The sequence below is a fragment of the Corynebacterium sp. MSK006 genome (genome assembly GCF_030232385.1).
GTDB lineage: Bacteria > Actinomycetota > Actinomycetes > Mycobacteriales > Mycobacteriaceae > Corynebacterium > Corynebacterium frankenforstense_A.
In genome coordinates, this window is sequence record NZ_JASPJZ010000006.1 from 1 (window position 1) to 56,513 (window position 56,513).

General features: G+C 72.2%; 46 protein-coding genes, 1 tRNA gene and 3 pseudogenes (1 of these 50 running past the window's edge). 21 read left to right on the forward strand and 29 right to left on the reverse strand.

Translation table 11 applies throughout. The features are described 5' to 3' along the window. Positions 1–902 (forward strand): ferredoxin reductase domain-containing protein (locus tag QQA02_RS05020; protein ID WP_502870976.1); only part of this gene is annotated, 902 nt, incomplete at its 5' end. 22 nt (positions 903–924) lie between these two features. On the opposite strand, the gene QQA02_RS05025 is transcribed toward QQA02_RS05020, so the two are convergent. Next, positions 925–1,719, reverse strand: a complete 795-nt coding sequence (locus QQA02_RS05025; protein ID WP_284773709.1) for a carbon-nitrogen hydrolase family protein — start codon at positions 1,717–1,719, stop codon at positions 925–927. Positions 1,720–1,808: 89 nt separating this feature from the next. On the opposite strand from QQA02_RS05025, the gene QQA02_RS05030 reads away from it, so the two are divergent. Both QQA02_RS05030 and QQA02_RS05035 read left to right on the forward strand, forming a co-directional pair. Next, positions 1,809–2,069, forward strand: a complete 261-nt coding sequence (locus QQA02_RS05030; protein WP_284773708.1) for a hypothetical protein — start codon at positions 1,809–1,811, stop codon at positions 2,067–2,069. Next, the gene (locus QQA02_RS05035; protein ID WP_284863487.1) at positions 2,054–3,208 is read left to right on the forward strand and encodes an alpha/beta hydrolase; all 1,155 of its coding nucleotides are present in this window, start codon (positions 2,054–2,056) and stop codon (positions 3,206–3,208) included. The genes QQA02_RS05030 and QQA02_RS05035 overlap by 16 nt, the downstream gene beginning before the upstream one ends. On the opposite strand, the gene QQA02_RS05040 is transcribed toward QQA02_RS05035, so the two are convergent. The 4 genes from QQA02_RS05040 to dnaK all read right to left on the reverse strand — a co-directional run bounded on the left by QQA02_RS05040 (position 3,153) and on the right by dnaK (position 7,373). Beyond that, a complete protein-coding gene (locus QQA02_RS05040; protein ID WP_284863488.1) occupies positions 3,153–3,581 on the reverse strand; it encodes a heat shock protein transcriptional repressor HspR in 429 nt (142 codons plus the stop codon). The genes QQA02_RS05035 and QQA02_RS05040 overlap by 56 nt on opposite strands. After that, positions 3,578–4,756: a molecular chaperone DnaJ gene (gene dnaJ / locus QQA02_RS05045; RefSeq protein ID WP_284863490.1), complete on the reverse strand. Its 1,179-nt coding sequence runs from the start codon at positions 4,754–4,756 to the stop codon at positions 3,578–3,580. The genes QQA02_RS05040 and dnaJ overlap by 4 nt, the downstream gene beginning before the upstream one ends. 134 nt (positions 4,757–4,890) lie before the next feature. Next, positions 4,891–5,508, reverse strand: coding sequence for a nucleotide exchange factor GrpE (gene grpE / locus QQA02_RS05050; protein ID WP_284863530.1), 618 nt, complete (start codon positions 5,506–5,508; stop codon positions 4,891–4,893). Between the two features lie 8 nt (positions 5,509–5,516). Beyond that, complete coding sequence (gene dnaK, locus QQA02_RS05055; protein ID WP_284863491.1) at positions 5,517–7,373, reverse strand: molecular chaperone DnaK; 1,857 nt, start codon at positions 7,371–7,373, stop codon at positions 5,517–5,519. A gap of 344 nt (positions 7,374–7,717) precedes the next feature. On the opposite strand from dnaK, the gene QQA02_RS05060 reads away from it, so the two are divergent. Together QQA02_RS05060 and QQA02_RS05065 are read left to right on the forward strand one after the other, a co-directional pair. Beyond that, complete coding sequence (locus QQA02_RS05060; RefSeq protein WP_284863492.1) at positions 7,718–11,146, forward strand: proline dehydrogenase family protein; 3,429 nt, start codon at positions 7,718–7,720, stop codon at positions 11,144–11,146. 219 nt (positions 11,147–11,365) lie between these two features. Further along, positions 11,366–12,661: an AI-2E family transporter gene (locus QQA02_RS05065; protein WP_284863532.1), complete on the forward strand. Its 1,296-nt coding sequence runs from the start codon at positions 11,366–11,368 to the stop codon at positions 12,659–12,661. 682 nt (positions 12,662–13,343) lie between these two features. Here QQA02_RS05065 and QQA02_RS05070 read toward each other — a convergent pair. Continuing rightward, a complete protein-coding gene (locus tag QQA02_RS05070; RefSeq protein ID WP_284863493.1) occupies positions 13,344–13,700 on the reverse strand; it encodes a nucleoside phosphorylase-I family protein in 357 nt (118 codons plus the stop codon). 143 nt (positions 13,701–13,843) lie between these two features. Between QQA02_RS05070 and QQA02_RS05075 the strand changes: the two genes are divergently transcribed. Beyond that, positions 13,844–14,377, forward strand: a complete 534-nt coding sequence (locus tag QQA02_RS05075) for a type 1 glutamine amidotransferase domain-containing protein (RefSeq protein ID WP_284773701.1) — start codon at positions 13,844–13,846, stop codon at positions 14,375–14,377. A gap of 60 nt (positions 14,378–14,437) precedes the next feature. Here the strand turns inward: QQA02_RS05075 and QQA02_RS05080 are convergent, their stop codons facing one another. From QQA02_RS05080 to QQA02_RS05095, 4 genes are all read right to left on the reverse strand, one after another. Further along, a complete protein-coding gene (locus tag QQA02_RS05080) occupies positions 14,438–15,772 on the reverse strand; it encodes a GntP family transporter (RefSeq protein WP_284773700.1) in 1,335 nt (444 codons plus the stop codon). Continuing rightward, positions 15,769–16,692, reverse strand: coding sequence for an NAD(P)-dependent oxidoreductase (locus QQA02_RS05085; protein ID WP_284773699.1), 924 nt, complete (start codon positions 16,690–16,692; stop codon positions 15,769–15,771). Before QQA02_RS05085 ends, QQA02_RS05080 begins: the two co-directional genes overlap by 4 nt. A 37-nt stretch (positions 16,693–16,729) precedes the next feature. Then, on the reverse strand, positions 16,730–18,160 hold the full coding sequence (locus QQA02_RS05090; protein ID WP_284773698.1) for a four-carbon acid sugar kinase family protein: 1,431 nt from the start codon (positions 18,158–18,160) through the stop codon (positions 16,730–16,732). Positions 18,161–18,264: 104 nt separating this feature from the next. After that, positions 18,265–18,957, reverse strand: a complete 693-nt coding sequence (locus QQA02_RS05095; protein ID WP_284863494.1) for a FadR/GntR family transcriptional regulator — start codon at positions 18,955–18,957, stop codon at positions 18,265–18,267. A gap of 226 nt (positions 18,958–19,183) precedes the next feature. Here QQA02_RS05095 and QQA02_RS05100 point away from each other — a divergent pair, with 226 nt between their 5' ends. Next, the gene (locus tag QQA02_RS05100; RefSeq protein WP_284863496.1) at positions 19,184–19,645 is read left to right on the forward strand and encodes an Hsp20/alpha crystallin family protein; all 462 of its coding nucleotides are present in this window, start codon (positions 19,184–19,186) and stop codon (positions 19,643–19,645) included. On the opposite strand, the gene QQA02_RS05105 is transcribed toward QQA02_RS05100, so the two are convergent. From QQA02_RS05105 to QQA02_RS05140, 8 genes and pseudogenes are all read right to left on the reverse strand, one after another. Next, entirely contained in the window at positions 19,642–19,968 is a 327-nt protein-coding gene (locus tag QQA02_RS05105; protein ID WP_284863497.1) for an ArsR/SmtB family transcription factor, read from the reverse strand. The two genes, QQA02_RS05100 and QQA02_RS05105, sit on opposite strands and share 4 nt — an antisense overlap. 85 nt (positions 19,969–20,053) lie before the next feature. After that, positions 20,054–20,989: a sulfite exporter TauE/SafE family protein gene (locus QQA02_RS05110; protein ID WP_284773694.1), complete on the reverse strand. Its 936-nt coding sequence runs from the start codon at positions 20,987–20,989 to the stop codon at positions 20,054–20,056. 21 nt (positions 20,990–21,010) lie between these two features. Further along, complete coding sequence (locus QQA02_RS05115) at positions 21,011–21,721, reverse strand: sirohydrochlorin chelatase (protein WP_284863498.1); 711 nt, start codon at positions 21,719–21,721, stop codon at positions 21,011–21,013. A gap of 4 nt (positions 21,722–21,725) precedes the next feature. Continuing rightward, the gene (locus QQA02_RS05120; protein ID WP_284863499.1) at positions 21,726–23,021 is read right to left on the reverse strand and encodes a sulfate adenylyltransferase subunit 1; all 1,296 of its coding nucleotides are present in this window, start codon (positions 23,019–23,021) and stop codon (positions 21,726–21,728) included. Continuing rightward, positions 23,021–23,952, reverse strand: a pseudogene (cysD, locus tag QQA02_RS05125) (sulfate adenylyltransferase subunit CysD). Before cysD ends, QQA02_RS05120 begins: the two are co-directional and overlap by 1 nt. Then, positions 23,934–24,722, reverse strand: a complete 789-nt coding sequence (locus tag QQA02_RS05130) for a phosphoadenylyl-sulfate reductase (protein ID WP_284863500.1) — start codon at positions 24,720–24,722, stop codon at positions 23,934–23,936. The pseudogene cysD and the gene QQA02_RS05130 overlap by 19 nt, the downstream one beginning before the upstream one ends. A 51-nt stretch (positions 24,723–24,773) precedes the next feature. Next, positions 24,774–25,046 (reverse strand): hypothetical protein, encoded by a 273-nt coding sequence (locus QQA02_RS05135; protein ID WP_284773689.1) that lies wholly within the window; start codon positions 25,044–25,046, stop codon positions 24,774–24,776. Further along, on the reverse strand, positions 25,043–26,731 hold the full coding sequence (locus QQA02_RS05140) for a nitrite/sulfite reductase (protein WP_284863502.1): 1,689 nt from the start codon (positions 26,729–26,731) through the stop codon (positions 25,043–25,045). Before QQA02_RS05140 ends, QQA02_RS05135 begins: the two co-directional genes overlap by 4 nt. Before the next feature lie 245 nt (positions 26,732–26,976). On the opposite strand from QQA02_RS05140, the gene QQA02_RS05145 reads away from it, so the two are divergent. Continuing rightward, positions 26,977–27,438 (forward strand): NAD(P)-binding protein, encoded by a 462-nt coding sequence (locus tag QQA02_RS05145; RefSeq protein WP_284773687.1) that lies wholly within the window; start codon positions 26,977–26,979, stop codon positions 27,436–27,438. A 7-nt stretch (positions 27,439–27,445) separates the two neighbouring features. Here QQA02_RS05145 and QQA02_RS05150 read toward each other — a convergent pair whose 3' ends face one another. Beyond that, positions 27,446–30,403, reverse strand: coding sequence for an FAD-binding and (Fe-S)-binding domain-containing protein (locus QQA02_RS05150; RefSeq protein ID WP_284773686.1), 2,958 nt, complete (start codon positions 30,401–30,403; stop codon positions 27,446–27,448). 210 nt (positions 30,404–30,613) lie between these two features. On the opposite strand from QQA02_RS05150, the gene QQA02_RS05155 reads away from it, so the two are divergent. From QQA02_RS05155 to QQA02_RS05165, 3 genes are all read left to right on the forward strand, one after another. Next, on the forward strand, positions 30,614–31,225 hold the full coding sequence (locus tag QQA02_RS05155; RefSeq protein WP_284773685.1) for a DUF1707 SHOCT-like domain-containing protein: 612 nt from the start codon (positions 30,614–30,616) through the stop codon (positions 31,223–31,225). Positions 31,226–31,319: 94 nt separating this feature from the next. Continuing rightward, positions 31,320–32,621 (forward strand): pyridoxal phosphate-dependent aminotransferase, encoded by a 1,302-nt coding sequence (locus tag QQA02_RS05160; protein WP_284773684.1) that lies wholly within the window; start codon positions 31,320–31,322, stop codon positions 32,619–32,621. A gap of 126 nt (positions 32,622–32,747) precedes the next feature. Continuing rightward, positions 32,748–33,833 (forward strand): glycerophosphodiester phosphodiesterase family protein, encoded by a 1,086-nt coding sequence (locus QQA02_RS05165; RefSeq protein WP_284863504.1) that lies wholly within the window; start codon positions 32,748–32,750, stop codon positions 33,831–33,833. 16 nt (positions 33,834–33,849) lie between these two features. On the opposite strand, the gene QQA02_RS05170 is transcribed toward QQA02_RS05165, so the two are convergent. The 3 genes from QQA02_RS05170 to dcd form a co-directional block, all read right to left on the reverse strand. Continuing rightward, on the reverse strand, positions 33,850–34,317 hold the full coding sequence (locus tag QQA02_RS05170) for a DnaJ family domain-containing protein (protein WP_284863505.1): 468 nt from the start codon (positions 34,315–34,317) through the stop codon (positions 33,850–33,852). A gap of 26 nt (positions 34,318–34,343) precedes the next feature. Next, positions 34,344–35,681: a UDP-glucose dehydrogenase family protein gene (locus QQA02_RS05175; RefSeq protein ID WP_284863534.1), complete on the reverse strand. Its 1,338-nt coding sequence runs from the start codon at positions 35,679–35,681 to the stop codon at positions 34,344–34,346. Between the two features lie 76 nt (positions 35,682–35,757). Then, the gene (dcd, locus tag QQA02_RS05180; RefSeq protein ID WP_284773681.1) at positions 35,758–36,321 is read right to left on the reverse strand and encodes a dCTP deaminase; all 564 of its coding nucleotides are present in this window, start codon (positions 36,319–36,321) and stop codon (positions 35,758–35,760) included. A gap of 63 nt (positions 36,322–36,384) precedes the next feature. Between dcd and QQA02_RS05185 the strand changes: the two genes are divergently transcribed. Further along, positions 36,385–36,458: transfer RNA gene (locus QQA02_RS05185), tRNA-Gly, on the forward strand. 71 nt (positions 36,459–36,529) lie between these two features. Here QQA02_RS05185 and QQA02_RS05190 read toward each other — a convergent pair. The 4 genes from QQA02_RS05190 to QQA02_RS05205 form a co-directional block, all read right to left on the reverse strand. Continuing rightward, a complete protein-coding gene (locus QQA02_RS05190) occupies positions 36,530–37,336 on the reverse strand; it encodes a DUF6544 family protein (RefSeq protein WP_284773680.1) in 807 nt (268 codons plus the stop codon). A 176-nt stretch (positions 37,337–37,512) separates the two neighbouring features. After that, positions 37,513–39,033 carry a hypothetical protein gene (locus QQA02_RS05195; protein ID WP_284773679.1) on the reverse strand — a complete coding sequence of 507 codons (1,521 nt, stop codon included), beginning with the start codon at positions 39,031–39,033 and terminating at the stop codon, positions 37,513–37,515. Between the two features lie 211 nt (positions 39,034–39,244). After that, positions 39,245–40,897 (reverse strand): VanW family protein, encoded by a 1,653-nt coding sequence (locus tag QQA02_RS05200; RefSeq protein ID WP_284773729.1) that lies wholly within the window; start codon positions 40,895–40,897, stop codon positions 39,245–39,247. Between the two features lie 125 nt (positions 40,898–41,022). Then, positions 41,023–42,153 (reverse strand): glycoside hydrolase family 3 N-terminal domain-containing protein, encoded by a 1,131-nt coding sequence (locus QQA02_RS05205; protein WP_284773678.1) that lies wholly within the window; start codon positions 42,151–42,153, stop codon positions 41,023–41,025. A gap of 134 nt (positions 42,154–42,287) precedes the next feature. Here QQA02_RS05205 and QQA02_RS05210 point away from each other — a divergent pair, with 134 nt between their 5' ends. The 3 genes and pseudogenes from QQA02_RS05210 to QQA02_RS11710 all read left to right on the forward strand — a co-directional run. Further along, the gene (locus QQA02_RS05210) at positions 42,288–42,800 is read left to right on the forward strand and encodes a universal stress protein (RefSeq protein ID WP_284863508.1); all 513 of its coding nucleotides are present in this window, start codon (positions 42,288–42,290) and stop codon (positions 42,798–42,800) included. A 46-nt stretch (positions 42,801–42,846) separates the two neighbouring features. Next, the gene (locus QQA02_RS05215) at positions 42,847–43,044 is read left to right on the forward strand and encodes a DUF2613 domain-containing protein (protein ID WP_075664637.1); all 198 of its coding nucleotides are present in this window, start codon (positions 42,847–42,849) and stop codon (positions 43,042–43,044) included. Positions 43,045–43,048: 4 nt separating this feature from the next. Then, positions 43,049–44,908: pseudogene (locus QQA02_RS11710) on the forward strand (alpha-(1->3)-arabinofuranosyltransferase domain-containing protein); the annotation flags it as partial. Between the two features lie 1,212 nt (positions 44,909–46,120). On the opposite strand, the gene QQA02_RS05225 reads toward QQA02_RS11710, so the two are convergent. After that, positions 46,121–47,338, reverse strand: coding sequence for an acyltransferase family protein (locus QQA02_RS05225; RefSeq protein ID WP_284773677.1), 1,218 nt, complete (start codon positions 47,336–47,338; stop codon positions 46,121–46,123). Positions 47,339–47,367: 29 nt separating this feature from the next. Here QQA02_RS05225 and QQA02_RS05230 point away from each other — a divergent pair, with 29 nt between their 5' ends. Both QQA02_RS05230 and QQA02_RS05235 read left to right on the forward strand, forming a co-directional pair. Beyond that, a complete protein-coding gene (locus QQA02_RS05230; protein ID WP_284773676.1) occupies positions 47,368–48,603 on the forward strand; it encodes a porin PorA family protein in 1,236 nt (411 codons plus the stop codon). Beyond that, positions 48,600–50,150: an MmpA family trehalose lipid delivery protein gene (locus tag QQA02_RS05235; RefSeq protein ID WP_284773675.1), complete on the forward strand. Its 1,551-nt coding sequence runs from the start codon at positions 48,600–48,602 to the stop codon at positions 50,148–50,150. Before QQA02_RS05230 ends, QQA02_RS05235 begins: the two co-directional genes overlap by 4 nt. On the opposite strand, the gene QQA02_RS05240 is transcribed toward QQA02_RS05235, so the two are convergent. Next, positions 50,134–52,224, reverse strand: coding sequence for a bifunctional metallophosphatase/5'-nucleotidase (locus tag QQA02_RS05240; protein WP_284773674.1), 2,091 nt, complete (start codon positions 52,222–52,224; stop codon positions 50,134–50,136). The genes QQA02_RS05235 and QQA02_RS05240 overlap by 17 nt on opposite strands. 157 nt (positions 52,225–52,381) lie before the next feature. After that, complete coding sequence (locus tag QQA02_RS05245; RefSeq protein WP_284773673.1) at positions 52,382–53,500, reverse strand: glycosyltransferase family 4 protein; 1,119 nt, start codon at positions 53,498–53,500, stop codon at positions 52,382–52,384. Between the two features lie 48 nt (positions 53,501–53,548). On the opposite strand from QQA02_RS05245, the gene QQA02_RS05250 reads away from it, so the two are divergent. From QQA02_RS05250 to QQA02_RS05265, 4 genes and pseudogenes are all read left to right on the forward strand, one after another. After that, on the forward strand, positions 53,549–54,337 hold the full coding sequence (locus tag QQA02_RS05250; protein WP_284773672.1) for a class I SAM-dependent methyltransferase: 789 nt from the start codon (positions 53,549–53,551) through the stop codon (positions 54,335–54,337). A gap of 147 nt (positions 54,338–54,484) precedes the next feature. After that, positions 54,485–54,763 carry a hypothetical protein gene (locus QQA02_RS05255; RefSeq protein ID WP_284773671.1) on the forward strand — a complete coding sequence of 93 codons (279 nt, stop codon included), beginning with the start codon at positions 54,485–54,487 and terminating at the stop codon, positions 54,761–54,763. A 114-nt stretch (positions 54,764–54,877) separates the two neighbouring features. Beyond that, positions 54,878–55,771 carry a YwiC-like family protein gene (locus QQA02_RS05260; RefSeq protein ID WP_284773670.1) on the forward strand — a complete coding sequence of 298 codons (894 nt, stop codon included), beginning with the start codon at positions 54,878–54,880 and terminating at the stop codon, positions 55,769–55,771. A 121-nt stretch (positions 55,772–55,892) separates the two neighbouring features. Continuing rightward, positions 55,893–56,513, forward strand: a pseudogene (locus tag QQA02_RS05265) (IS481 family transposase); it runs 364 nt beyond the window's last position.

Genomic DNA, 56,513 nt, shown 5'->3' on the forward strand with positions numbered 1-56,513 from the left:
ACGCCGCCCAGGCCACCGCCCTGCGCGCGGGCCTGCGCGCCGCACTCAAGGCCGCCGGCGCCCACTACACGCTGGCCGCCGCCCGCGCCGAGGACCTCGCCGAGGTCTGCTGCGCCCACATGGCCGACGCCGACCTCGCCGACGCCCGCGCCGGCGTGCCCGCCGCCTCGGCCGGGCAGGTCATCTCGGTCGAGCGGCCCGCCCGCCGCATCGCCGTGATCTCCGTGGACACCGGCCTGCCCGTGGCCTACACGCCCGGCCAGCGCCTGCCCACCACGGCCACCTACACCCCCGGGGTGTGGGTGCCGCTCGCCCCGGCGCTGCCCGCGGACGCGATGGGCCAGCTGCGCTTCCACCTCGACCTCTCCGCCGACTGCCCGGTCCACGACCTGGGCCGGGCCCGAGTGGGCGACCAGTGGGTCTTCGGACGCCCCGAGGGCGGGCTGCGCCTCAACCCCGCCGACCCGCGCCCGGTGACGATGATCGCCCACGGCACCGGCTGGGCCCCGCTGCGCGCCCTGGTCACTGCGCTGCTCAGCGCGCGGACCCGCCCCGAAGTCCACGTGGTCCTGCACGCCGAGTACCCCGGCGAGCTCTACGACCTGCCCGCGCTCGCCGCGCTCGCCGCGGCGACCTCGTGGCTGACGGTCACCGCCACGGCCGCACACCACACCGACGCGTGGTGGGTGCACTCGGCGGTCGCGCTGCCTGCCAACGGTTCCGGGGTCGGGGCCGTCACCACCGTCGCCGAGCCCGTCGAGGCCGCGGGCGACCTCACCGGCCACCGCGTCATCGTCGCGGGGCTGCCGGAGGCCGCCGCGGCCAGCGCGGCCGCCGCCCGCGCCGCCGGCGCCGCCGACGTGCAGGTCGAGGACTTCTCGCCCGCCTTCAGCTGGGACTAGTCCTTCGGCTGGGCGCCCGCGCTCAGCGCGGCAGCACCGGCAGCACGCGGCGCTGCTCCGCCACCGCCTCGGTGTCGATGTCGGCGTAGATGATCCCGGGCCGGTCGCCGGCCTCCTCGATGATCCCCGCGTCCGGGCCCACGACCACCGAGTGGCCCACGCCCGTCGGCCCGTCAGTCTCCCCCTCGGGCAGCGCCTGGTCCGCGCCGACGATGTAGCAGCCCGTGTCCATCGCGCGCGCCCGGGTCACCAGCAGCCACTGCTCGAGCTTGCCCGGCCCGTCCGCCCAGCTCGTGGGCACCACCACGGCGTGCGCGCCGCGGCAGGCCAGCTCGCGGAAGAGCTCCGGGAAGCGCAGGTCGAAGCAGATCGCCACGCCCAGGCGCACCCCGTCGACGTCGAAGGTGACCACGCGCCCGCCGGGCTTGACGGTGGCGGACTCCTCGTAGTCGAAGGCGTCGTAGGTGTGGACCTTGTCGTAGTGCTCGTCGACGCCGTCCCCGACGATCAGCGCGGTGTTGAACACACGGTTGACCGTCCTGCCGTCGTGGAAGGCCTGGTCGGCCGGGCGGAACATGCCCACGACCACCACGGTGCCCGTCTCCTCGGCCACCGCGCGCACCCCCTCCGCGAAGGGCCCGTCGAGCTCTTCGGCCCGCTCGTCGAGGCGCCCGGTGCCGAAGGCCTGAGAGCTCGCCTCGGGCAGCACGACCACGCGCGCGCCCCCGGCCGCCGCCTCCCGGACCGCCTCGGTGACCGTGACCAGGTTCTTCTCCGGGTCGCCCGTGGACAGGATCTGTGCCGCCGCAATTCGCATGGTCCCAGGGTATGTGGATGGGCCAGAGTTATCCACAGGTTCGCCCCTCGCCCCTCGCCCCGCGCGCGCCGGCACGCTGCAATGGGGCCATGACCGAGAACCTGATCCTCACCGACGCCTTCCGCTCCCGCGTCCGCGCCGCGCTGGCCGCCGTCAACGCCCCCACGATCGCCGTCCCGCTCACCGACCCGCCCCGCACCGCCGCCGCCCTGACCCGCGCCCTCGCAGCCTGGAACGGCACGCTCTCCGAGCGCGCCCGCCGCCGCGCCGAGGTGCTGGCCGACCTCGGTTCGCTTTCCGACGTCGCGTTCGCCGCCGACGCCGAGACCGCCGCATGGCTCCGGCGGTGACGGCGCAGTACCTGCGCGCCGCGGCCGCCGCTCTGCGGGCGGCCGCCGCCGGCGCCCGCGCCACCGGCCGGGACTGGGCCGCCGAGGAGTCCGCCCTCGCCGTCGGCGTGGCCGGCGGCCCGGCGGCCGGGGTCGCGCGCCTGGCCGAGACCTCCCCGGCCGTCAACGAGACGGCCGCGCAGATGACGGCGGTCGCCTCCGTCCTCGACGTCTCCGCCTCGCTGCACGAGCGGCTCATCGGCTGGGAGGGCCCGCTGGCACACCTCGCCGACGCCTTCGGCGAGGTCCTCGACCGGCGCTGCGCCGAGGAGGTCACCGCCCTGTGCACCCCGCCGGCCGGCCCGCCCGGGCGCAGGCTCGGCGACCTCGGCGGCCTCTCCCCCGACGCCGTCCACGAACTGCAGCTGACCGAGAACCCGCGGCTCGCCCCGCTCTTCGACGGCGGCGAGGCCCGGCTGCTCGAGGCCGGCCCCGACGGCGTCGTCGCCGTGGTCGGTGACCTCGACTCGGCCGAGACCACGCTCACCTTCGTCGCCGGGGTCGGCTCCTCGAAACCGGAGTCCTGGCCCGGCTACCTCGTCCGGGCCCGCGAGCTCAACCAGGCCACGGGGGCGGCGACCGTCATGTGGCTCGGCTACCGCGCACCGGCGACACTGACCGGCGCGCTGGCCCGCGAACCCGCGGCCAACGGCGCGGCGGACCTGCGCACCTTCCAGGCCGCGCTGGCCGCCCGCAACCCCGGGCAGCGCCGCGTGGTCCTCGGCCACAGCTACGGCTCCGTCGTCGCCTCCCGGGCCGCCCGCGATCCGCACCCGCCGCTCGAGGCCGACGCCCTGGTGCTCGTCGGCAGCCCCGGTGTGGACGCGAAGAACGCCGGCGAGCTCTCGCTCGCCGGCGCAGGTGGGGTGCACGCGATCACCTCGAAGGCGGACCCCATCGGCCTGACGGTCGACGACCGCGCCGGGGTGCACGGCCGGGACCCGACCTCCCCCGGCTTCGGGGCGCGCGTGTGGCACGCCGGCCGGGGCGTGGACCACAGCGGCTACTGGGAGGACCCGGTCACGCTCGCCGCGCTGGCGGCGATCACGCGTGGTCCGGGCGATTCGACCGGCGTCTACGCGCCCCGGGGCTCCACATGACCACGGCCGTCGACCGCGGCACGGGCACGAGCTCGCCGCCGCGGGCGCGGGCGGTGTGCGCCTCGCGCAGGGCCTCGTTCTCGGCCTCGAGGTCGTCGACGCGGCGCCGCAGCTCCGCGTTCTCGCGGTCGAGGTCCAGGATCGCCTTGATCCCGGCGAGGTTCACGCCGTCGACCTGGCTGAGTTTCTGCACCCGGCGCAGCAGCACGACGTCCTCACGCGAGTAGCGTCGTCCGCCGCCGCGGGTGCGCGCGGGGGTCACCAGGCCGAGGCGGTCGTAGGTGCGCAGCGTCTGGGCGTGCATGCCGGAGAGCTGCGCGGCCACGGAGATCACGAAGACCTCCTCGGTGACCTTCTCGTCCTTGTCGCTCATCGCCGCGCCCCCTCCCAGTCGGCCCGTGGGTCGAAGCCGGACTCACGCTCGGCCTGCGCGTAGGTGCGCAGCGCGGAGGTCGCGGCCGCGTCCAGGTGGGTCGGCACGCTTACCTCAACGGTGACCAGCAGGTCGCCGCCGTTGATGCCACGCCCGCGCACCCTGAGGGTGCGCCCGTCGCGGGTGCCGGCGGGGATCTTCACGCGCACCGGCGAGTCCAGCGTCGGCACGGTGACCGTGTCGCCGAGCGCCAGCTCGGCGAAGGACACGGGCACGGTGACCTCCAGGTCGTCGCCCTTGCGGGTGAACACGGCGTCGTCACGCACGTGGACGGTGACGAACAGGTCGCCGGACGGCCGCCCGTTCGGGCCGGCCTCGCCCTGGCCCGCCAGGCGCACCTTCTGCCCGTCGATGACGCCGGCGGGGATGCGCACGGTGATCGAGCGAGTGCGGTGCACGGTGCCGGTGCCCGAGCAGGTGGTGCACGGATCCTCGATGACCTCGCCGGTGCCCTGGCACTTCGAGCACGGCGCGGAGAACCCGAAGGCGCCGCGCTGCTCGTTGGTGAAGCCGGAGCCCTCGCACTCGGGGCAGGTCGCCTTCTCGCCCGAGCGGGAGCCCGAGCCGTGGCAGGTCGCGCAGGGTGCCTCGCCGGAGATCTGCAGCGGCAGGGTCGTGCCCTTGGCGGCCTCGCGGAACTCGAGGGTTATCTGCGTCTCGACGTCGGCCCCCCGCGACGCCCGCCGCGACCGCGACGAAGCACGCTGGCGACCGCCACCCCGATTGCCAAAGATGTCACCGAAGAGGTCACCCAGACCGCCTTCTGCAGAAAATCCTCCACCTTGTCCGAAGATGTCGTTGACGTTGAATCCGTCCGCGCCCCGCGTCGACGTGCGAAACCCACCGGGCGGGAACCCGGTACCTCCGAATCCGCCGTGGGCGATCATCGCCCGGAACTCGTCGTACTCCTTGCGCTTCTTCTCGTCGCCGACGACGTCGTAGGCTTCCGCGGCGCGCTTGAACCGGGCCTCGGCTGCCTTGTCGCCCGGCTTCTTGTCCGGGTGGTTCTCGCGTGCGATCTTGCGGTAGGCGCGCTTGATCTCGTCGTGGCCCGCGGACGAGGAGACACCCAGGTCCACGTAATAGTCTTTGTCTGCCCATTCACGTTCAGCCACTGGGCATCTCCTCCTTCCGCCATCGTCTTCATCGGTGGGCGGGCTAACTGAATACGGTGCTAAATCTGTCTAAGTAAAAGGTGCTAAATGTCCGGTCCGGGCCGCCGGCTCGCGCCGACGGCCCGGGAGGCGGGTCAGGCCTCCTCAGTGTTCTCCGAGTCGCCGTCGTCCGCCGGGGCGTCGCCCTGCGGGTCGCCGATGATCACCATCGCGGTGCGCACCGTCTTCCCACCGAGGGAGAAGCCCTGCCGGAGGACGTTGCCGAGGACCTTCTCGTCGCCGGTCGAGGCGTCCTGGACGGCCTCGTGGATCTCCGGGTCGAAGGGCTCGCCCTCGACGCCGAAGGCATCCAGGCCCAGCGAGTCGAGCGTGCCGCGGAACTTGTCCGCGAAGGACTTCAGCGGTCCGTCCTCGAGGTCGCCGTGGCGGCGGGCCAGCTCGAGATCGTCGAGGATCGGCAGCAGCTGGCCGACCACGCCGGCGCGGGCGTGCTCGACGGCCGCCTGGCGTTCCCGCTCGGTGCGCCGCCGGTAGTTGGTGTACTCGGCGGTGACCCGCTGCAGGTCCTCCGTGCGCTCGGCGAGCTCAGCCGCGAGGCCGTCCTCGGCCACAGGCTCAGCGGCCTCAGCAGCCTCGGCCTCGGCCGCGGCGTCGTCCACCACGGCCTCCGCCTCCTCGACGGCGGCCTCAGCGGACTCGGGGCTGGTGGCCTCCGGGTCGGTCGCCTCGGGGGCGCCGGGGTCGTCGCTCATCGGGTTGGTCACTTATCGCCACCGTCCTTGTTCTCGTCTTCGTCCACGACCTCGGCGTCGACGACGTCGTCGTCAGCGGCGGCGCCGGCACCGGCGGCACCGGCCTCGGTCGTGCCCTGGTTCTGGCTGGCCTCATAGATGGCCTTGCCCATCTCCTGGGACTCGGTGGACAGCTTCTCGACGGCCGACTTGATGGCCTCGAGGTCGTCGCCCTTGAGCGCCTCCTCGACACCCTTGGCGGCGTCCTCGACCTTGCCCTTGACGTCGTCGGAGAGCTTGTCCTCGTTCTCCTTCACGAAGTTGCGGGTCTGGTAGACCATCGACTCCGCGGAGTTGCGGGTCTCCTGGTCCTCGCGACGCTTCTTGTCCTCCTCGGCGTGGGCCTCGGCGTCCTTGACCATGCGGTCGATCTCCTCCTGGGACAGGCCGGAGCCGTCCTGGATGGTGATCGTGTTCTCCTTGCCGGTGCCCTTGTCCTTTGCGGTGACGTGGACGATGCCGTTGGCGTCGATGTCGAAGGTCACCTCGATCTGGGGCACGCCGCGGGGAGCCGGCGCGATGCCGCCGAGCTCGAAGGAGCCGAGCAGCTTGTTGGCGCTGGCCATCTCGCGCTCGCCCTGGAAGACCTGGATCTGCACGGAGGGCTGGTTGTCCTCGGCGGTGGTGAAGGTCTCGGAGCGCTTGGTCGGGATGGTGGTGTTGCGCTCGATGAGCTTGGTCATCACGCCGCCCTTGGTCTCGATGCCCAGCGACAGCGGGGTCACGTCGAGCAGCAGCACGTCCTTGACCTCACCGCGCAGGACGCCGGCCTGCAGGGCGGCGCCGACGGCGACGACCTCGTCCGGGTTGACGCCCTTGTTCGGCTCCTTGCCGGAGAGCTCCTTGACCAGGTCGGTCACGGCCGGCATACGGGTCGAGCCGCCGACCAGGACGACCTGGTCGATCTCGGAGACCGAGAGTTCGGCGTCGGAGAGCACCTGGTTGAACGGCTTCTTGGTGCGGTCCAGCAGGTCCTGGGTGATGCGCTGGAACTCGGCGCGCGAGAGGGTCTCGTCCAGGAACAGCGGGTTCTTGTCGGCGTCGACGGTGATGTAGGGCAGGTTGATGGAGGTCTGCTGCGAGCTGGACAGCTCGATCTTCGCCTTCTCGGCGGCCTCACGCAGACGCTGCAGGGCCATCTTGTCCTTGGTCAGGTCGATGCCGTGGGCGCCCTTGAACTTCTCGACGAGCCAGTCGACGATGCGCTGGTCCCAGTCGTCGCCGCCGAGCTCGTTGTCGCCGGCGGTGGCGCGGACCTCGACCACGCCGTCGCCGATCTCGAGCAGCGAGACGTCGAAGGTGCCGCCGCCGAGGTCGAAGACCAGGATGGTCTGGTCGTCGTCGTTCTTCTCCAGGCCGTAGGCCAGGGCGGCCGCGGTCGGCTCGTTGACGATGCGCAGGACGTTCAGGCCCGCGATCTGGCCGGCCTCCTTGGTGGCCTGACGCTGGGCGTCCTCGAAGTAGGCCGGGACGGTGATGACGGCGTCGGTGACGTCCTCACCGAGGTAGCTCTCGGCGTCCCTCTTCAGCTTCATCAGCGTGCGCGCGGAGATCTCCTGCGCGGTGTACTTCTTGTCGTCGATGTCGACGTGCCAGCTCGGGTCGCCGATGTGGCGCTTGACCGAGCGGATGGTGCGGTCGACGTTGGTGACCGCCTGGTTCTTGGCGGACTGGCCCACCAGCACCTCGCCGTTCTTGGCGAAGGCGACGACCGACGGGGTGGTACGCGAACCCTCGGAGTTCGCGATGACCTGCGGCTCACCGCCCTCGAGCACGGAGACGACCGAGTTGGTGGTGCCGAGATCGATGCCTACTGCGCGACCCATGGTGTGTGTTCCTCCTGAATTAAGTGTTCGTTCGTTAGCTTCTGGCGGAGTTGACCCGTCGGGGCTCAACGCGGACCACTGTAACAGAATCCCTTGAGCCAGGCTCACTCAACCTCGCACCAGGTACAACGCCCCGGCACCAAAATTGTTCCACACAGGCTCAACTTTCTTCGTCCGCGCAGTTCAACACCCCTAAATTTCCGACCCCGCGCGCCCATCACCCCAGCGCACCCCATCTGTTGCGTGCGCACCATTGCGCTGTCTAACGTGTGTCAGCCGATTATGACACGGCTCACCAGTATCTCTTCGTGCGCTCCGCCGCACCCCTAAGGAAAGGACGCGAAGTGACCGTCGACTCCACCAACACCCCCACCGCGCCGGCGAACTCCGCCGACGTCGACGCCGCCGTGCCGGACGCCATCGCCCGCGCCCACGAGTGGCTGGCCGCCGACTCGGAAACCGGCTCGGAGGCCCGCGCCGCCGAGCAGCTCTCCGCGATCCTGCGCGACCCCGAGGGCATGCGCTTCACCATGGACTTCGTCGACCGCGTCGCCCGTCCCACCGACGACGCCGCCGCAGCCCAGGCCCTGCACAAGGTCACCGACGGCGTCTCCCCGTCCTTCCTGGGCTCCGTCGACTCCGCACTGCTGACCGTCGGTGCGAAGGCCGGCCGGATCGCCCCGCGCCTGGTCATGCCCGCCGCCCGGGCCCGCATGCGCCAGCTGGTCTCCCACCTCGTCCTCGACGTCGAGGGCCGCACCCTGCGCGACCGCCTCGACCGGGCCGCCGAGGCCGGCGAGCAGCTCAACCTCAACCTCCTCGGCGAGCTCGTCCTCGGCGAGAAGGAGGCGCGCGACCGCACGCGCCGCACCATCGAGCTCATCGAGAACCCGCGCGTCACCTACGTATCCGTCAAGGCCTCCAGCCTGTGCGCCCAGCTGCAGCACTGGGACCACGCCGGCAGCCTCGAGCGCCTCAAGGAGCGCCTGCGCCCCGTCTACCGCGCCGCGAAGGCCCACGGGGTCTTCGTCAACCTCGACATGGAGGAGTACCACGACCTCGAGCTGACCGTCGACCTGTTCACCGGGCTGATCGACGAGCCCGAGTTCCGGGACCTGACCGCCGGCATCGTCCTGCAGGCCTACCTGCCCGACTCGCCGGCCGCCCTCGAGCGGATCGCCGACTTCGCCCGCGCCCGCCACGCCGCCGGCGGCGCCCCGCTCAAGGTCCGCCTGGTCAAGGGTGCCAACCTCGCCATGGAGCGCGTCCACGCCGAGGTCCAGGGCTGGCCCCAGGCGCCCTACCTGACCAAGCCCGAGACCGACTCGAACTACTACCGCCTGCTCGACCTGGCCCTGCAGCCCGACCTCGCCGACGCCCTCCGCGTCGGTGTGGCCTCCCACAACCTGTTCACCTCCGCGCTCGCCTGGGAGCTGGCGGACCGCCGCGGGGTGACCCGCCAGCTCGACGCCGAGATGCTGCAGGGCATGGCGCCCGGCCAGGCCCGCGCCGTGCGCGAGGTCTTCGGCACCGTCATCCTCTACACGCCCGTCGTGCGTACCGAGGACTTCGACGTCGCCGTCTCCTACCTCGTGCGCCGCCTCGAGGAGAACGCCGACCCGGAGAACTTCCTCCACTCGCTGTTCGCCCCGGAGGGCGAGGGCGCGATGGACGGCCAGGAGGAGGTCTTCGCCCGTGCCGTGCGCTCCCGCTGGGAGACCCCGGCCGGCCCGCGCCGCCGCCAGGACCGCACCGCCGAGTCCGGTCGGCAGGCCCCGCGCACCGGCCGCTTCGCCAACGAGCCCGACACCGACCCGGCGCTGCCCGCCAACCGCTCCTGGGCGCTCGAGGCGCTCACCGCCGAGCTGCCCGACGCCCCCGAGCCGGTCACCGACACAGAGATTGTCGACGCCGCGCTCGCCCACGGCCGCACGTTGGGCGCGGCGTGGGGCACACGCGACGTCGGCAAGCGCGCCTACGTGCTGGAGGCCGTCGGTGACGCCGTCGCCGACGCGCGCGGACGGCTGATCGCGGCGATGACGCAGGAGGCCGGCAAGACCGTCGACCAGGCCGACCCCGAGGTCTCCGAGGCCGTCGACTTCTGCTCCTACTACGCGCACTCCGCGCGCCGGCTCGCCGGGCCGCAGGCCGAGTTCCACCCGCGCACGCTCACCCTCGTCGTGCCGCCGTGGAACTTCCCGGTGGCCATCCCGGTCGGCGGCATCACCGCCGCGCTGGCCGCCGGTTCCGCCGTCGTGGTCAAGCCCGCCCCGCAGGTCACCCGGTGCGCCGCGGTGCTCGTGGAGGCGGTCCGCACCGGGCTCGCCGCCGCCGGCGAGGACCCGGACCTGGTGCAGCTGGTCATGGTCCCCGAGGACGAGACCGGCCGGCACCTGATCAGCCACGCGGACATCGACCAGGTGATCCTCACCGGTGCCAGCGACACCGCCGCGCTGTTCCGCTCCTGGCGGCCCGAGGTGGTGCTGCAGGCCGAGACGTCCGGCAAGAACGCGCTGGTCATCACACCGTTCGCCGACCCGGACCTCGCCGTCGACGACCTCGTGCACTCGGCCTTCGGCCACTCCGGGCAGAAGTGCTCCGCGGCCTCCCTGGCCATCGTCGTCGGCTCGGACGGGCCCTCGGAGCGCCTGATCGGCCAGCTCGTCGACGCCACCGAGACCCTCGTCGTGGGGCCGGGCACCGACCCGGCGACCACGATGAACGGGCTGATCGAGGCGCCCGGCGAGAAACTCGAGCGCGGTCTGACCCAGCTCGAGGAGGGCGAGCGCTGGCTCGTCGAGCCGGAACAGCTCGACGAGGAGGGACTGTTCTGGCGCCCCGGCATCCGCGACAACGTGCGTCCCGGTTCCTGGTTCCACACCCACGAGTGCTTCGGCCCGGTCCTCGGCATCATGCGGGCGAAGGACCTCGACGAGGCCATCGACTGGCAGAACGCGACCGGCTTCGGGCTCACCGGCGGCATCCACTCGCTCGACGACGACGAGGTCGCGCACTGGATGGAGCGCGTCGAGGTGGGCAACGCCTACGTCAACCGCGGCATCACCGGCGCGATCGTCGAGCGTCAGCCCTTCGGCGGCTGGAAGAACTCCTCGGTCGGCCCCGGCGCCAAGGCCGGCGGCCCGAACTACGTCGCCCAGCTCGGCGACTGGACCGACCCGGCCGGCGAGCTGCCCGTCCACGAGGTCGACCTGCAGCCGGCGGTCGCCGCGGAGCTGCGCCGCGCCGCCGAGCTGGTCGGTGACGAGCTCACGGAGGCCGACCTGAACTGGCTGTGGCGCGCCGCGGAGCTCGACGAGCTGGCCTGGCGCTCCGAGTTCGGCCGCGCGCACGACCCGGCCGCCCTGGCCGGCGAGGCCAACGTCTTCCGCTACCGTCCGGTGCTTGAGCCGGTGCTCGTCCACGTCGGCTCCGGTGCCGCCCGCCGCGACGTCATCCGCCAGCGCCTCGCCGCCGCGCGGGCGCAGGCCCCGGTCGTCTTGGCCGACGACTCGCAGGTCGAGCGCCTCGCCGGCGCGGTGGCCTCCCAGGACTCCGCCCGCGTGCGCTGCCTGGGCGAGGTACCGGAGCTGCTGCGCACCACCGCCGCCGAGCACGGCGCCGTCGTCCTCGACGGTCCCGTCCTCGCCGACGGCCGCCGCGAGCTGCTGCCCTACCTCCTCGAGCAGGCCGTCTCGGTGACCACGCACCGCTTCGGGCTCCACACGGACACGGGGCGGGTGCGCGCCGACGTCCTGGGCGCGGGGCGTCGTTAATCTCCCGGGCTGTCTCCCCGGCGGGCCGGGCGGACCCGGCGGGCCCGGTCCGCGGTGGCCGTCCGGGTGTCCCTCGGCGGCTTGCTCGGATACGCTCGCCGTATGACGAACTCCGAGAACTCCGGTGAGCAGCCCGCGGGCTCGCGCACCGAGGAGCAGATCGAACGCTCCGAGCAGGTCGATCCGCCGACCCCGCCGAAGAAGGACGCCCAGCGCCGCATGACGGAGGACTTCCCCGCCACGGTCCACGCGCACGTGGAGGGCACCTTCCCCGGCGCGGTCGAGCGTGACGAGGGCGTGACCGACCGCGGTGTCATCATCGGCCGCGACGGCCGCTGGGCCGCCGGGTGGGCGCTGCGCTTCATCATCATGGTCGCCGCCGGCTGGATCCTCTGGCAGGGTCTCGGCATGGTCTGGACCGGCCTGCTGCCGGTGCTGCTCGCACTCATCGTCTGCACCGTGCTGTGGCCGCCGGTCAAGTGGCTGCGCGAGCACAAGGTGCCGGCGGCGCTGGCCGTGGTGATCACGCTGCTCGGCGCGGTCGCGGTCATCTTCGGCGTCGGCGCGATGATCGCGCCGTCGATCCGCAAGCAGATCCCCCAGCTCGTGGAGCAGGCGCAGGACGGCGGCCAGAAGCTGCTGGACTGGGTGCAGGACCCGCCGCTCAACCTGGAGCTCGGCGAATTCGAGAACCTTCTCAACGACGTCATGGGCTTCCTGCAGGAGCGTGCCTCGCAGATCGCGACCGGTGTCTTCGCCGGCCTGTCGGGGGCGACCTCGGCGGCGGTGACGCTGCTGGTCATGGTCGTCATGACGTTCTTCTTCCTCAAGGACGGCCCACGCTTCCTGCCCTGGATGCGCCAGTACACCGGCGGCAACGCGGGCTGGCACCTGACCGAGGTGCTCTCGCGGTCCTGGAACACGCTGGCGGGCTTCATCCGCGCGCAGGCGCTGGTCTCCGCGGTCGACGCCGTCTTCATCGGCCTGGGCCTGGTCGTGCTGCAGGTGCCGCTGGCGCTCGCGCTGGCCGTGATCACGTTCTTCGCGGGCTTCATCCCGATCATCGGTGCGTTCACCGCCGGCGCCCTGGCCGTCGTCATCGCACTGGTGACCAACGGCCTGACCAACGCGCTGCTCGTGCTCTTGCTCATCGTCCTGGTCCAGCAGATCGAGGGCAACGTGCTCTCGCCGATCATCCAGTCGAAGGCGATGAACCTGCACGCCGCGATCGTACTGCTCTCGGTCACGGTCGGTTCCACGCTCTTCGGCATCATGGGTGCCTTCCTCGCGGTGCCGGTCGCGGCCGTGGTTGCCGTCTGGTTCCGCTACCACTCGGAGATGGTGGCGCTGCGTGCCGGCGAGATCACGATCGACGACATCCAGATCGCGACCGCCCGCGGCGAGGCGCTCACCGCCTCGGAGGGCTTCACCAAGGTGCGCGAGCACCTGCGTGACATCACGCCCTTCAAGAAGCCGAGCGGCTCCGCCGTCGCGATCGGCAAGCCGGAGGACTGAGTCCACTCTCCTTCACCTCCTCTCCTTGCTTTCCGACGCCCACGCCCCGCGCGTGGGCGTCATTTTTTGTGGTTTGCGGGGGTTTGGGTTGTCGGGCTCAGAAGGGCACGGGTGCGGCCGGGTCGTAACCGATCTCCTCGTCATAGGCCGCCCGATTCGCCTCACCACGCACCCTCGCCCGCTCCTCAGCCTCCCGGCGATGCTCCGAGACCGTCATCGCCAACCGCGCACCACCCGGAGTGCATCGCGATCGCAAGGCCGGCAGCCGGAGACCCGGGCGAAGCCATGGTTCGGAGACTTGTCATTCTCCGACAGCCCTCGCAGTAAGTCACTGCACCAGCACGCCCAAACCCCTCGACAGGGTCTTGCAGTGGATCACTGCACGATCCCCATTCAACGCACCCAGCCTCTCCCCCAACTGACCCCGACGAGCTTGCAGTGGATCACTGCACCGCCGTACAGAAACCAGCATCGACGAGACAGGATGAGGCTGCAGTACATCACTGCACACCCCCGGGCCGGCCCGACCCCCCAGAAAAGCCCCCGAACAAAACCCGACCTAACCAGCAACAACCAAACCAGGACAACCCCCATCGCGGGCATTGCCCATAATCAAAGCCACCCACGAGCATCGTCAAACAACAGCATCAAGGAACGCCGCCAAAGCAACAACCCCGCACCGTCACACGAAGCCGAGGGCGTGCGCGACGTCAGCAAGCTCGACGGCGGCACGCGGGAGGGCGCCGAGCCAGCGCGCCTCGGACTCGTCGTCGGCGTTGTCACTGACCCGCTTGAGCAGGGTGACGTCGAAGTCGTGCTGGGTGACGGTCTCAACCTCGTAGGCGCCGCCCATGCCGTCGTGGAGCGCGCCTGCGGTGCCGATGTTGACCACCCGCGAGTACCCGCACTGCGCCAGCCGACGCGCCACCGCGGCGGCCGCGCACACGAGACCCACGCCCGTGACCAGCAGGTCCGCCTCGGGCGGGAGGCCGGCAGCCTCGCCACGGTCGGCGGCGACGAAGAGCACGGGTGCGGACATGCGGGACTCCCCTGACAAGAAGACGACACAGATATGACCGAAACAGGCACCGGGACCACCGCTGCGCAGGAAACCTTGAATAGTGCGCGCCGATGGTTACCCTCGGTGCCGTAAACGTTACCGATCAATCAGGAGGAAGAGTCATGGGCCAGTTGGACAACGTCAAGGTCGCCGTCGTCGCCACCAACGACTTCGAGGACTCCGAGCTGACCAGCCCGGTCGAGGCCGTCAAGTCCGAGGGCGCCGAGGTCAAGGTCGTCTCCACCGAGTCGGGCACCATCACCGGCAAGAAGGGCGCCGAGGTCACCGTCGACCTGACCACCGCGGACGCGAAGGCCGAGGACTTCGACGCGCTGATCCTGCCCGGCGGCACCAACAACGCCGACATCATCCGCACCGACGAGAACGCCGTCGCCCTGGTGCGCGGCATCGCCGAGGCCGGCAAGCCGATCGGCGCGATCTGCCACGGCCCCTGGATCCTGGCCGACGCCGACGCTCTGCGCGGCCGCACCGTGACCTCGTTCAAGTCGCTCAAGACCGACCTGACCAACGCGGGCGCGACCTGGGTCGACTCCGAGTGCGAGTGCGACCAGGGCCTGGTCACCTCCCGCACCCCGGACGACCTGCCGGCGTTCAACGCCAAGATCGTCGAGGAGTTCGCCGAGGGCATCCACTAAGAGAGATTGACGACGGCCCCGCCGACCTTGCGGTCGGCGGGGCTTGCGCGTACGGGGGCGTCAGACCAGCACGTAGACGCCGGCGGTGGCAATGAATCCGATCAGGGAGAAAGCCGTGGACAGCAGGGTCCAGCTCTGCAGACCCTGCTTGACGCTCAATCCGAGGTAGCGGGTGACGATCCAGAACCCGGAGTCGTTGATGTGCGAGACGCCCAACGCGCCGAACCCGATGGCGATGGCAATCAGGGCGGTGTGCAGCGGGTCCAGCCCCGCGCCTGCGATCGGGGTGACCAGCAGACCCGCGGTGGTCAGCATCGCGACCGTCGCCGAACCCTGCGCCGCGCGCAACGCCAGGGAGAGCAGGTAGGCCATCAGGATCAGCGGCATCGCGGTGGCCACCAGAAGATCCGAGAGCACCTGGCCGATGCCGGACTCCGTGAGCACGGCCGCGAAGCCGCCGCCGCCTCCCGTGACGAAGATGATCACGGCGACCGCCGGCAGCGAGGAGTCGAGCACGCTCGAGCCCCTGTCCAGGCTCCACCCGCGCTGGTGCCCGATCACCGCCCACGCGACGAGCACCGCCGTCAGCAGCGCCACCGGCGCGGAGCCGACGAAGCTGACCAGCGAATGGGCGGTGGTCCCCTCGTCGGTGGCCAGGACACCGGCGGTGCCGACCAGGATCTGGACGATCGGCAGGAGGATCAGGCCGATGACCGTCCACGCGCTCGGCGGGTTCTCCACCGGGGGCGGGGTCTCGGTGGCCGGCGAGTCGAGCAGGTCGAACCTCCCCACCGGCACAAGCTTCGAGCAGAAGTACCCGCCGACGACCGCGATGACGGACAGCGGCAGGCCGACCGCGAGCACGGTGCCGAGCTCGGCGCCGAGAATCTCCGCGGTGGCGACAGGCCCCGGGTGCGGGGGTAGCACCACGTGCACGGTGAGCATCGTCGCGGCCACCGGCAGACCGATCTTGAGGGGGTGGTATCCGGCCGTGCGCGCGAAGCCGAAGACGATGGGCGCGAGGATGATGAACCCGACGTCGAAGAACACCGGGATGCCGAGGATGAACGCGGCCGCGGTGACGGCGGCGACCACCCGGGCCTTGCCGAAGCGCACCGTGAAGTAGAGCGCCAGTGCGTCGGCGCCGCCGGACACCTCAATGAGCCGACCGAGCATCGCGCCGAGGCCGACGACCACGATCACCGAACCGAGCGTGTCGCCGATTCCTCCGGTGACCACCCCCACGGACTCGGTCAGGGGCACGCCGGAGGCGACCGCGGTGGCGAGGGCGACGACGATCAGCGCCACGAAGGCGGGCATCTTCACCCAGATGACCAGGACGAGCAGCAGCGCGACGGCCGCCAGCCCCAGCCCGAGGAGCGCCCCGCCGGTCATCCGTCGCTCCTCTCGGAGTTCCCCTCCCCGGCGGGATCCTCAGGGGTGACGGTCCGGATGACCGAGGAGTCGTCCGCGGCCCCCAGCCCGAGGGTCAGCCCGTGAAGGTAGGTCTGCTCCGCCGCCGCGGCCAGCGGTACGCCGATCCCGGCGCGGCGGGCGGCGTTGACGACGATGCCCATGTCCTTGACGAAGATGTCCAGGCGGCTCTTGACCTCCGCCGGAGTCTCGTCGTAGGCCTGCAGCATCCGCGGGCCACGGTCGCCGAGCATGAAGGACGAGGCGGCACCCGACATCAGGGCCTCGAGGGCCTCGTTCTGGTTCAGGCCCATCTTCCCGGCCAACGCCATGGCCTCGCCTGCGGCGGCGATGTGAATCCCGCAGAGCAGCTGGTTGACGGTCTTCATGGCCTGGCCCTTACCGGCCTCGTCGCCGACGCGGTAGAGGGTGGAGGCCATCTCGTCGAGGACCGGGTGTCCGGCCTCCCAGGCGGCGTCGTCCGCGCCGACGGTGACCAGGAGGTCGCCCTCGCCGGCGCGGGCGGGCCCACCGGACACCGGGGCGTCGACCAGGTGGATGCCGCGCTCGGCCAGGCCGGGCCGGACCGCGGCGATCGCGTCGATGCCCACGGTCGAGGTCAGGATCACGGTCGCGCCCGCGGCCAGCTCGTCGGCGACGCCCTTCTCCCCGAAGAGCGCGGCCTCGAGCTGATGTTGGTTGCGGACGGCCAGCAGGACGACGTCCGCGCCCCGCGCGGCCTCGGGGGCGTCGGTGTGGACCTCGAGGCCGGCCTCGCGGCCGAGTTCGAGGCGCGCCTCCTGGACGTCGACGCCCCGCACATGGAAGGTGCGTGCGAGGTTGGTGGCCATGGGCAGGCCCATCGCGCCGAGGCCGACGACGGTGACGGTCACATTGGTCATGGGGTTCTCCTTAGATCGCGGTTGGATGACGGGGTGTTCAGTTGCCTGAGAGGGTGGCGGTGACCTCGGCCAGGGAATCGTCGGTGCCGACGTTGCCGGCGAAGACGACGTAGGGCACTCCGGCGGCGGGGCCGTCGACGGGGCGCCACATCGAGATGATCCCCGGCTGCATGGGGCCGACTACCTGCGCACGGGTCATCTCCAGGCCGCGGGACGCGACGTCGGAGGAGGTGATCCCGCCCTTGGCGATGACGAACCGGGGCGAGACGCGGTGGACCGTGGAGTTGACCACCTCCACCACGGCATCGGACACGCGGCGGGCGACCGCCAGCGAATCCTGGGCGTCCTTGCCGGTGACCAGTCGGCGGGAGGTGTGCAGCACGACATTGCCGCACCCCAACCCGGCGACGACGCGGCCGACGAGCCCGGCCAGATACGCCGCCCCGCCCTCGCCGAGGGCTTCGGTCACGTCGAGCTCGACGACGGTCGCGGAGTCGGCCTCGAGGAGACGGGCGAGCTGGCGGGTCGTCGTCGGGACGTGGGAGCCGACGACAATGAGGCCACCGACCGCGCCGTCGGAACGCCGAGCCGCGGCCACGGCAGCGGGGTCGAGCGGGGCGGGGACGTCCTGGCCGATGCGTGCACGCAGGAACGGCGGGCCGACGCGGTAGATGAACCGCCGGCCTGCGCGCTCCGCCGCGATGAGCCCCAGGGACAGGTGGCGCAGGTCGTCCTCCGTGACGATGTCGACGGCGACGGGGCGGCGGCCACGCACGTCGGCGAGCGCCGCGGCGACCGCGTCGGCGCCGGCGCGGACGGTGTCGAGCCGGATCTCGAGCACGTCGTCGGCGGGCACGGCCTTGCCGGTCTTCTCCTTGACCCAACCGGCAAGGTCGCTGCGTGTGTAGCCGAAGGTCTCGTCCCGGGCGAACTCGGTCTCAGCGACAGGGACGTAGCCCTCCGCGTCGCCGGCGAAGTGGACGCCGCCGACGGTGACGCGTCCGGCGTCGCCGAAGGCCGGGACGAGCACGACGCCGTCGACCTGCTCGCCGTGCTCGGCGGCGATGTCGGCGAGGGTGTCCGGTTCCAGCGGGAAGTGCCCGCGCAGCGTCGAGTCGCTGCGGGAGACGAAGGCGACGCGGATGCCACGGTCGGCGGCCGCGGCCAGCGCGGCGCGCGCGACGTCGACGTTGACGGCCCGGGCGTCCTCCGGGGCCAGCGACCGGGAGTTGGTCATCACGTAGACGGCCGGGGCGTCCTGGGCGAAGGCCCAGTCCAGGTCCTCGCGCTCCCAGCGGGTCAGCACGGGCAGGTCCGCGACGGACTGGGTGCCCGTCGGGTCGTCGTCGAGCACGACGAAGACGGGCTCGTCGGGGTTGGCGGCCGCGGCGGCGCGGACGTCGGCGGCCGGGATCGGTGCGTTCGCGGGGTAGCCCTCGATGAGCTCCGCGAGTGTCTTCCGGGGCATGTCACTCCTTTGTCGTTAGACCTCTGAGGTCTGGCGCCGAATTTACTCGACGGAAATGACGCTGACAAGGGCCCCTTTGAGGGAGCCGGCGGGACTATTCAGCCTCAGTCGAGGTGCGCGACGATGTCCGCACGCGTCTGGCACATGTGCGCACGCATGGCGTTCTTCGCCCCCTCCTCGTCGCCGGCGACCATCGCCTCGTAGATGCGCCGATGATGCCGGATGGCACGCTCGCGGATCTCCGGCACCGCGCTGGTCTTTTCCCGGGACTCGGCGAGCGCCTCGTCGAGGGGCCGCATGATGGCGGTCAGGAAGGGGTTGGACGTCGCCCGGAAGATCTGCCAGTGGAAGGCGAGGTCGGCCTCGGTGCATGTCTCCGCTTCACCGGCCGCGCTCGCCTTTTCGTAGCGCTCCAGCTGGCGCTTCATCTCGGCGAGATCCTCCGCGGTCGCGCGTCGGGTGGCGTGCCCGCAAGACCCCACCTCGATCATCCGGCGGATCTCCACCAGGTACTCCCCCACCTCGCGCGGACTCATGCTGCGCGAGACGACCTGCACCAGGGTGGCCATGTCATTCCACTCCCCCCGGTCCGCCAGGTAGGTGCCCCGGCCGTGGACGACGCGGACGACGCCCCGGTCGGCGAGCACGCGGATCACCTCGCGCATGGTCGGACGCGAGACGTCGAGATAGGCGGCCAACTCCGCCTCGGGCGGCAGCGCCTCCCCGTAGGTGAAGTCCCCGGAGGAGATGCCGTCGAGCATGCGGTCTATCCCCTGTTCGACCAGGCCCTTGCGCATACGGTTCCTCCTCTGCGGCACGCGCGGACACCCGCCACCGCGGGGCGCTCATCACGACCAAGCATAGGACCTCAGAGCACCGGCCCGCCGCCGGAGGCCGGAGGGTCCGGAATTAGCGGGCCGCTGACCGGCCTGAAAACAAAAGGTTGAGGGTCCCGGAATAAACCTTGGCCGCTAAGAGTTGAGTAGGGTGTAAGCAAGTTTGAGAGACGCAGAGGAGAACATCATGGCACTCGTCCAGTACGACCCCTTCACCCAGCTCGACAACCTGGCCCGCCAGGTCTTCGGCAGCGGCGCCGGCGCCACCTCGCGCACCCCGCGCTTCATGCCGCTGGACCTCTACAAGGAGGCCAACAACTACGTCCTGAACGCCGACCTGCCGGGTGTCGACCCTGAGAGCATCGACATCGACATCGACAACGGTGTGCTGACGATCTCGGCCGAGCGCTCCACCGGCCCGACGGTGCGTGAGGGCACCGACGAGGACGGCACCTCGTGGGTGACCAACGAGCGCTTCACGGGCACCTACCGCCGCCAGGTCACCGTCGGCGACTCCGTGGACAACGAGAACGTCACCGCGGACTACTCCGGCGGCGTGCTGACGGTCACCCTCCCGCTGGCCGAGCGCGCGAAGAGCCGCAAGATCTCGGTGACCCACTCGGAGCCGAAGAAGACGATCGAGGGCTAGTCCAGCTTCTCGTGGGAGTAGCTGTCGTGGGAGAACCCCACGTGGTGGAGCACGTCGTGGATGCGTGAGTTGTCCAGCGTGTACCGGACCTCGCGGCCGACGCGCTCCCCGCTGACCACACCGGCGGCCTCCATCGCGCGCAGCGCGGCGGAGGCCGTCGCCACGCGTACCCCGGTGGCCTCGGCGAGGTCGGTGACGGTGGCGGTGCCGGGCGCGCGGTGGTGCATCACCGCCAGCAGGCGCAGGCGGGTCGGGTCCCCGAGCAGCTTGAACAGGCCAGCCCACCGGCCGGCCAGGTCAAGGAGTTCCTCGCGCCCGCTCATGGGCCCCATCCTATCGCGTGCCGGGGCGCCCCCACCGCGACCTGCACCGATCTGACCCTGCACCGCCTCAACGCGCCCCGCAGCCCTAACGCGGATCGCCGAGCAGCGTGCCCGTTGGCTCGGCGTTGACGGTGGTCCGCCGCTCGGGCTCGGCGGCCAGCGCCGCCCGCGCCCGCAGCCAGCCGCGCAGGGCGAGCGAGCCGCCGACGACGAGGACCACCAGGCGCAGGCCCCAGAGCACGCCGGGGGTGACGTCGAAGGGGGCGAGCACCACGGGCAGGTTAAGCAGCACGAGCAGCGTGCCCACCACCCCGCCGAGCGCTGCGGGGTTCATCCGGGAGACGAGCCAGGCCGCGACCGGCGCGGCGATGCAGCCGCCGACCAGCAGCGCGAGCACGGCTGCGAGGTTGGCCACCAGGTCCTCCCACAGGCCGACGACGAAGCCGGCGACGGCGGCGGTGGTCACGAGGAACTCGGCGGTGTTGACGGTGCCCACCACGCGCCGCGGCTCGGTCTTGCCGAGTGTGAGCAGCGTCGAGGTGGTCACCGGGCCCCAGCCCCCGCCGCCGGTGGCGTCGATGAAGCCGCCGAAGGCACCGAGGGTGCCGAGGAAGCCCGTGGAGTGCCCGCGCCCGGAGTAGGTGCGCCGCACGCGCCCGCGCGAGAAGCGCCAGACGAGGTTGACGCCGATGGCCGTGAGCACGGTCGCGGTGATCGGCCGGGCGGCGTCGGCGTGCAGGTTGGACAGCACCGTCGCGCCGAGGAAGGCGCCGACGGCCCCGGGCACCGCGAGGCGCAGCACGACGCGCCAGTCGACGTTGCCGAAGCGCCAGTGGCTCACGCCGCTGACCAGGGTGGTGCCCATCTCCGCGGTGTGCACCACGGCGCTGGCCTGGGCCGGGCCGAGGCCGGCGAGGGCGATGAGGATCGTCGTCGAGGTGGCGCCGAAGCCCATGCCCAGGCCCCCGTCGACGAGTTGCGCCGCCAGCCCGGCGAGGGCGATGAGGATGAGGGTGGTCATGGTCGGGTCTCCTTCAGGGAGTCATGCGTAGATGAGCGCCGAGCGGAATCGGGCGGCGACGACGTCGGCGAGCCGGGTGGCCAGCGGGCCGGATCGGGTGACGGTCACCCCGGTGGCGTCCTGCACGCGCGGCAGCGCGCGCACGAGCCGGTCGAGCAGCAGGCCCGAGGTGACGAAGAGCGGCACAAGGTGCAGCCCGCGCGGGCCGGCCGCGGCGGCCAGCTCGGCCAGCCGCCCGGCGGGGTCGGGGCCGTTGGTGGCGGTGACCAACGACGCGGTGCGCCCGGTGAGCTCCCCGAGCTCGGCGGCGAGCTCCTGGACTTGAGCGTTGGCGTCGGCGTGCGAGGACCCGACCGAGTAGAGGGCCAGGTCGGCGCCTGCCGGCGCCTCGGAATTGACGACGTCGCGCAGCACCCCCGCGGTCTCGGAACCGAATCCGAGGCCGTGGGTGGCGCGGGCCTTAAGGCCCGCGTCGCGGGCTGCGGCGACGGCGGCGGGGACGTCGACGTTGGCGTGGTGGGCCGCGCTGAACAGCAGGGGCACGACGACGGCCGGGGTGCCGGCGGGCAGGACCCGGGCGACCTCGGGCAGCGAGGGGGTGGCCAGCTCGAGGAAGGCGGAGACCCCGGTGGTGGCGCAGCGCGCGGCGGCCGCGGAGGTCAGCGCGCGGCTGCCCCGGTCGGCGCCGGGGCAGCGCGAGCCGTGCGAGAGTGTGATCAGCAGCGGTTCCACGGTCTCACCCCAGCCTGGTCCCGACGAGTCCGGCGGCCAGCGTGTCGCCGTCGGCCTGGTCGACGACGAGGAAGGAGCCGACCGCGCCGCGGGCGGCGTAGTCCTCGACGGGCAACGCCTCGGCGACGTCGACGGTGACGTGCGCGATGTCGTTGAGCCCGACGGTGAGGTCGGCGCCCTCGGCGACGGGCGCGGCGTCGTCAATGGAGACGAGGCTGTCGACGGAGGTGACGCGCCCGCGGGTGAGCTTGGTGCCGTAGCGGATCTTCACGCGCTTGCCGCGGGTGAGCTCCTTGTCGCTCAAGCCCACGACAGTCGCGGCGAAGCGGCGGGTGTCCGCTGGGCGCCCGGGGCCGGCGATGAGGTCGCCGCGCACGATGTCGATCTCGCGGTCGAGGCGCAGCACGACGGAATCGCCGGCGGTGGCGGAGTCGACCTCGCCGTCGGGGGTGTCGATGTGGGCGACCACGGCCTCGCGGCCCTCGGGCAGCGTGACGGTGTCGCCGACATGCACGGTGCCGGCCTTCACGCGGCCGGCGTAGCCGCGGTAGTCGGAGGCGTGCTCGCGGATGACGTACTGGACCGGGAAGCGGAAGTCCAGGTCGTTGGCGCGGCCGCGGGCGACCTCGACGCCCTCGAGGATCTCGAGGACGGTCGGGCCGGTGTACCAGTCCATGTTCTCCCCGCGCTCGACGACGTTGTCGCCGAGCAGGGCGGAGATGGGCACGACCTTGAGGTCGTCGATGCCGAGGTCGTCGGCGACGGCGCGGGCGTCGGACTCGATGTCGCGGAAGACCTGCTCGTCGAAGTCGACGAGGTCGATCTTGTTGACGGCGAGCACGACGGTGCGCACGCCGAGCAGCGCGGCGACGGTCAGGTGGCGGCGGGTCTGTTCGACCACGCCGTGGCGGGCGTCGATGAGCAGCACGACGACCTGGCTGGTGGACACGCCGGTGACCGTGTTGCGGGTGTACTGCACATGCCCCGGGGTGTCGGCGAGGATGAAGGTGCGCCGGTCGGTGGCGAAGTAGCGGTAGGCGACGTCGATGGTGATGCCCTGCTCGCGCTCGGCGCGCAGGCCGTCGACGAGCAGCGAGAGGTCGAGGCCGTCGAAGCCGCGGTCGGCGCTGGTGCGCTCGACGCTGGCGAGCTGGTCGGCGAGCACGGAGCGGGTGTCGTGCAGGAGGCGGCCGACGAAGGTCGACTTGCCGTCGTCGACGGAGCCGGCGGTGCACAGGCGCAGGGTCTCGCGGTCCGCGAGGGCGTCGCTGGCGTGCGCGGGGGCGGTGGCGGTCGTCATCAGAAGTAGCCTTCCTTCTTACGGTCTTCCATGGCCGACTCGCTGAGCCGGTCGTCCGCGCGGGTCGCGCCGCGCTCGGTGAGGGTGGAGGTGGCGATCTCGGCGAGGATCTCGTCGACGGTGGACGCCTCGGAGAGCACCGCGCCGGTGCAGGACATGTCGCCGACGGTGCGGTAGCGCACCCGGCGGGTGACCAGCTCCTCGCCCTCGCGCGGCCCGCCCCACTCGCCCGGGGTCAGCCACATGCCGTCGCGCTCGAAGACCTCGCGGTTGTGGGCGAAGTAGATCTCCGGCAGGTCGATGTTCCGGGCGCCCAGGTACTCCCAGACGTCCAATTCGGTCCAGTTGGAGATCGGGAAGACACGGATGTTCTCGCCCGGCAGGTGCCCGCCGTTGTAGAGGTCCCACAGCTCGGGGCGCTGGCGGCGCGGGTCCCAGCCACCGAAGGAGTCGCGCACGGAGAAGACGCGCTCCTTGGCGCGCGCCCGTTCCTCGTCGCGCCGGGCGCCACCCAGCACGGCGTCGTAACCCTGCTCCTCGATCGTCTCGACGAGCGGGACCGTCTGCAGGGGTTGCGGGTGCCGTCGGGGCGCTCGACGAGGTCGCCGCGGTCGATCCAGTCCTGGACGCGGGCGACGCGCAGGCGCACGCCGGTGCGCTCGACGAGCTCGTCGCGGAAGCGCAGGACCTCCGGGAAGTTGTGGCCGGTGTCGACGTGCAGCAGTTCGAAGGGCACGGCCGCCGGGGCGAAGGCGCGGCGGGCCAGCTCGAAGACGGTCACGGAGTCCTTGCCGCCGGAGAACAGCAGCGCGGTGCGGTCGAACTGTCCGGCGACCTCGCGCAGGATGTGGATCGACTCGTCCTCGAGTTCCTTCAGGTGCGGGGAGAGCGGGGTAATCGTCGTGGTGGTGGTCATGAGTGCAGTCCGCATTCTGTCTTGGTGGAGTTGGCCCAGCGCCCGGCGCGCGGGTCCTTGCCCTCGGCGACGGGCAGGGTGCAGGTGGCGCAGCCGATGGACGGGTAGCCCTGGTGCGTCAGCGGGTTCTCCACGAGGTGGTTGGCGTCGATGAACTTCTGGGTCTCCTCGAGGGTCCAGGTGATGATCGGGGAGATCTTCAGCCGGCCGGTGTGGTCGAGCGAGAGGGCCGGGGCGTGCGCGCGGGTCGGGCCGTCGGCGCGGCGCAGGCCGGTGACCCAGCCGACGTAGCCGGAGAGCTGGCGGGCCAGCGGCTCGACCTTGCGCATGCGGCAGCAGGCCGTCGGGTTCGAGCGGTAGAGGTCCGGGCCGTAGGTGGCGTCCTGCTCGGCGCGGGTGAGGATCGGCCGGGCGGTGACCAGGGGCAGCTCGTAGCGCTCGTCGACGGCGCGGGCGGTGGCGAGGGTCTCCTCGAAGTGGTAGCCGGTGTCCAGGAAGAGCAGGTCCGCCTCGGGCAGGTGCCGAGCGGCGAGCTCCGCGAGCACCGTGTTCTCCATGGACATCGTCACCGCGATCGCGCCCGGGGCGTGCTCGTGGGTCCACTCCATGATCTTGTCGGCGGGGGCGTCGTGGAGGCGGTCGGCCCACTCGTCGACCAGCTGCTCGTTGGCGGCGGCCGTCTCGGGGCTCAGCGGCTCGGTCTCGCGGGGCCCCTCGGGCGAGACCTCGGGGTCGCGGTAGTGCGCGCCGCGGGAGCTGTTGCCCAGCAGGTTCACGCTCGTCACGGTGGCATCCTTTCTCTTCTTCTCTCGGGTCGGGGTGCGTCGGTCAGTGTGTCAGCGTTCGGGGGTACCCGCAGCGCCACCGAGAACGGAGTTCCCCGCGTGCCGACGCAAGGAGTCCACCAGGGCGGCGGAGGTGGAGCGCGCCGGAGCCGGCCGGTGCGGCGGGTCGTCCTGGCCGAAGTAGCGGACCTCGAAGACGCGGGTGCAGTCGGAGCACTTCCAGGCGAACTCGCTCTCCTCGGCCGGGAAGAGCTGCTCGCCGGCGCACCACGGGCAGTACAGCGGGTGGTTGCGGTTCGGGTTCGGCGTGCGGCGCAGGCTCACTTGAGGTCCTCCTCGTCGGCGCGCACGACCCACTCGCGGAACTGCTCGCCCTCGTGGCGCTGCTCCTTGAAGTGGCCGACGACGCGGGTGACGTAGTCGGCGAGCTCGTCGGCGATGACCTTGTGGCCCTTGAGCTTGCGGCCGAAGTTCGGGTCGAGGTTCATCGAGCCACCGAGGTGGACCTGGAAGCCCTCGACGCGGTTGCCGTCGGCGTCGGTGACGGTCTGGCCCTTGAGCCCGATGTCGGAGACCTGCGTGCGGGCGCAGGAGTTCGGGCAGCCGTTGAGCGAGATCTTCAACGGGACGTCGAGGTCGCCGAGGCGCTCCTCGAGCTCGTCGACGAGCTCGATGGCGCGGGCCTTGGTGGTCACGTGGGCGAGCTTGCAGAACTCCAGGCCGGTGCAGGAGATGATGCCGCGGCGGAACTCGGAGGGGTGGGCGTAGAGGCCCACCTCGTCGAGGGCCGCGGAGAGCTCCGCCAGGTCCTCGCGCTCGACGTCGAGGAAGAGCAGCTCCTTTTCCGGGGTGGTACGGATGCGGGTGACGCCGAAGCGCTCGGCGACGTCCGCGATCTGGATGAGCTGCTCGCCGCTGGTGTGGCCGACGGTGGGCTTGGTCCCCAGGTAGAACCTGCCGTCCTTCTGCGGGTAGGCGCCGATGTGGTCGCGGTAGCCGGGGTGGGTGCCCACCTCGGGGCCGTCGATGAGCCGGCGGTGCAGGTACTCGTCCTCGAGGACCCGGCGGAACTTCTCGATTCCCCACTGGGCGACGAGGAACTTCAGGCGCGCGCGGTTGCGCAGGCGGCGGAAGCCGTAGTCGCGGAAGAGACCGGCCACGCCGGCCCAGACCTCGGCGACCTCCTCGAGCGGGACCCAGACGCCGAGCGACTTCGAGAGCATCGGGTTGGTGGACAGCCCCCCACCGACGAAGCAGGCGAAGCCGGGGCCGTGCTCGGGATGCACGGAGGCGACGAAGGAGATGTCCTGGATCTCGTGGGTGACGTCCTGGCGGGCGTGGCCGGAGATGGCGGTCTTGAACTTGCGCGGCAGGTTGTCGAACTCGCCGCTGTGCAGGTACTTCTCCTGGATCTCGCGGATGGCGGGGGTGGCGTCGATGATCTCCTCGGCGGCCACGCCGGCCACGGGCGAGCCGAGGATGACGCGCGGGACGTCGCCGCAGCCCATCATCGTCGACAGGCCGACGCCCTCGAGCTTCTCCCAGATGGCGGGGACGTTCTCGATCTCGATCCAGTGCAGCTGGATGTTCTGCCGGTCGGTGAAGTCGGCGGTCGAGCGGGCGTAGTCGCGCGAGATCTCGCCGACGGCGCGCAGCTTCTCCGGGCTGGCCAGGCCGCCGTCGAAGCGCACGCGCATCATGAAGTAGCGGTCCTGCAGCTCGGAGTTCTCCAGCTTGCTCGTGTACTCGCCGCCGAGGTCCTGGCGGCGCTGGGTGTAGATGCCGAGCCACTTGAAGCGCGGGGCGATGTCCTCCGGGTCGATGGAGTCGAAGCCCTGCTTGGAGTAGACGTCGATGACGCGCTGGCGCACGGCGAAGGCCGGGTCGGCCTGCTTGATCCGCTCGTCGTCGTTGAGCGGCTCGCGGCCGTCGATCTTCCACTGGCCCTCGGGCTTCTTCTTGCGCGGGGTGCGCGTGCGCTCTCGGACCTTGGTGGTGGTGGGTGCCATGGGTGCCGCTCCTCAGGGTGCGGAGACGTGTTCAGTGGGATGCGACACACCCTAGGAATACCGCTCGGTCTATTCAACCGTGGACCACATGGCCTATAGTCGGTTACAGACGTTGCGCTGGCCTTTTAGGTGACGCTAACAGAGTGAATGAAACATCCCACAGTCGCATCCTGAATGAAAACGCGCGGTTTTTGCGTCCGCGGTGCTAAATTAACAGACAACCCAGTCTAGGAAAGGACCCCACGATGACCGACGTCGCAGTACCCCGCGTCGCGGTCGTCGGTGCCGGACCGGCCGGCATCGTCGCCGCGGACAGGATCGCCCGAGCCCTGCCGCCGCTGTGTGTGGACCTCATCGACGCCCGCCCCGCCCCCGCCGGCCTGCTGCGCTGGTTCCGCACCGACCGCGTGCGCCTGCTGGGCAACGTCACCGTGGGCCGCGACGTCACCGCCGCCGAGTTGGCCTCGATTTACGACGCCGTGCTGAGCACCGTCCCGGGCATCTCCGGCACCCACGCCGACACCGCCGCCCTCCTGGACTCGCTCGGGCGCGTGGAACCGGCGGGCGCCGGCGACCTGGCCGCCCTGCTCGACGAGCGCGGGCTGGCCCACACCACCTGGACCGCCGGGCCCGGCGAGGCCGTCGGCGGGCTCGAGGAGTGGCGCGAGCTGACGCGCCGCGCCACCGGCGTGCCCGTCTGCGTCTAGGGCGGGCCTAGTCCGGGCGGGTGGCCTCGTCGAGCAGGTAGAGCACGTGCTCGAAGTCGCGGCCGGTGACCTGCTCCATACCCACCTCGCAGGTGCGGTTGGCCGAGACGTAGGCGTCGACGGCCATGTCAGCCTCCGCGGTCTTCAGGCCGGCGCGCTCGTCGCGGGTGGCCGCCTCGAGCAGCTCAGGGTGCAGCAGGCCGCGGTCGCCGGCCGCGCCGCAGCACGCCGCGCCGTGCGGGACGAACGCATCCGTGGCCGCGAAGCGCGCGACGTCGACAAGCTCGTCGGCCAACCCCATGTGCTGCAGCGAGCAGTTCGGGTGCACGGCCACGCGCCCGGCGCGGTGGGTGACCTCGAGGGCGGGCACGAGCTCGTCGTGGGCCCACTCGACGGCGTCGAGGACGCGGACCTTGCCGAACTGCTCGGCGAGTTCGCCGTCGAGCTGGCCGGGGATCTCGTCGAGGATGTTGTGTGTGCAGCTGGCGGCGTCGACGACGACGGGCAGGCGGCCGTGGTCCGACCAGCGGATCAGGTCGCGGGCGAGCTGCTCGGACATGTACTTCTTCGCGGGCTTGTAGCCCTTCGACGAGAACGGGGTCGCGCAGCAGGAGCCGGCGACGTCGTCGGGGATGACGACGGGGCGCCCGGCGCGCGCGGAGAGGTCCACGAGCGTCTGGGCCAGTGACTTCTCCCCGATCGAGCGGCCGAACATGCGGTTGATGCAGGCCGGGAAGTAGACGGCGGCCGCGCCTTGGGCGGTCGTCTCGGGCAGTGTCGCGTTCGCGGCGGGCGGCAGGCCGTTCTCCGCCGAGGGCATCAGGTCGGTGGCCACGACCTTGCGGGCCAGCGAGGTGATCCCGGAGACGAGCGCGGTGCCGGCGGGCTTGCCGAGCACCCGGGTGACGATGTCGGCGGTGCCGAGCCCGGTGCGCGCGGCGGCCTCGACGGTCTCCCAGCGCTTGGCCAGCGCCAGGGCGATGCGGTCGGCGGTCTCGGTGGCCTCGAGGGCGCGGAACTGCTTCATCATCGCGCCGGTGTCGATGGAGATCGGGCAGGCGATCGCGCAGGTGCCGTCGGCGGCGCACATGTCCACCGCGTCGTAGCCGTAGTCGGCGTGCAGCGCGTCGAGGACCGGGGAGCCCTCGGGCTGGCGGGCCATCTCGCGGCGCAGGGCGATGCGCTGGCGCGGGGTGACGGTGACGTGGCGCGAGGGGCAGACGGACTCGCAGAAGCCGCACTCGATGCAGGCGTTGGCCACCTCCTCGATGCGCGGGTAGCTCTTGAAGTCGCGCATGGCGATCTCGTCGTCGAGGCTGAGCTTGGTGCCCGGGTTGAGCACGCCTTGCGGGTCGAGCAGCTTCTTGACGCGCCAGAACAGCTCGTAGATGTGGTCGCCCCACTCGCGGCGCACGAAGGGGGCCATGTTGCGGCCGGTGCCGTGCTCGGCCTTCATCGAGCCGTCGTACTTGTCCAGGATCAGCTCGGCGAAGGCCTGCATGAAGCGGGCGTACTCGTCGCGGGCGTTCTCGTCCTCGAAGTTGGGGGTCAGGAAGAAGTGCAGGTTGCCGTAGGCGGCGTGGCCCATGACCATCGGCGGGTAGCCGAAGGAGGTCAAAAGGTCCATCAGGTCCTTCGAGGCGGCGCCGACCTCGGCCGGCGGGCAGCAGGCGTCCTCGGTGAGCAGGGCGGAGCCGTCGGGGCGGGTCGTGGAGAAGAGCGGCATGAGCCCGCCGCGGATCTCCCAGGCCTGGTCCATGGAGACCTTGTCGTACATGAACTCCAGGGGGCTGGTTAGTTCCGCCTCGGCGAGCACCTCGCGCACCGCGGCGATCTTCTCCTCGAGCTCCCGCTCGTCGCGGCCGGCGACCTCGACGAGCAGCGCGGAGTCGTCGTCGGAGAGGTCGGCCCAGGACTCCTCGGCGCCGGCGAAGTTGCCCACGGACTCGCGCAGCACCGGGGAGACGAGCAGCTCGCAGGCGGCGGCGCCGGCGGCGACGATGTCGGCGACGTAGCCGGCGGCCAGGTCGAGGCGCGGCAGCATCACCCAGGTCACGGCGCGTTTGGTGGGCAGCTCGAGGGTGCGCAGGCGGGCCTCGTCGATGCAGCCGAGGATGCCCTCGGAGCCGACCATGAGGCGGCCGAGGATCTTGACCGGCTGGTCCTCGTCGAGGAAGGCGTCCAGGCGCAGGCCGTTGGTGTTGCGGATGGTGAACTTGCGGCGCAGGCGGGCCACCAGCTTCTCGTCGGCGCGGATCTCGTCGCGCAGGGCGGCCAGGCCGGCGTGGATCTCCGGCTCCGCGGCGGCCAGCTTCGCGTCCGCGTCCGGCGCGCCGGTGTCGACGACGGTGCCGGAGGCGAGCACGAGGCGCACGGACTCGAGGCTGTGGTAGCTGTCCTGCTCCGGCGGGCAGCGCATGCCGCCGGAGTTGTTGGAGAGGATGCCGCCGATGGTGGCCACGGACTCGCTGGCCGGGTCGGGGGCGAAGCGGCGCCCGGAGCGGGCGAGGACGGCCTGCACGTTGCGCAGGACCTCGCCGGGGCGCACGCGCAGCACGGTGCCCTCGAGGACCATGCCGCGGAAGTGGTGGCGCATGTCGACGAGGATCTCGTCGGTCTGCACCTGGCCGTTGAGCGAGGAGCCGCCGCCGCGGAAGGTGAGGTGGCGGCCGGTGCCGCGCGTGTAGTTGATCAGCTTGACCAGGTCGTCGGTGGTCTCCGGGGTGACCACCACCTGGGGCAGGATGCGGTAGGGCGAGGCGTCGGTGGCGTAGCGGACCAGGTCGATGGCCCGGTGGAGGACCTTGTCCTCGCCGAGCAGGCGGATCAGGTCGCTCTTGAGAGGCTCAGGCGTGCCTGCGGCCATGTGGTCGGGCACGCGGTCGGGGAACTCGGTCCTGCCGTCCAGCTGCCGGACGTCGGGGCGCGCGATCCTGCGGGGGTTCTTCGCGGCGATGGGGCTCATATACCGAGGGTAGAATCGCGGGGGGTGGCCACGTGTAGTGTGCTGAGGCTCGCCTCTCCGTAAGACGGGGGTGGTGCGGAGGGTGTGGGCGGGGCGGCGCGGGGGTGCGGGCGGGGCGCCGGTGACGGCGCGGAAGAGGTGGCGCGGTGGGTCGCCGGATCAGGGTTTTCCCCGATGACCGGTGGCGCGGGACCCGGTAGACTCGCTGACGTGACCCCTCAGAACCCCAGGACCCCGGAGGTCCGGCTCTCCGACGCCGACCGCTCAGCCGCCATGTCCGCGCTCGGCCGCGCGATGGCCGAGGGGCGTCTGGACCTGACCGAGTACGACTCCCGCTGCCAGGCGGCCGCCGCCGCGCAGGTACGCCGCGAGCTCGACGTGCTCTTCACCGACCTGCCGCGCAGCGTCTTCCGCGCCGGCGAGGCCGGCGAGGCGGTCTACTCGGCCAGCGAGATCGCCGCGGCCCGCAAGCGCGGCCAGCACCCCCGGGCCGCGGCACTGCTGCTCAGCGCCGTCGCGGGGATCGCCGGCACGGTCGTCGGCGCCACCGTCCCGGGCGTGGCCGGCGCGACGATCCTCACGGTCGCGCTCGCGCTGGTGCCCGTGGTCTTCATCCTGCTCTACGTGGCCAAGGTCGGCCCGGACTCCTGGTACGCCCCCTCCCCGGCGCAGCTGGAGCGGGCGCGTCTGCGGGAGATCTACTCCGCCGAACGGTTGCGGGTCGCGGAGAAGCGTGCCGAGCAGCGCCGCCGGCGCGAGGAGCTGACGGACCAGGCGATGGGGATCGCCCAGAACTTCCTCGGCGACCGGGGGAAGCGGTAGCCGGGGAAGGCTGCTGAGGGGGAAGTGACGCGAACCGCAAGAAATGCCGCGACCGGCTCCCGCGCGGGCGTCGTCACGTGGCACGATAGGTTCCGTGACTAACAAGAAGCAGAAGAACACGACCGCCGAGAGCACGCAGCCCACCCAGGCCGCGAAGCCCACCCGGCGGCGTCGGCCGCGGCGCGAGTTCGACCAGTCGGAGAAGCTCAAGGACGTCCTCTACGAGATCCGCGGGCCGATCGCCGCCGAGGCCGAGCGGCTCGAGCAGGAGGGCCACCGCATCCTCAAGCTCAACACCGGCAACCCGGCGCTCTTCGGCTTCGAGGCCCCGGACGTCATCGTGCGCGACATGATCGCCGCGCTGCCGACCTCCCAGGGCTACTCCAACTCCAAGGGCATCATCCCGGCGCGCCGCGCCATCGTGACCCGCTACGAGGTCATCGACGGCTTCCCGCACTTCGACGTCGACGACGTCTTCCTGGGCAACGGCGTCTCCGAGCTGATCACCATGGTCACCCAGGCGCTGCTCAACGACGGCGACGAGGTACTGATCCCGATGCCGGACTACCCGCTGTGGACCGCGGCGACCACGCTGGCCGGCGGCAAGGCCGTCCACTACCTCTGCGACGAGGAGGACGACTGGAACCCCTCCATCGAGGACATCCGCGCCAAGGTCAACGAGAAGACCAAGGCCATCGTGGTGATCAACCCGAACAACCCGACCGGCGCGGTCTACTCGAAGGAGATCCTGGAGAAGATCGTCCAGGTCGCCCGCGAGTACGACCTGCTCATCCTCGCCGACGAGATCTACGACCGCATCCTCTACGACGACGCGCAGCACATCTCGATCGCCACGCTGGCCCCGGACCTTCTGACCATCACCTTCAACGGCCTGTCCAAGGCCTACCGCGTGGCCGGCTACCGCTCCGGCTGGATGGTGCTCACCGGCCCGAAGGACCACGCGGCCGGCTTCATCGAGGGCCTCGAGCTGCTCGCCGGCACCCGCCTGTGCCCGAACGTGCCGGCCCAGCACGCCATCCAGGTCGCCCTCGGCGGGCGCCAGTCCATCTACGACCTGACCAGCGAGATGGGCCGGCTGACCCGCCAGCGCGACGTGACCTACGAGAAGCTCAACGCGATCCCGGGCGTCAGCTGCGTCAAGCCGCGCGGCGCGCTCTACGCCTTCCCGAAGCTGGACCTCGAGGTCTACGACATCCACGATGACACCCAGCTGATGCTGGACCTGCTGCGCCGCGAGAAGATCCTGCTGGTCCAGGGCACCGGCTTCAACTGGCCGACCCCGGACCACTTCCGCGTGGTCATGCTGCCGTGGGTCTCCGAGCTCGACGCCGCCATCGAGCGGCTGGGCAACTTCCTGGCGAGCTACAAACAGTAGCCGCGGGGCGGCCCGGGCCCGCCGCCCGGCCCGCGACGGCTGCGCGGCGGCGCGGGCGGGGTTATCGTGACCGCGGAACCTCCCGTCGCCGAGCGCGGCCACCCCGCACCCCCGAAAGGCCAGAGAATGTCCCGCTTCCTGCCCCGCGTCACCCGCGCCACGAGCACCACGAGCACCACCCGCGCCGTGCGTACCACCGCCGCCGTCCTGGCGGCCTGCTCCTTGGCCCTGTCCGGCTGCTCGGGCGACGGCGAGGACGCCGAGTCGACCACCGGCTCGCAGGAGGCGAGCCTGGTCGGCGCCGGCGAGATGCTCGGCGACACCTTCGACCTGCAGGCCCACCGCGGCGGGCGCGGCGAGTGGACGGAGAACTCCTCAGGCGCCTTCTCCGAGGCGCTCATGGCCGGGGTGACCACCCTGGAGCTCGACGTGGTCGTCTCCGCCGACGGGGTGCCCGTCGTCTGGCACGACCCGGAGATCGACCCCGAGAAGTGCGAGGACACCCAGCCGGTCACCGAGGGCGACGAGCAGTTCCCCTACGTGGGCAAGCTCGTCCACGAGCTGACCTACGAGCAGCTGCAGACCCTCAACTGCAACAAGCAGCTCGAGGACTTCCCCGACGCCGAGCACCCGCACGCCAACTCCCTGATCCGCCTCGAGGACGTCTTCGACGTCGCCGCCGGCGAGCCCGAGGTCCGCTTCAACATCGAGACCAAGATCGAGGCCGAGGAGCCGGAGAAGTCCGCCAGCCCGCAGGAGTTCGTCGACGCGATCGTGCCGGTACTCCAGGAGCGTGACGTGGTCGACCGCGCGACCGTCCAGTCCTTCGACTGGCGCTCCCTGCCGCTGGTCCACGAGGCCGAGCCGAAGCTGATGACCGTCGTGCTCTGGGACGACACCACCTGGAAGCCGGACTCCGTGTGGACCGGCGACGTCGACTACGACGCCGTCGACGGCGACATCACCCAGGCCGCCGCCCAGCTCAACGCCGGGGTTCTCTCCCCTGACTACGAGCTCGTCGACGAGGACCTCATCGCCCGCGCCCACGCCTCCGGCCTGCCGGTGATCCCCTGGACGGTCAACGAGGCCTCCGACATGCAGAAGATGATCGACCTCGGCGTCGACGGCATCATCACCGACTACCCGACGCGCCTGAAGGGCATCCTCGACGAGCGCGGCATCACCTACCTGCCGGGCGAGGCCCGGCAGTAGCCGGCGGTCCAGCAGCTCAGCGCCGCCACCACAGCCACCACCGGCGCCTGCGTCGGCTTCGATTGACGACGTCGCGCCCCTCGCCGTCGGCGCGCACCCGCGGCGCGGGCGGGTGCGCCGCGCGCCACTCGGCGAGCAGTTCGTCGACGTCGACCGTGTGCACGGGCAGGTTGGGCCCGTCGCCGATGCCCTGCCGGATCACCTCGGCGACCTGACGGTTGAAGCCGGAGGCCAGCTCGCGGACCTCGGCCTCGGTGGCACAGGAGCGGGCCTTGCCCGCCAGGCGCTCGCGCTCCTTGCGCAGCCGCAGCGCCGGCGGCAGCAGCGCCTCGCGGTCGACGTCCTCGGCGGCCAGGCGCCGGCTCAGCCAGGTGTCCGGCCCGCGGCGCACGGGCAACGGCTTGCCCGCGCCGGGCAGGTCGTCGAAGTCACCGCGCTCCTGCGCCTCCCGGATGCGTCGCTCCACGAACGTCTCGAAGCTCATCCCGGCCGGCTTGCGCGGGGGCGTCGTCAATTCAACGCACGACCCAGGGCGGCGACGGTCCAGCCCTCGGCACGCCACGCGTCGGCGTCGAGCACGTTGCGGGCGTCGATGATCACGCGCTCGTCGACGAGCTCGCCGGTGGTCGCGGGGTCGAGGTCGCGGAACTGGCGCCACTCGGTGGCCAGCACGACGACCTCGGCGCCCTGCAGGGCTTCCTCGACGCTGCCGGCGTAGCCGAGTGTGGGGAAGACGCGGGCGGCGTTCGCCATGGCCTGCGGGTCGTAGACGCTCACGGAGGCGCCGGCCAGGGAGAGGGAACCGGCGACGTTGAGCGCCGGGGAGTCGCGCACGTCGTCGGAGTTCGGCTTGAAGGCCGCGCCCAGCACGCACACGCGGCGGCCGATGAGCCGCCCGCCGGTCAGCTCGCGGGTCAGCTCGACGACGCGCTCGCGGCGGCGCTGGTTGATCGCGTCGACCTCGCGCAGGAAGGTCAGGGCCTGGTCCACGCCGAGCTCGCCGGCGCGGGCCATGAAGGCGCGGATGTCCTTGGGCAGGCAGCCGCCGCCGAAGCCGAGACCCGCGCCGAGGAACTTCCGGCCGATGCGGTCGTCGACGCCGATGGCGTCGGCCAGGCGGGTCACGTCGGCGCCGGTGGCCTCGCAGATCTCCGAGACGGCGTTGATGAAGCTGATCTTGGTGGCCAGAAAGGCGTTCGCGGAGACCTTGACCAGCTCGGCGGTCGGCAGGTTCATCTCGAAGAACGGGGTGCCGGCGTCCAGCGGGCGGGCGTAGATCTCGCGGGCGGTCTCCACGGCGGTGCTCGGGCGGTCGGTGCGGTGGCCGACGACGATGCGGTCCGGGGTGATGGTGTCCTTGACGGCGTAGCCCTCGCGGAGGAACTCCGGGTTCCAGGCGATCTCGACCTCGGCGCCCCTGCCGGACTCGGCGGCCAGGGCGTCGACGCGCTCCTGCAGCTCGACGGCGGTGCCCACGGGCACGGTCGACTTGCCGAGCACCAGGTGGCGGCCCTCCAGGCGCGGCACCAGGCCGTCGAGCACCGCGTGGACGTAGGTCAGGTCCGCGGCGTAGCTGCCGCGCTGCTGCGGGGTGCCCACCGCCAGGAAGTGCACGGTGGCGTGCTCGGCGGCCTCGGCGTAGTCCGTGGTGAAGCGCAGCCGACCGGCCGCCATGGTGCGCTCGAGGACCTCGGGCAGGCCAGGCTCGAAGAAGGGGACGCGCCCGGCGCTGAGCGCCTCAATCTTGGCGGGGTCGACGTCGACGCCGAGGACGTCGTGGCCGAGCTCGGCCATGCACGCCGCGTGGGTCGCCCCGAGATAACCGGTACCGATGACAGTCATCTTCATGACAGTCATGTCTACCCCCTCCCCCGCCGGGCCGCAGCGCGAGCGGGGCGCGGGTGGGGCGCGGGTGGGGCCGGGGTCAGTCGAAGTTGAGGTAGTACTTCGAGGGCGTCGGGCCGCGCTGGTTCTGGTACTTCGAGCCCAGCTCGGCGGAGCCGTAGGGCACCTCGGCCGGCGAGGACATCTTGAAGATCGCCAGCTGGCCGACCTTCATGCCCGGGTAGAGCACGATCGGCAGGTTGGCCACGTTGGACAGCTCCAGGGTGATGAAGCCGGAGAAGCCCGGGTCGATGAAGCCGGCCGTGGAGTGGGTCAGCAGGCCGAGGCGGCCCAGCGAGGACTTGCCCTCGAGGCGGCCGGCCAGGTACGGCGGCAGCGTGAAGCACTCGAGGGTGGAGGCGAGCACGAACTCGCCGGGGTGGAGCACGAAGGAGTCGCCCTCGGCCACCTCGACCGGGGTGGTCAGCTCCGACATCCTCCGCTTGGGGTCGATGTGGGTGTAGCGGGAGTTGTTGAATACCCGGAAGAACCTGTCGAGACGCACGTCAACGCTGGACGGCTGGATCAGCTCCGGGTCGAAGGGCTCGATGCCCAGGTCCCCGGACTCGATCGCGGAGCGGATGTCATGGTCGGAGAGAAGCACGTCCCTCATGGTAGCGACCGGGTTTCCCCGAGGGGTCGCCACGGTGTTAAGGTGTACGCCAGTGCCGATGTAGTTCAATGGCAGAACATCAGCTTCCCAAGCTGAATACGCGGGTTCGATTCCCGTCATCGGCTCCAAGAGAAACCGCTGGACCGGGCCTCCGGTTCAGGGGTTTCGTGTGGTTCGGGGGTGGGCGCCGCGGGTCTGCTCACCCGTAGGCTATCTCGCCGATCGCGCCGTCGAAGTAGACCAGCGGGGCGTCCGGGTACTCCCACACCGCCTGCAGGCGCGTGGGCAGCCGCAGCCCGTCCGCGCGGACGGCGTAGCCGGAAGCGCGGGCCGTCCAGGGGACGTACTCCATGGTGCCGTCGGGCCTGGCGACGGCGCGGTCCCGCGTGGTGAACTCGGCCATCTCGAAGTCCCCGGTGAACCTGAACTCGCCCGAGACGTGCGCGCCGCCGTGGCTGACGGAGGCGGCGACGCGGTGGGCGTCGACGTGCTCGAAGGTGATCTTCCCGGTCAGCAGGGAGGCGGGCAGGAAGAGGCTCTCGGCGAGGTAGGTCGCCAGGCAGGCCTGGTCCATCTCGGAGCCGCGCTGGTCGAAGAGCGTGACCGCCTTGCCCAGCACGCCGTGCATGCCGCCCGTGCCCGCCGCGTAGTAGTCGTAGCCCTCGAACGGGACCGAGAACATGCCGGACTCGATCAGCGCCAGCCGCTCGGGCTCCAGGGCGCTGTTGTACTGGGTGTAGTCGATCCGCATCGGCGACGTGGCGGGTCCCCGGGAGAACGCCACGTCCGTGAAGCGGATCCGCATGTGGTTCATCCTCGGGGTACCGGGGAAACCGGCGCGGGCCACGAACTCCCGGACGGCCGGCGGCAGACCGGCGAAGTCGGCCTCGGTGAAGGTGCCTCCCGGTCCGGCCGCGGCGGCGCGCACCTGCATCGCCGCGACGTCGCGGGAGAACCGCGCCCGCAACGGCGACCAGGGCACCCGGAACCAGACCGGGACCCCCAACGCGAGTCCGAGGCCCGCCGCGGCGGCGTACGCCTTCCATCTGCTGCGTGCGGTCCTACCGCGTCCGGTCCTTCTGTGTCCGGTCCTTCTGTATCCAGTCACGGGTAATCCTGGTGCTCGTAAGCGGAAAGGCCGGACCACGTGATCGTGGTCCGGCCTTCATTCATGGGATTCAGTCAGCGGTTCTCAGCGGAGCCCGGGTTCTGCTGGCCCTGCGGCCCCTGCGGGAACTGACCCGGCTGCGGCTGGCCGAATTGCGGGCCCTGCGGGAACTGGCCCTGCTGGGGCTGCTGGAACGGACCCGACTGCGGGAACTGGCCCGGCTGCGGCTGCTGCGGCTGACCGAACGGGCCCGGCTGACCGAACTGCGGCCCCTGCGGGCCCTGCGGGAACTGACCCTGCTGAGGCTGCTGGAACGGACCCGACTGCGGGAACTGGCCCGGCTGCGGCTGCTGGAACTGGTTCGGCTGCGGCTGCTGCGGGCCGAACTGACCCTGCGGAGCCTGGAACTGGTTCTGCGGCTGCTGGAACTGCGGCTGCGGGATCTCCTCGCGGATCTTGCCCTGGAACCAGGCGCGGGTATCGGGCATGGCCAGCATGACGATCAGCGCAATCGCGTAGAGGAGCGCGAAGATGGCCGTCCACGACATCTCAAGGTTGATCGAGAAGATCGCCATCAGGGAACCGAGGACGATGGGGGCCGTCGACGCGATGAGCGCCCAGTTGTTCAGTTCACTGCGTCCACGCATCACCATCAGGATCAGCGCCAGCGCGTGGAGGCAGAGCCCGAAGCAGAGGGCAAAGGAAACGGGAATCGCAGCCAGAACAGCACCCCCGGTGAACGCGTCCGAGATACCGAGGGCGTCCGACTCACCGGAGTCAAAGGCGGCGTAAACGATGACCGGCAGGATAAAGATACCGAGCAGGAAGACCACGAATCCGCCCAGCGCCGTGAAGACGAGGGCCTTCGGCAGCGTGGGCAGCTGGGCCAGCCGCGCCTTGAAGGTGGAGGCGGGCTCGTCGGCGTCGCGGACCTTGTACTGCTTCGGCGGCTTCGGGGGCTGCTGCGGCTGCTGGTTCTGCTGCTGGGGCTGCGGGCCCTGCTGGCCCGGCTGACCGGGCTGCTGGAAGTTCGGGGCCTGCTGGTTCTGCGGGCCCTGCGGGCCGGCCTGACCAGGCTGACCCGGCTGCGCGAACTGCGGGACCTCGTGGTTCTGGTGGCCCTCGTGAGCCTTGTCCTCATCGGCCTTGTGGGCCGCACCCTCGGGCTGCTCGCCCAGGCGCGGGGCCTCGTGGTCCTTGACCTCCGGCTCGGCGTGTGCACCCGGCTTGTCCGCGGGGGCCTCGTCGACGCGCACCTTCGTGGTCTCCGCCTCGGAGACCGGGACGGCCGTGGAACCGGCGGACTCGTCCGACTCGTCCTGGGAGCCGACGCCCGAGGCGGCGAGCTCGTGCAGCGCCGGGATGTCGATGGGCGTGGCCTCCGGGTCGTCCAGGCGGGCGTCGTGGATGTGACGCAGCTGCGGGTCGGAGAAAATGGCGCGGGCCGTGGAGACCTCGTCGACCTGCGGCGAGTCCGGCCCGGCACCCTCCTGGCGGAGGGTCTCCAGGCGCGCGCTGAGCTGGGCGCCGAGCTCCTCGCAGCTGGCCTCCCGGTTCAGCCCGAGAGAGGCGTAGAGGTCGTAGTGCTGAGACATGTTGGTTCCTCGTTGATTCCTACGTCAGTTAAGGCCCGCCCCGTGAGGCGGCGCTGTGCGGTAACGATACCGACCACCATGCACCGACGCAGGTCTCCCCCACCCAACTAAACGGGGAGCACTCCCCGGTGCTCCCCGTTTATCTCCCCGGTGCTCCCCGTTTGTCTCCCCGACGCTCCCCGGCGTCGGGGTCCTGTGTGCGCCCCTTACGCTAGCTGCAGCGAACGATCGGCTGCGGGTCGTAGACCGTCGTCTGGGTCTCGCGCGAGATCTCGTTGCCGAACAGGTCGCGGATGATGCGGGTGTCCGAGGTGGTGAAGCCCGGCGCGCCCGAGGACGGCGAGCAGTCCGAGCCGGAGACCTGCTGCTCGTGCGGACTGGTCTGCGCCCACCGGCCGCCGTTGACCGACTCGACGTCGACCTGCTTGACGCCCTTGAGCCGCACGGTCACGCTGTCGCCGCCGACGGAGGTCTCGATGCGCACCGGGTACTGGCTGGTGTTGCGGAAGACCAGGTCGATCGCGCCCTCGTAGACGGTGGCCTCGCGGCCGGCCGGGTAGCGGGAGATGTAGTAGCTGTGCGGGGTGTGCGCCACGTCCTCCATGCCGGCGAAGTAGGCGGCGTTGTAGAGGGTGGTGGCGAACTGGGAGATGCCGCCGCCGACGGCCTTGCCGGCGCGGCCGTCGATGATGATGCCGCCCTCGACGTAGCCCTGCGCGGTGCCGCGCGGGCCGGTGTAGCCGTTGAGCGAGAAGGTGTCGCCCGGGGCGACGATCGCGCCGTCGACCTGGGCGGCGACCCGGCGGATGTTCTGCCCGGAGGTGTCGGAGAAGCCGCCGGTGGTGAACTCGCCGACGACGTCGTCGAAGGTCGCCTTCTCCGCCATCTCGGTGGTGAAGGTGGCCGGCTCGTCCTTGTAGACCGCGTCGAACTCGCGGTCCTCGTCGCCGGTGATGCGCCCGGGCAGCCCCTCGAGGGTGGCGTCCCAGTCCACCGAGACGCCGTCCGAGTGCGGGGTGATGTCACGACTGTCGCCGACGAAGCGGATCTGCGCGTTGCGCTGCGGTTGCTCGCTCTCGGCCAGGCCCTCGGCGAGGATGCCGCGGGCGGCCTCGACGTTGACGTCCTCGACCAGGCGGTCGCCCTCGGGGCGGAAAGTGACCACCTCGCCCATGCGCTCGACGGGCAGCACGCCGTCGATCTCCTCGCGCCCGTGGGCGGTCACCGGCGCCGAGACGGCCTTGGCCGCCGGGCCGTCGGCGGCGGCGCGCACGGCGTCCTCGCCGATGGCCGGACCGTGCACCTCCGCGGGCACCTCGACGCCCTCGGGGTCGGCCCAGCCGGTGACCATGGCCTCGCGCAGCTGCTCGCGGTCGACCTCCTGGCCGTTGACCGGCTCGTCGACGTTGACCCGGCCCTTGTCCACGTTGACCCGGCCGTCGACCGGCTCGCGGGTCAGTCCGGTGACCGCGCGGCGCAGCGCGGGCTGGAACTTCGCGTCGTCGACCTCGCTGACGATGTCGACCTCGTAGGAGGTGAACAGCCCGCGCAGGCGGGTCAGCGGGTTGGCGGACTGCTCGCCGGCGGCGGCGACGGTGGCGGCCCAGTCGGGGCCCACGCCGGCCTCGGCGGGGGTGAAGCGCTCCTTCATCTCCCCGGCGTGCACCGTCACCGGGCGCACGGCCAGCCCGCCGAGCTCGCTCTCGAGCGTGCGGCGCGCCTCGTCCTGGCTCATGCCGCCGATGGCCACCCCACCGACGGTCGCGCCGCGGGGCACGTTGTCGCGGTTCGCCAGGTAGTCGGCGACGTAGACGATCGCGGCGATGAGGAAGAGACCGACGAGCACGCCGGCGCTGACCTTCATCCAGCGGCCGGAACCGGAGTCGTCGCGGTCGTCGCGCACATGATCGTCCGGGGAATACGAGTCTGCCACGCGCTCAACCCTAGCGACCCGCGTACCCGGAGGTCACACCGTGCACCCGCGGATCTTCAGCCGCGGGCCGCCGCCGCGCGCAGCTGCTCGAGCGGGATCTCGCCGTCGGCGACGGCCGCGGCGACCAGATCGACCGCCTCGTCGAGGCCCTCCCCGGAGGACCACAGCACCCGGTCCGCGCCGGCGGCCAGGGCGCGGGCGGCCGCCTGCGGCGGGGTGGCGCGCTCGGAGACGGCCGCCATGCCGGACAGGTCGTCGGTGTAGATCGGGCCCTCGAAGGGCACCCCGCCCGGGTAGGCGCCCGAGCGCAGCAGCCGGTAGGCCGCCGGGTCGAGGCTGGCGGGGGTCTCCCCCGAGGTCAGCCCCGGCACGCTGAGGTGCCCGACCATGACCCCGGTGCCGGGCGGGGCGGCGGCCACGGCCGGGCCGAAGGCGGCCAGGTCCAGGTGCGCCAGCTCGTCCAGCGGCGGGGTGACCGCGGGTCCCTCGTGGGTGTCGCCGCTGGCCGCGCCGTGGCCGGGGAAGTGCTTGTAGACGGGGCGCACCCCGGCGTCGGTCAGCCCCGCGGCGAACGCCTGCGCACCGGCGGCGGCCGCGGCGGGGTCGGTGCCGAAGGAGCGGTCGCCGATGATGTCCAGCCCGGCGGTGTCGACGTCGACGAGCGGGGCGTAGTCGGTGTCGATGCCGCGGGCGCGCAGCCGGGTGCCCAGCTCGAAGGCGACACGGCGGACCTCGGCCGGCCCGGCGGCGGCCAGCTCGCGCGGGGCGGGGATGCCGCCGAGGACGTCGGAGTGGCGCTGCACGCGCCCGCCCTCGAAGTCGATGGAGACCTCGAAGTCCCCGCCGAACTCGGCGCGCAGGGCGTGGATGTCGCGGCCCGGTTCGGTCAAGAGCCCCGGGTCCGACCAGTTGACCACGAAGATGCCGCCGGCCCCGGCCGAAAGCGCGGCCCGCGCCGACTCGTAGTCGGTCACCCCGACGACCATCAACGAGGCCGCCAGCCGGCGCGCCTCGGCGTCGACCTCCGCGGCCTCCGCGTCAGCGGAGGCCGTCGACGCAGGCGCCGACGTCGTAGAAGTGGCAGACGAGGGGGCGGACGGGACGTCGGAAATCGGGGCGGAGGAACACGCGGTGAGCAGCGTGCACGCCAGGGCGGCGACGACGGCGGGCACGCGGCGGCCGGGCACGGCGGCTCCTCTCGGCGGGGCGGGGACGGGTGGCGGAACGGTCCCGAACCTACCCCGCCGGGACGTAGACTGGCGGCACAAGCGTCCGTGCACGCACACGGGCGGACCCCGGAAAGCTATCCGACCTCGGGAGGATGACCGTGAACCCCGGCCCCGCAGAAACCACCATGCTCATCGCCTTCGACGGCTCGGACGAGTCGCGCCGGGCGCTGACCTACGCCGCGCGACTGCTCGCGCCGCGGCACGTGGAGATCATCACCGCCTGGGAGCCGATGTACCGCCAGGCCGCCCGCGCCAGCTCGATGACCGGCAACCACCAGGGCGACTGGCCGGACACCGCCGAGGCCGACGACCCCGCCTACGGCCACGCCCGCGACACCTGCCGCGCCGGGGTGGCGCTCGCCGAGGAGCTCGGCCTGCACGCCCGGGCCCACCTCGTCGAGTCGGCGACCTCGACGTGGTCGGCGATCCTGGACGCCGCCGCTGAGCTGCGCCCCGACGTCATCGTCGCTGGCGCGCGCGGGATCAGCGGGCTGCGCGCGCTGTGGCAGACCTCCGTGACCGACGCGCTGCTGAAGAACTCCGAGGTGCCGCTGTTTGTCGTCCCGCCCGAGGAGGACGACGCGGACGACGACCAGGCCGAGTAGGCCGAGTACGCCGGGGTGGCCCGCCCGCGCTGCTAAGGTTGCGGGCATGGCCCTCGAATCCGACTCCCTCAACCGCCGCTCCGTCGGTCCCGCGCTGGCGAGCGCGGTCGTCGGCGTCGCCCTCGGGGTGGTCGCCGTGATGGGCGTCGCCATGTTCACCGGCGCCGACTCGGTCCCCCAGGGCGAGGCCGTGACCGCGGACAACGCGCTGCTCGGCGGACCGGAGTACGGCTCGCGCGACTGACGCGATGGCCTCACAGGCCCTGACGCGCCCGCGGCACGCCCTGCCCGGCCCCTGGCGCGCGCATGTGATCGGCTGGCTGGTCCTCGCCGTGCTCGTGGCGCTCCAGCAGCCCGGGCTGACCGCCGCCGACACCAAACACGACCTCACCGTCGACCCCGGCGGCTTCCTCGCCCGCGCGCTGACCGCGTGGACGGACACCTTCACCCTCGGCCAGCTGCAGAACCAGGCCTACGGCTACCTCTTCCCGCAGGGCCTCTTCTTCTGGCTGACCGACCCGTTTCCCGCGTGGCTCGCCCAGCGCGCCTGGTGGCTGCTCGTGCTCGCCGTCGGCTACTCCGGCATGCTCGCCCTGCTGCGCCGCATCGGCGTGCGCGGCACACCCGCCCAGGTCGCCGGCGCCGTGGCCTTCATCGCCGCCCCGCGCGTGCTGACCACGCTGACCGCGATCTCCTCGGAGACCTGGCCGGTCATGCTCGCCCCCTGGGTCGTCTTCGCGCTGCTCGGCCGGCCCGGTTGGCGCGCGGGCGCTGCCGCCGCCGTGCCGGTCGCGCTGATGGGCGCGGTCAACGCCACCGCGACACTGGCCGCCTGCGTGCCCGGCGCGGTGGTGCTGTTGTGGCGCCCTATTGACGACGCCGCGTCGCGTCGCCGTCTGGGCGCCACCGCGGCGACGTGGGCGGCGGGTTCGGTGCTGGTGAGCCTCTGGTGGCTGGTTCCGCTGCTGGTGCTCGGGCGCTACGCGCCGCCGTTCACCGACTTCATCGAGTCGGCCGGGGTGACCACCCGCTGGCTCAACCCGGCGGAGATCCTGCGCGGGACCACCAGCTGGACCCCCTTCGTCGACACCGAACGCCGCGCCGGCTTCGCGCTGGTCAGCGAGCCCGTCTTCGTGGTGGTCACCCTCGCGGTGGCCGCCGCGGGGCTGATCGGGCTGCGCTGCGCGCGCGGGAAGGTGCGCGCCCCGTGGCTGGTGATGCTCGCCTGCGGGCTGGTGATGCTGGGACTCGGCCACGGGCCGCTGGGTGACTGGTGGGTCGGGCTCCTCGACGGGGCGCTGGCCCCGTTGCGCAACCTGCACAAGTTCGACCCCCTGGTGCGCCTGCCGCTGGCCGTGGGCGTGGCTTTCCTGGTCGAGCGGCTCGCCGCCGGGCGGGGGCTGCGCAGTCTGCGGGGGCTCGCTCCGCAGCGCGTCGCCGCACTGGTGCTCATCGCCGGGCTGCTGGCCGCCTCGGCCGCGCCGGCGCTGTCCGGGCGGCTCCTGCCGCGCGGCGCCTACGAAGAGGTGCCCGACTACTGGCCGCAGGCCGCCGCCTTCCTGGACACCCTGGAGACGCGCACGCTGATCTACCCGCCCAGCCCCTTCGCCCGCCAGGAGTGGGGCTGGACGCGCGACGAGCCCGTCCAGCCGCTGGCCGAGAACCCCTGGGCGGTGCGCGACGCGGTCCCGCTGGTCGACCCGGAGGCCATCCGCGGCCTCGACGGGCTTGACGCCGCGCTGCGTGCCGACCCCGGGGCCGCCGCACGGGCGCTGGAGTCCTTCGGGGTCGGTGCGGTGCTGGTGCGCCACGACCTCGACGACCCGCGCGCCCGCGACGACGCCGCCGCCGTCGCCGACCTCCTGCCCGGCGAGGTGCACACCTTCGGTGAGGTCGAGGTGCACGTCCTCGACGCGGGCGCCGGCATGCGGCTGGTCGACGGCGAGCCGGTGCGCGTCGCCGGCGGCGGGGAGGTCCTGCCGCTTCTCGACGCCGCCGCCGGGCCGGCGGTGCGCCGGCTGGTGCCCGGTGACGCCGAGGTGGTCACCGACACCCCGCAGCTGGTCGCGCGCAACTACGGCGAGGTCCGCGACGCGACCTCCGCCGCGCTCGCCGAGCCCGCCGAGGGTTCGGACGTACGCAACCCGGTGTCCGACTACCCCTCGGCCGGCCCGCGCACCCGCGTGGTCGAGCACGGCGGGCACGTGGCCGCCTCCTCGTCTGCGGCGGACGCGACGAGCTTCGGCGGGGCGGACCCGGCGCGCTCGGCGACCGCGGCCGTCGACGGCGACCCGCAGACCGCCTGGTGGCCGGCCCCCGGCCGCGGGGCCGGCGAGTTCCTCGAGGTCACCCCGGAGAACCCGGACGGCCAGCTGACGGTGACTACCACCGGGGACACCACCGTCGAGGTCACCGCGGGTGACCGGCGCCTGGACGTCACGCTGCGCGAAGGCGTGCCGCGCACGGTGCGCGTCGGCGCCGGGGTGCCCGTGCGCGTGGAGTTGACCGAGCGCGTCGGCATCAGCGAACTCACCGCCGGGGTGAGCCGCGAGATCGAGGTGCCGGACACCTCGCCGGGCGTGCGGGCCTTCTTCTTCCAGCGCCTTACCCCCGACCCCGGCGCCGTGCGGCGGGTCTTCACCGCCCCGCGGCAGATGACGGTGACCGTCCGCGCCGCCGGTGGCGCCGAGGTGCTTCTCGACGGCCGGGCGGTCCCCCGCGACGCGACGGTGGACCTCGAGGAGGGAACCCACCGCGTGGAGACCGACGCGGACTGGGTGGAGCTGGCCGAACCGGGCTTCACCGCCTCGCCCGAGCAGCACGTCGAGGCGCTCGGCGGCGGGGCCGGCGGCCCGGTGGAGGTCACGGCAGCCGACCGGGACCGGTGGCTGATGACCGGGCGCTCGGCGAATCCGGGCCTGCGCGCGAGCGTGGCCGGCCGGGAGCTGGAGCCTGCGGTGCTCGACGCGGGCATGCAGGCCTTCCGGGTGCCGGCGGGCGTGGGCGGGAGCGTCGAGTTCTCCTTCGCCGGGCAGCCGGCCTACCGCGCCGGGCTCCTCGGCGGCGGCGCGGTCGCGGTGCTCACTCTGCTGGGGCTCGTCCTCATCCTGGTGCGAGGGGCGGGAGTCCCTCGCACCGCGCCAGCCGTGCGCACGACGGTGACCACCGGGACGTCGTCAATCGGGCGGCGCTGGACCGGCTTCGGGGTCGTGGCGCTCGCGGCGGTGCTCGTGGCAGGTGTCGCCGGCGCGGTCGCGGCCGTGGTCGCGTGGGTGGTGCAGCGCTTCACGCGGATCCGGCCGACGTGGCTGGTCGCGGGCTCACTGGGGGCGGGCGCGGCGTGGCTCGGGCGTGCGCCCTGGCCGCCCGGCGTGCACGGGCTCTACGCCGGCGACTCGGCGCTGCTGGCCGGGGCGGTCCTTGTGGCGGTGCTCGCGGCGGCGCTGCCGATCGAGGACGGGCTGCTCGATGAGCGTGTGCGAGACGCCGGCGACGCCCAACGAGACGACGAGCGTGACGGCCAGCACGGGCCAGAAGCCGCCGGTGAAGGTGCCGATGCCGGTCAGCGGGAAGACGGCGCCGAGCACCGCGACGTGCCAGAGGAACAGTGAGTAGCTCCACCGGCCGGCCAGGCGCAGCGGGGCGGTGGCGATGAGGTCGCTGCGCCGCGGGGCCAGCGCGTAGGGCACGACGATCAGCGCGGCTAAGACGGCGCCAGCGGCGATGCGCGCGCTGAACTGGCCCGGGGAGGGGTGCTCGAGGCCCAGCGGGCCGAACCACTCGCGCCCGGCGGCCCAGGCCACCGCCATCGCCGCGGCCCAGTAGAGCCACCGCGGGGCGGAGAGGCGCGCGACGCGGGCGCGGGCGGCGGGGCGCCCGGCGAGGTGGCCCTCGGCCTCGGCGGCGAGGAGCCCCACGGCGAACCAGGGGGCGTAGCTGGGCGGCCAGATCTGCAGGTTGACGGCGCCTTCGGCGGCGGCGACAAACGGCAGCCAGGGCCACGCCGAGAGCGCCGCGGTGAGCGCGAGGATCCCCGCCACGCGCGCCCGGCGGCTCGTCAGGCGCCCGATCGTGAGCGCGATGAGCGGCAGGACCAGGTAGAAGGCGACCTCCACGCACAGCGACCACATGTGGGTCAGCCCGCCGATCAGGCCATCGGGCACGTAGATCTGGGTCAGTGTCAGCTGGGCGAGGACCTGCAGCGGGGAGGCGCCGAAGGCCTCGGGCAGCCAGAGCAGCACCACCACCGCGCAGACGAGGTAGGCCGGGGCGATGCGGGCGATACGCCGGCGGTAGTAGCGGCCGAAGCGGCGGTCGGTGCGGTGGCGGCGCCACAAGAGGAAGGCCGACAGGGCGTAGAAGACGGCGACGAAGAAGTCGAAGCGGGCGGTCAGCGCGCCGAAGTGGCTCTTAGGGTCCACGCCGGTCTGGAAGGCGACGTGGGTGACCACCACCCCCGCGGCGGCCACGGCGCGCAGGCCCTCGAGGGACTCGACGAAGCGGCGTGCGTAGGATTGGCCCGAGATAACCTCGCTCACCTGCGCCAGGGTACTGGAAGGAGGCGTCCGTGGGACTCGTGGGACAGCCGGGGACCAGGCGGCGCGCCGCCATGGCGACCCTGGCGGCCGTGCTCGTGCTGCTGCTGGTCGGCGACGTCGCCCCGCGCGTGGTGCTCTACCTGATGTACGACCTCGAGGTCGGGGTGACCCGCAGCGTGCGCTCGGTGGACCCGGACGCCCGGGTCGTCGACGCAGGCAGACTCGCCGACTCGGACGAGGCGCCCGGGAAGCTCGCGCGCGCCGTGGAGCTGGCCGTGGACCAGACCGTGGACTACACCGCCGCGCGCACCGACCCCGACGACGAGGAGACGGAGGACGACGGCGCGCTGGCCGACGCGCGCAGCGAGGTCATCGCCGGCGGCGAGCCCATCGCCCGCGTGCACGACCGGGCGGTGCTCGAGCGCGACTCGACCTTTCCCTCGGCCTACCCGACCAGCCGCGTCGGCGTCGAGCTGCCGGCGGCGGGGGTGGACCAGGAAACGGACGGCTTCGTGCGCGAGGGGCTGACTCACCGCTTCCCCGTGGAGACCGAGAAGCGCTCCTACCAGTACTTCGACCCGTGGCTGATGGAGACGACCTACCTCGACTACCGCGGCAAGGCCCCGGCCGACCCGGCCGAGGAGACGATGCTCACCCACGTCTACGGCCAGCGCGTGGCCGGCCACCGGCTCGCCGACACCCTGGCCGCCCTCGGCGAGGACCGCGCCGAGGCCGCCGACAAGCTCGCGGTGCGCGGGCCGGCGCGGCGCTTCTACGACGCCGGGCAGCTCGGCGCCCGCGGGCTGGCCCCGGACGCCGAGGTCACCCTCGAGCCCTACTACGCCGTCGACCGCGAGGTGAAGGTCGAGCCGCAGTCCGGGCGCGTCGTCGACGTCGCCGAGCGCGTGCGCATCTACCTCGCCGCCGCCGAGGACCCCGCCGAGTACGCCGACGCCACCGACGCCGGCGCGGCCCCGGAGGGCTCCGGCGCCGCCGTGCGCGCCCCGGGCGGGCCGGGGGCGGTCGAGCAGATCGGCGACTCCGCCGAGCGCACCGTCGACGCCCGCACCCTGGTGGCCGCCGAGACCCGCTGGGACGACGACTCACGTGCCACCGCCCGCGACGAGGCGCGGCGCACCATCGACACCCGCCGCGCACTCGCAGCGCTGGCCTGGGTGTGCCGCGTGCTCACCCTCGTGGTGGTCGGCCTGGGCGTGGCCGCGTTCACCCGGCGCGGGCGGGCGGCGGATCCGGCGCGGCGATGAGCCGGCGCGACGCGCTCGCCGTGGCGGCCGTGGCCGCCTGGTGCACGCTGCTGGTCGGGGCCGTGCTGCTGCCCTTTGCCGCCCCCGGGGTGCTCGCCCACCGCGACATGCTGGTGCTCGACTCGCCGGCGCTGACGGCCGGCGCCTTCGGCTTCGGGGATCTCCCGGCGCGCAACGCGCCCCAGGACGGGCTGCTCGCCCTGGCCGGGCTCGTGCTGCCGGCGTCCTGGCTGGCCCGCGGCATCCTCGCTCTCGGGGCCGTGGCCGGGGCCGGCGGGGCGGTGGCGCTGGTGCGCCACGTCGGCGGCGGGCCGGTGGCCGCGGCGGCCGGTGCCACGCTGACGCTGCTGAACCCGGCGATGGTCGAGCGCCTGCTGCAGGGACAGTGGTCGCTGGCGGTCGCCGGGTGGCTCTTGCCCGCGATCGCCTGGGCGGGGCTCTCCGGGCGCACGGGGCTCGCGTGGGCGGGCATGGTGCCGGCCGCGCTGACCCCGACGGGCGCGGTGCTCGGCGGGCTGGTCGGCGGGCTGACCGTGCGCCGCGGCGGCGCTAAGGCAGCCGGCGCGAAGACGTCCGGCGACGCACCGCTGACCTGGGCGCTGGCGGGCGCGCTGTGCCTGCCGTGGCTGGTGCCGGCCGCCTGGGCCGCGCTGAGCGGGGCGGGTACGGGCACGGCCACGGCGGCCTCGGCCGCCGCCTTCGCCCCGCGCGCCGAGGCGCACCTGGGCACCGGCGGCACGCTCTTGAGCCTCGGCGGGATCTGGAACGCCGGGGCCGCCCCAGACTCGCGCGCCGCGGGCTTCGGGCTCTTCGGCCTGGCGCTGACGCTGCTCTGCCTGCTCGGCCGGCGCGCGGTGGCCCGCCCCCTGTGGGCGGCCGCGGCGGTGGGCCTTGTCATTCCGCTGGCCGCGTGGCTGGTGCCCGGCTGGTTCGCCTGGGCGGTGGCCACCGTGCCCGGGGCGGGACTGGTGCGCGACGCCCACAAGTTCGTGCTGCTGGCCGTGCCCGCGCTCGTCGCCGCCCTCGGCGGGCTCAGCCGCCTGGGCACGAAGGAGCGCTGGGCGTGGCTGGCACTGGTGCTCGCCGTCGTCCAGGCCCTCGACTTCCCCGCCGCGCTGCGCAGGCTGGCCCCCGTGCCGGACCCGACGCCGGCGGCGGTAAAAGAGATTTCCGACGGTCGCGACGTGCTGGTGGCCGGTTCCACCGGCCTGGTCGAGGTGGACGGCGTGCCCACTGTCGACCACCTCGACAAGGCCCTGCCCACGGTCGCCTCCGGGCAGCTGGTGGTCGACGGGGTGGTAGTCGACGCGCCCTCGGCGCGCTGGTCGGCGGCCGATCAGGCGTGGCGGGCCGGGGATCTCGACGCGCTGGCGGACCTCGGCGTCGGCTGGGTCATCGACTCAGACGGCGAGGTGCTGGCACAGACTACGGCGCCCGCCGCCCCGGCGTGGCCGAAGGTGGCGGGCGTCGTGCTGCTTGTGCTGTGGGCCGCGGCGGCGCCGGCGGCGTTAGCCGCCCGGCGCCCGCGGGTCACAGGGCGTTCTTGAGCTGCTCGATGAAGGGGGCGGCCTGCGGGAACTGCTCGGCCAGGCGGTCGAGCGCACCCGGCAGGACACCCGGGACGGCCGGCATCAGGAAGGCCAGCACGGCGGTGACCAGGGCGCCCAGGCCCAGCAGGCCGCCGAGCACGCCGCCGACGATCTTGCCGGTCTCAGAGGAGCCGGAGGAGCCGTCGGCGCCGGGCTTGCCGGGCTCATCGGGATCGTCGTCGCCGGAGCCGGCGACCTCGGTGAGCGCACCCAGCGGGGCGGAGACCTCGGTGCCGGCGTCGGTGGTGACGGTCAGCTCGGTCTCAGCGGTGGCGTCCTCGGGCAGGGTCAGGGTGACGGAGGCCTTGCCGGCCTCACCGTGGCCGGGCTCACCCAGGTCCGGGTCGATGTCGGCCTCGACCTCGGTGTCGCCGACGCGGACGGTGACCTTCTTGACCGGGTCGTCGACGGAGTAGATCAGGCTGGACAGCTCGACGGTGATCTCCTCGCCGGCGGCGACCTTCTCCGGCAGGTGCACGGAGACGTTGGACTGGCCGGCGCGCGGGGCGGCGTCCTCGTTGTCACGCAGGTAGGAGACGAAGGCCTCGATGTCCATCAGGCCGGTGGCGGCCAGCTCGGAGCCCTCGGCCAGCGCGGAGAAGGAGTCGCCGCCCTCGAGCAGGAAGGTGGAGCCGGCGACGACGTACTCGCGCCCGGGGTCGAGCGGCTCGCCGTCGACGGTCACGGACTTGATGCGCTCGCCGGCCGGGGCCTCGACGTCGTAGACGTAGGAGACGTTGTCGGAGACGCCCAGGGAGAGCACGGGGCGCTCGCCGCCGTCCTTCCACTGCTGCTCCAGGGCCTTCTTGAACTGCTCACCGGTCAGGCGGGTGTAGGTGATCTCGTTGCCGAAGGGCTGCACGGCGAAGGCCTCGGCGTAGGTGACCTCGCCGGAGTCCAGGTCGTCGCGCACGCCGCCGGCATTCATCACGCCGATGTCGGCGGTCACCGAGGTCTTGTTGGAGATGGCCCAGCGCGCGGCGTCGGCCAGGAAGTTGTTGGCGGTGGACTCCACGCCACGGTTGGAGCCCGGGTCGCCGCCGGCGTTGACGCCGCGGGTCAGCGGGGCGTCGATCTCGGCGACGACCTTGGCGCCCTCCTCCTCGGCGGCCTCCTCGGCGGCCTTGACGGTGGCCTCGATCTCCGGGTCGGGGTTGCCGCAGGCGTTGATGGCCTCGGCGTCGAGCAGCTCGGCGGAGTCGACGGTCAGGGTGTCGGACTCGCGGTCGTAGCTGAAGTCGACGGAGTTGAGGTACTGCGAGTAGCTGCCGGCCTGCATGAGCAGCGGCACGCCCTCGGCGCGGTCGAGGTTCGGCTCGACCGGCTGGTGGGTGTGGCCGGCGAAGACGACGTCGACGTTCTCGGAGAACTCGGCCGGGTCGGTCACGCCCTCGTGGAAGAGGCCGACGACGACGTCGGCCTCGCCGGACTCGGTCAGCTCGTCGGCGACCTTGTTGGTCGCGGCGATCGGGTCGGTGAACTCGATGCCCTCGATGCCGCTGGGCGAGACCAGGTTCGGCATGTCGTCGGTGACGGTGCCCACGTAGGCGACCTTCACGCCGTCGAGCTCGACGATCTTGTAGGGGGCCAGCTCGGTGCCCTCGGCGTTGGCGCCCAGGTAGTCCCAGTCGGCGGCCGGCTCGATGCGGTCCTTCAGGTCCGCGTAGCCCTTGTCGAACTCGTGGTTGCCCACCGCGGAGACCTCGAGGCCCATCTGGTTGAGGGTCTCGATGGCAGGCTCGTCCTCGAGCAGCGCGGAGGCGTAGGGCGAGCCGCCCACCAGGTCGCCGGAGGCGACGAAAGAAGAGGGCAGGTCGCCGGCCTCCTTGTCGACGGCGCACTTGAGCATCGCGGCGCCGGGGTCGGACTTGTTGGCGGCGAAGTGACCGTGGAAGTCGGTGATGTTGGAGATGTGGAAGCGGGCGGACCCGTTCTCCTCCTCCTGGGCGCCGGCGGGGACGACCAGCCCGAGCGTGCTCACGGAGAGCGCGGTCAGCACGGCCAGGCCACGGCGCGGAATGCGGTGGGACATGAAGGCTCCTTAGTGTCTGCGGCGGCACCCGGTGAGGGGGCGCCCTCATGCTTTTCATAGCCGCACTTCAGGGCCCTCGCAGCGCGGGACGAGGGAATTCACCGCCGCGTCACGCGCGCGAAACCCGCCGGTCACCGCGCCGAAGTCGACGCAGCGCTCACCGCGCGATCCCGGCGAGCAGCTCCGCGAAGGCCGCGCCGGTGTCCGCCCAGCTGAAGCCGTCCGCCCACGCCCGGGCGCGCTCGCCCATGGCGGCGCGTCCCGCGGCGTCGTCAAGTAACGCGCGCACCGCGGCGGTGAACGCGCGCGGGTCCTCGCGCCCGACGAGCACGCCGGTGCGGCCGTCGGCGACGGAGTCGCGCAGGCCCCCGGAGGCGGCGTAGCCGACGGTGGGCACGCCGTGCTGGGCGGCCTCGACGACGGCCAGGCCCCAGCCCTCGGCGGCCGAGGGCATCAGGTGCAGCGCGGCGCCGGCGAGGATGCGGTGCTTGATCGCCTCGTCGACCTGGCCGTGGAAGACCACGCGGTCCTCCACGCCGAGGTCGCGGGCGTGCTCGCGCAGGCGCGGGCCCCACCACCCGGAGCCGATGACGTCGAGGACCACCCCGGGCAGCGCCGCGACCGCGGCCATGGCGTGCTCGATGCGCTTGTGCGGCACCAGGCGCGACAGCGTCACCACGCGCACGGGCGCACCCGGCGCCGGGGCGGGGGCGGGCGCGGCGTCGGAAATCTCGAGCGGGTCGATCCCGTTGGCGACGATGCTGATGCGCCCCGGGTCCACGCCGAGCTCGACGAGTTGGCCGCGGCTGGAGGCCGAGACGGTCACGTACGGCGCGCCGCGGTAGACGCGCGGGGCCAGCCTGGACTCGAGCCACCAGCCGAGCCGGCCGATGACGGGCCCGGCGACCGGCCACTGCGCACGGTGGCAGTGGTGGGTCAGCAGCACGGTGGGCCGGCCGGCGAAGACGCGGGCGAAGAACGGGATGCCGTTCTGCGTGTCCACCACGGCGTCGACGCCTTTCAGCGGCCCGATACCGAGGCGCCCGGCGAGCATCGCGGCCGCGGCGCGGACGTAGACGGTGTAGCGCCCGCCGGCGCGCGAGAAGGTCATGCCGTCGCGGGCCTCGCGGCGGGCCGCGCCCGGGTAGGCGGCGGTGCGGTAGACGACCTCGTGGCCGTGGCGTGCGAGATACGCCCCGACGCGTTCGAGGTAGCGCTCGGAGCCGCCGCCCTGGGGGTGGGCGGTGTCGCGCCAGCACAACAGCAGGATCTTCATGTGGCCTCCCAGCCTAACCGGCGCGGGTGGCGCACTAGCCTGGCGGGCATGGACCTGCCCCGCACCCGCGCGCGGGCCACGCTGCCGCGCGCGCTCGCCCTGCTGCGCGACGTCCGCGTCGAGCAGACCGACCCCGCGCGCTTCTACGGCCACCTCGCCGAGGACACCGCGGGCCTTGTCGGCTGCCTCGTCGCCGACTGCTCCGGTTCGATTGACGACGCCGCGCCTGCCCTGCGTGGGGCGCGCGTGCTCGACGTGGGCGGAGGCCCGGGCTACTTCGCCGAGGCCTTCGCCCGGTACGGGGCGCACTACGTCGGCCTGGAGCCGGACGCCGGGGAGATGGCGGCGGCGGGCATCCGGGTGGCGGCCTCGGTGCGCGGCTCGGGCGAGGCGCTGCCCTTCCGCGACGGGGCCTTCGACGTGGTCTACTCCTCGAACGTGGCCGAGCACGTGCCGGACCCGTGGGCGATGGGCGCGGAGATGCTGCGGGTCACCCGCCCGAGCGGACTGGCGGTGCTCAGCTACACGGTGTGGCTCGGCCCCTTCGGCGGGCACGAGACGGGGCTGTGGGAGCACTACGTCGGCGGCGGCTTCGCCCGGGACCGCTACGCCCGCCGGCACGGGCACCTGCCGAAGAACGTCTTCGGGTCCTCGCTCTTCGCGGTCTCCTGTGCGGAGGGGGTGCGCTGGGCGCGGGAATTGGCCGGGCGGGGCGCGGCGGAGGTGGTGGGGCTCTTCCCGCGGTACCACCCGTCCTGGGCGTGGTGGGTCACGCGCGTGCCGGGCCTGCGGGAGTTCGCGGTGAGCAACCTGGTCATCGCGCTGCGCAAGCGGTGAAATCCTGGGAGTGTGACGTGAACATGCGGTTGATTTTTCTGAGACCGTAGACACGGACGGACGGTATGCAAGCATGATACGTGCACGCATACGGAACCGACCACGACCGCCGGAGGTGCGCGATGCCCGCCGAGTCCACTGCCGAACATGCCGAGAACAACCGCGGGGGCTTTGGGCTCCTTCCCGTACCGAATCGTCGCCTGGGGCCTGATAGTCGCGGTATGGATCTGCACGCCCTTCATCAACGACCGCGTCCCTACAGCCCTCGAGTGGGGATACACCACCCTGACCGTCGTGGCCGTCGTCTTCGGCGCGGCGGTGGCGATCCGGTCGCGAGCCTGGATCCTGTTGATCCTCTCGATCCTCACCGCTTTCGCGTGGCCCATCCTGCTCATGGTGGCCTTCGCCTTCGGAAGGATCAACTGACGGTCTTCGACCCCGAACCACGATCCCCGGGCCGGCGCCGATTTAACACGGCCCGAATGGTTTCAAACCTTCGGTGGGTGCTAGTCTGAGGCTGAGCCGAGAGGGAGGCAGCACGTGAGGGCAGCGAAGTCCACCGAGAGCACCGGGACCACGGGGAAGCGCGCCGAGCGTCCCGCCCGCAAGCGACGCCGCGGGATCTCGCCGTGGGTTCCCAACCAGCACGGCGCGTGGGCGATGCTCATCGCCCCGGCCGTGGTGGGCACGATCGTGGCGGTCATGCGCTTCGCCGGCTCCGCGGCCCCGGCGCGCAGCCTGCTAGTACTGCTCGCTGTGCTTGTCGCCTGGTTCTTCGGCTACGGCGCCTTCTTCGCCTTCGGCATGGTCGCCAAGGCACGCACACCCGAGCGCCGCCGCCAGTACGTCACCCCGGTCTACGTCTACGGCGCCGTCGCGGCCGTCGCCGCGGTGCTCGCCCTCGCGCTGCACCCGCAGCTGGCCTGGTGGGCGGTCTTCTTCGGCCCCCTGATCGCCGTCGCCTGCGTCGAGACGCTGCGCGGGCGCGCCCGCTCCACGCTCTCTGGGGTTTCCACCACGATTGCCTCCGCGCTGCTGGTCGCCGTGCTCGTCCAGGTCGGCGAGCACGGCCGGATCGCCCAGATCCCGGCCGCCGCCTGGGTAGCCGTCGCCGTGCTCGCGATGTTCTTCTCCGGGGCCGTGACCTACGTGAAGTCGATGATCCGTCAGAAGGGCAACCGCCGCTACCTGGCAGGTTCCGTGGCCTACCACGCCGTCGCGCTCATCGCGACCGTCATCCTCGTCGCTGCAGCTCGCGCCGGCTGGCTCGGCGGCGTGCTGCTGGTCGCCGCGATGGCCTGGGCGCTGGTGCGCTCCTGGTACTACCCGCACCGGGCGGCCGCCGGCGAGAAGTTCACGCCCAAGCAGGTCGGCATGAAGGAGAACCCGCCGCTGCTTCTGGCCTGCTTCGGCGCGCTCTTCGCCGCCATCTAGGTGTACTGACCGGAGACCTGGTCGAGCCTGTGCGACCCGAGCGTGTGATCTGACACGGCGAGAGCCTCCTGGTGTGGAATAGGAAGCGTCGAAACTACCACCACCAACAGGAGGCCCTCTGATGTGTCATGCTAACGCAGCACTGACCCCGAAAGCTCGTCTACGCGTCGCCCAACGCATCGTCGACGAAGGCCACCCGGTCTCCGAAGTCGCCGCCCGATTCCAGTGTTCCTGGGCCACCGCTAACCGGTGGGCGAAGCGCTACCGCGCCGGCGAACCGATGACAGACCGCTCCTCACGCCCGCACACCAGCCCGAAAAAGACTCCTGCCAAAGTCGCTGCCTGGGTGATCTCCCTGCGCAGACGAAAGCGCCTCGGCCCGCTGCAGCTGGCCGCGTTATGCGGTATCGCCGCCTCCACAGTCCATAAGAATCCTTGTCTCCTGTGGGCTGAACCGCTTGGCCTACACCGACCGGGCCACCGGCGAGCCGGTGCGCCGTTATGAGCACGACAACCCCGGTGACCTGCTGCATGTCGATGTCACCAAGTTCGGCGAGATCCCCGACGGCGGGTGGCGCTTCGTGGGCAGGTCGCAAGGCGACCGCAACCGCGCCCGGCAGATCAACGAGTCGAAGAAGACGCACGGCCAGGGCAAACGACGCTACTGCTACGTGCACACCGTCATTGACGATCACTCCCGGGTCGCTTACGCGGAGATCCACGACGACGAGAAGGCCGTCAC

Excerpts from the sequence above, each read along its gene's own strand:
- QQA02_RS05025 (WP_284773709.1), bottom strand. The coding sequence starts at position 1,719 with ATGCGAATTGCGGCGGCACAGATCCTGTCCACGGGCGACCCGGAGAAG.
- QQA02_RS05030 (WP_284773708.1), top strand. The coding sequence starts at position 1,809 with ATGACCGAGAACCTGATCCTCACCGACGCCTTCCGCTCCCGCGTCCGC.
- QQA02_RS05035 (WP_284863487.1), top strand. The coding sequence starts at position 2,054 with ATGGCTCCGGCGGTGACGGCGCAGTACCTGCGCGCCGCGGCCGCCGCT.
- QQA02_RS05040 (WP_284863488.1), bottom strand. The coding sequence starts at position 3,581 with ATGAGCGACAAGGACGAGAAGGTCACCGAGGAGGTCTTCGTGATCTCC.
- grpE (WP_284863530.1), bottom strand. The coding sequence starts at position 5,508 with ATGAGCGACGACCCCGGCGCCCCCGAGGCGACCGACCCGGAGGCCACC.
- dnaK (WP_284863491.1), bottom strand. The coding sequence starts at position 7,373 with ATGGGTCGCGCAGTAGGCATCGATCTCGGCACCACCAACTCGGTCGTC.
- QQA02_RS05065 (WP_284863532.1), top strand. The coding sequence starts at position 11,366 with ATGACGGAGGACTTCCCCGCCACGGTCCACGCGCACGTGGAGGGCACC.
- QQA02_RS05070 (WP_284863493.1), bottom strand. The coding sequence starts at position 13,700 with ATGTCCGCACCCGTGCTCTTCGTCGCCGCCGACCGTGGCGAGGCTGCC.
- QQA02_RS05075 (WP_284773701.1), top strand. The coding sequence starts at position 13,844 with ATGGGCCAGTTGGACAACGTCAAGGTCGCCGTCGTCGCCACCAACGAC.
- QQA02_RS05080 (WP_284773700.1), bottom strand. The coding sequence starts at position 15,772 with ATGACCGGCGGGGCGCTCCTCGGGCTGGGGCTGGCGGCCGTCGCGCTG.
- QQA02_RS05085 (WP_284773699.1), bottom strand. The coding sequence starts at position 16,692 with ATGACCAATGTGACCGTCACCGTCGTCGGCCTCGGCGCGATGGGCCTG.
- QQA02_RS05090 (WP_284773698.1), bottom strand. The coding sequence starts at position 18,160 with ATGCCCCGGAAGACACTCGCGGAGCTCATCGAGGGCTACCCCGCGAAC.
- QQA02_RS05095 (WP_284863494.1), bottom strand. The coding sequence starts at position 18,957 with ATGCGCAAGGGCCTGGTCGAACAGGGGATAGACCGCATGCTCGACGGC.
- QQA02_RS05100 (WP_284863496.1), top strand. The coding sequence starts at position 19,184 with ATGGCACTCGTCCAGTACGACCCCTTCACCCAGCTCGACAACCTGGCC.
- QQA02_RS05105 (WP_284863497.1), bottom strand. The coding sequence starts at position 19,968 with ATGAGCGGGCGCGAGGAACTCCTTGACCTGGCCGGCCGGTGGGCTGGC.
- QQA02_RS05110 (WP_284773694.1), bottom strand. The coding sequence starts at position 20,989 with ATGACCACCCTCATCCTCATCGCCCTCGCCGGGCTGGCGGCGCAACTC.
- QQA02_RS05120 (WP_284863499.1), bottom strand. The coding sequence starts at position 23,021 with ATGACGACCGCCACCGCCCCCGCGCACGCCAGCGACGCCCTCGCGGAC.
- QQA02_RS05140 (WP_284863502.1), bottom strand. The coding sequence starts at position 26,731 with ATGGCACCCACCACCACCAAGGTCCGAGAGCGCACGCGCACCCCGCGC.
- QQA02_RS05145 (WP_284773687.1), top strand. The coding sequence starts at position 26,977 with ATGACCGACGTCGCAGTACCCCGCGTCGCGGTCGTCGGTGCCGGACCG.
- QQA02_RS05150 (WP_284773686.1), bottom strand. The coding sequence starts at position 30,403 with ATGAGCCCCATCGCCGCGAAGAACCCCCGCAGGATCGCGCGCCCCGAC.
- QQA02_RS05165 (WP_284863504.1), top strand. The coding sequence starts at position 32,748 with ATGTCCCGCTTCCTGCCCCGCGTCACCCGCGCCACGAGCACCACGAGC.
- QQA02_RS05170 (WP_284863505.1), bottom strand. The coding sequence starts at position 34,317 with ATGAGCTTCGAGACGTTCGTGGAGCGACGCATCCGGGAGGCGCAGGAG.
- QQA02_RS05175 (WP_284863534.1), bottom strand. The coding sequence starts at position 35,681 with ATGAAGATGACTGTCATCGGTACCGGTTATCTCGGGGCGACCCACGCG.
- QQA02_RS05195 (WP_284773679.1), bottom strand. The coding sequence starts at position 39,033 with ATGTCTCAGCACTACGACCTCTACGCCTCTCTCGGGCTGAACCGGGAG.
- QQA02_RS05200 (WP_284773729.1), bottom strand. The coding sequence starts at position 40,897 with ATGAAGGTCAGCGCCGGCGTGCTCGTCGGTCTCTTCCTCATCGCCGCG.
- QQA02_RS05210 (WP_284863508.1), top strand. The coding sequence starts at position 42,288 with ATGACCGTGAACCCCGGCCCCGCAGAAACCACCATGCTCATCGCCTTC.
- QQA02_RS05215 (WP_075664637.1), top strand. The coding sequence starts at position 42,847 with ATGGCCCTCGAATCCGACTCCCTCAACCGCCGCTCCGTCGGTCCCGCG.
- QQA02_RS05235 (WP_284773675.1), top strand. The coding sequence starts at position 48,600 with ATGAGCCGGCGCGACGCGCTCGCCGTGGCGGCCGTGGCCGCCTGGTGC.
- QQA02_RS05240 (WP_284773674.1), bottom strand. The coding sequence starts at position 52,224 with ATGTCCCACCGCATTCCGCGCCGTGGCCTGGCCGTGCTGACCGCGCTC.
- QQA02_RS05245 (WP_284773673.1), bottom strand. The coding sequence starts at position 53,500 with ATGAAGATCCTGCTGTTGTGCTGGCGCGACACCGCCCACCCCCAGGGC.
- QQA02_RS05250 (WP_284773672.1), top strand. The coding sequence starts at position 53,549 with ATGGACCTGCCCCGCACCCGCGCGCGGGCCACGCTGCCGCGCGCGCTC.
- QQA02_RS05255 (WP_284773671.1), top strand. The coding sequence starts at position 54,485 with ATGCCGAGAACAACCGCGGGGGCTTTGGGCTCCTTCCCGTACCGAATC.